Raw genomic sequence first — 57446 nt, forward strand, 5'->3', positions numbered from 1 at the left:
GACCAGGTCAAAAGCAACAGCGATCTCGGCCTGCCTCGCCGCCGCCACAGCCTTCACATCCTCCAACAGCCGAAGCTGATCAATCATCCCCGAACCACTGGCAGCAGCTGGAAGATCAGCCAATATTCGCAAGGCATCAACAACACCCAGAACCCCAGCGCCCGAGGAGCCGGAAGGAGAACGAACCCCGACGCCTGAGGGCTGCTCAGCTGGCGGCTGGGGCGGAGCGGGAAGAGATTCCGCGAGAGGCAGGGCCAGCGGCGTGGTCGGCCGAGGACCGGGGCGTTGAACGCATTTGCGAGCAGTGCCACCCCCAGTCAGGTCGCGCCCGCCGACCGGGCTGACAGCAGGCCGCGCAACGGCAACTGCCTGCCCCAGCTCCACTACCGCTCCGCCAACCGTCTCCATGACCAAAGTCTTCCAGCACCCACTGACATTCCCGCCGCCCCAAAAGCCCTATGTGGACAACCCCGGAAGCAGACTGTGCAGCCCGAAGTAGAGGCAACGCGCCGTCCAGAAGTTGCTCCAACCCAGGACAGGAACGGCTAGGTGTCCGGGGCGTCGTCGTCCTGCTGCTGTTCTTCTTCGCCCGGCCAGAGAAGCTCGGCGGCGGCTTCAACGAGGGCTTCGATGACGGCCGCCACCGCATCCAGCAAGATCGACATGCCGCCACGGTACGACGGGAAGTGGACGCTGCCAAGAGTCGGCTGGTCCAAACCTGTTTCCCTGACCCATTCGAAAGCAAAACGGCGGCGCCCAAGGAGGTGCCGCCGTCGTACGTATGAATAAAGCGAAGGTGCCTAGCCCTCCCTGATCACCGCAATACTGCCCGCCGGAACGGAACCGCCAAAGGGCTCGCCGGTCAGGAGATCGGTGCCGGTGGCCGAGACGGCCGCGGCGGAGCGGGTGTGGTTGATGGCGAACAGGAAACCCTGGCCCTCGGCCGAGCGCCGACGGACAAGCTCGACGCCGGCATCGGCGGCAGCCGCGGGGGAGACGCCCGACTCGGCGAGCAGCCGGCCCACCAGTGCATCGATGCCGTCGCGGTCCGGGAAGGTGGCCAGGTACCAGGCGGCACCGCTGTCCACAGGCCGTCGGGTCACAGCCGGGACGCCCTCCAGCGGGTACTCCGTGAAGCTCTGCACCGCGTCCGCCCCCGCGAGGTGCACGTGCTCGCTCCATATCGAGGCAACGGTGCCGTCGTCGAGCTTCAGCTGCGATCCGGCCAGGAGCGGGTGGAACTCTTCCACCCGCACGCCTAGGAGGTCCCGGAATGCGCCCGGATACCCGCCCAGCCGAATGTGGTCCTGCGGGTCCGCGATCCCGCTGAAGTAGCTGACCAGGACCGTGGCGCCGGCGGAGGCGGCCGCGGCGATGTTGGCGGCGTCGGCGTCGGACACGGCGTAGAGCGTGCAGACGAGCACCAGGTCGTAGCCCTCAAGCGGCGCCGACGGGTGGACCATGTCCACGGAGACGCCCTTTAAGAACAGCGAACGGTGGAACGCCCGCAGCAGGTCCAGGTACTTTACGTCGATGCTCGGCTTGGAATCGATCTCGCTGGCCCACCACGCCTCGTAATCGAAGACGATGGCCACCCGGGACTCCACCCGGGAACCGCGGACCGGTTCGAGCAGCTTCAGCGCCGCCCCCAGGTCCACTACCTCGCGCCATACCCGAGTGTCCCGGCCCCCGTGCGGCACCATGGCAGAGTGGAACTTTTCGGAGCCCGCGAAGCTCTGCCGCCACTGGAAGAACATCACGGCGTCTGCGCCGCGGCCCACGTGTGCCAGGGAGTTCCGGAGCATTTCGCCGGGCATCTTCGGCTGGTTGCGGGGCTGCCAGTTGACGGCCGACGTCGAATGTTCCATCAGGATCCACGGGTCACCGCCCGCAATGCCCCGGGTCAGGTCCGCGCTGAACGCGACTTCGATGTGCCGTTCGGGGTCGGCGGCCACGAGGTAGTGGTCGTTGGCGATGACGTCCAGGTCCTTGGCCCAGTCGAAGTAGTCCATGGACTTCGTGGCGCTGGAGGCCATGAGGTTGGTGGTGCAGGGAACGTCCGGGGTCACCTCGCGGAGTACGGCCACGAGTTCGCGGTAGTAATCCATCAGCGCCCAGGAATTGAAGCGCTGGAAGTCCAGTTGCTGCCCCGGGTTCAGTGTGCTGGGGGCAACCGAGGGCGGCAGGATTTCTTCGAATGAGGCGTAGTTCTGGCTCCAGAATGCGGTGCCCCAGGACGCGTTGAGCGCGCCGATGGTGCCGTAGCGCCGTTCCAGCCAGCCGCGGAAAGCGGCTGCGTCCTCTTCGCCGTAGAACTCGGAAATGTGGCAACCCAGCTCGTTGTCCACGTGCCAGAGCGCCAGCGCCGGATGGTCCTTGTACCGTTCGGCGAGGACCCGCGTGATGCCCGTGGCGTAGCGCCGGTAGGCGGCCGACGACGGCGTGTAGTGCCGCCGTGAGCCCGGTCCCAGCACGGTTCCGTCAGCCGTGACGGGCAGGATTTCCGGATGCTTGCGGACCAGCCACGCCGGGGGAGCGGCGGTTGCGGTGGCCAGGGCAACCTTGACGCCGATGCCGGACAGGTTGTCCAGCACCTCATCAAGCCAGCCGAAATCGTACTGGCCCTCAACAGGTTCAAGGAGGGCCCAGGAGAAGATGCCGACGCTGAGGAAGTTCACCCCGGCTTCCTGCATCAGCTCAAGGTCCTCCATCCGGACGCTCACAGGCCACTGCTCGGGGTTGTAGTCGCCCCCGAATCCAAGGCCTTCGACGTTGCTCCAAACACCTGCCGGACCGTTAATTTCCTGCGTTGCCATGGGACTCCTATGTCTGCCGAAGCGGTGGAAAGGGGCGGGGAAACCCGTGGATTGGAAAACGCTTGCCCAATTCCGGGAATGCGGATATTGTATCGTTTCAGAAGCCGTGTAAGCCAGCTCACTACTTACGTTGTAGATGAGATCAGGGATTGCACACATTGAGCAAGGAGGCTCCCGTGATCAACAGAAGGCATTTCCTTACAACCGTAGCCGTCGGCACCGCATCTGCCGGCGTACTGGCGGCCTGCGGAACCGGATCCAGCACCTCAGGACAGACCGGTTCGGCGGACAACCCCGTCACCATCAACTACACCTGGTGGGGCAACGACGACCGCGCCGAGCGCACCCGCAAGGCCATTGCGTTGTTTGAATCGAAGAACCCGGACATCAAGGTCAACGGCAACTTCACCGACTTTGCCGGCTACTGGCAGAAGCGTGCCACCGAAGCTGCCGGCGGCGGCCTGCCCGACGTCATGCAGTGGGACCTGTCCTACCTGCGCGACTACGGCCAGCGCAACCAGCTGCTGGACCTGGGCACGGTCAAGATCAACACCGACGCCTTCGAAAAGTCCCTGCTGCCTTCAGGCCAGATCAAGGGCAAGACCTACGGCATCCCCACCAGCACCAATGCCTTCGCCGTCTACTACGACCCCGCCAAGCTGGCCTCCCTGGGCATCGCCGAACCGGACGGCAGCTGGACCTACAAGGAATTCAACACCTTCCTCACCGAGGTGGGCAGCAAGAGCAACGGCGCCCTCTTCGGCGGCACCGACTACACGGGCGTCTGGTGGATGTTCAACGTCTGGCTGCGGCAGAACAACATCGAAGCCTTCACCTCCGAGGGCAAGCTCGGCTTCAGCAAGGACGACCTGAAGAAGTGGTGGAACCTCACCGCTGATCTGCGCGGCACCCCGGCGATCGTCTCCGAAGAGCGCGTCACCCAGCTGGCCCCGAAGTCGCCGTTCGGCTCGAATGTCACCGCAACCGAAGTCACCTGGGACAACTTCATGGCCGGCTACCTCGGCGACAGCGGCGCGAAGGAACTCAAGCTCGTGCCGGTCCCCTCCGACGACGCCGACAACCTCGGCCTGTTCCTGAAGCCGTCCATGCTGATGGTGGCCAGCGCCAAGACCAAGTTCAAGGACGCCGCAGCCCGCTTCATCGACTTCATGGTCAACGACCCCGAGGTAGGCCAGATCTTCAAGACCTCCCGTGGCGTGCCCGCATCGAAGACCCAGCGCGACGGCACCACCTTCGAAGGTACGGACAAGATCGTCGTCGACTACGAAACATCCATCTCCCAGTACCTCAAGGACGCCCCGGAGCCGCCGATCGTCGGCTTCGGCACGCTGGAGACCTCCTTCAAGCGCATCGCCTCGGACCTGAACTACGGCAAGCTGGACATCAACGGTGCCACGGACGCCTGGTTCAAGGAAGCCGAAGACCTTATCAAGCAGAACGCCTGATACAGGCTTCACAACTGACGGACTGAACTCGTGACTCAAAGCCCAACCCTGAGCAGGCGTTCGACGCAATCCGGTCCTGCCCCGCTTCGCAAGTCGAAGCGGGGCGGGGTGGATGCCCGCGCCGGCTACACTTTCCTGCTGCCCTGGCTGCTGGGATTCATCGCCCTCACCGTTGGGCCAATGATTTCCTCGCTCTACCTGTCCTTCACCAACTACAACCTGTTCGAGCCGCCCAAGTGGATCGGGCTGGACAACTACATCACGCTGTTCCAGGACGAACGGTTCCTGCAGTCCGTGGGCGTGACCGTGGGCTACGTGGTCTTCGGCACCCCGCTCAAGCTCGCCGCAGCGCTGGCGGTGGCGATGCTGCTCAACAGCAAGCGCCGCGGCCAGGGCTTCTACCGCTCCGCGTTCTACGCCCCCTCGCTGATCGGTGCCTCGGTATCGATCGCGATCGTGTGGAAGGCCATGTTCGGCGATTCGGGTCCGGTGGACCAGGGCCTGTCCTTCTTCGGGATCAACCTCGGCGGCTGGGTGGGCAACCCCACCATGACCATGCCGATGTTCATCCTGCTCACGGTGTGGCAGTTCGGCGCGCCGATGGTCATCTTCCTGGCCGGGCTCAAGCAGATCCCGAACGAACTCTACGAAGCAGCGTCCATGGACGGTGCCGGGCCGGTACGGAAGTTCTTCAACATCACCTGGCCCATGCTCTCCCCGGTGATCTTCTTCAACCTGCTGATGGAAACCATCCACGCGTTCCAGATCTTCGCGTCGGCATTCATCATCTCCAACGGTGAAGGCGGCCCTGCCGGTTCCACCCTCTTCTACACCCTCTACCTGTACCTGCGCGGCTTCAGCGATTTCCGGATGGGCTACGCCTCGGCGATGGCCTGGCTCCTGGTGATCGTGGTGGGCATCATTACCCTGATCTTCTTCAAAACGTCCAAGTCCTGGGTCCACTACAGCGGTGATTCGAAATGACAACCATGGCAACGCCCACCCAGTCCGCCCCGGAGGCCGGCACCCCGGCGTACAACCCGAAATCCGAGTCAGTCGGCGCCAAGCGGGCCAAGAGCACCGCCTTCCACATCGCCGCGCTTATCCTCACCGGCATCGTGCTGTACCCGGGCCTGTGGATGATCGCCTCGGCATTCAAGCCGAACTCCGAGATCGGCGGCGGAAACACCTCGCTGTGGTCAGAGAACTTCAGCTTCGACAACTTCGTCACGGCCCTGGACGGCATCGGCGGGGTCTCCACGATGCAGTTCTTCACCAACTCGCTGATCCTGGCCCTCGGCGCGGTGGTGGGAACCATCCTCTCCGCGTCCGTCTCGGCCTACGCCTTCGCCCGGATCAAGTTCCCCGGCCGGAGCGTGTTCTTCGGCATGATGATCGCCACCCTGTTGCTGCCCTTCCACGTGGTGATCATCCCGCAGTACATCATCTTCCAGCAGCTGGGCCTGGTGGATACCTACATTCCGCTGCTCATCGGCAAGTTCCTCGCCGCCGACGCGTTCTTCGTCTTCCTCATGGTCCAGTTCATGCGGGGCCTGCCCGCGGAACTTGACGAAGCGGCACGGATCGACGGCGCCGGGCACGTGCGGATCTTCAGCTCCATCATGCTGCCACTGATGAAGCCGGCCCTGATCTCCACCTCGATCTTCTCCTTTATCTGGAGCTGGAACGACTTCCTGGGCCCGCTGCTCTACCTCAACACCCCGGAAAAGTACCCGCTCCCGCTGGCGCTGCGGCTCTTCCAGGACCAGACCCAGTCCTCGGACTACGGCGCCATGATCGCCATGTCGGTCCTGGCCCTGCTGCCGGTGCTGATCTTCTTCCTGATCTTCCAGCGCTACATTGTTGAGGGCGTCTCCACCCAGGGCCTCAAGGGCTGACGGAAAAGGAGCACGACGGAAATGAGCATCATGGACCGCACCACACCCGCATCGAACCACCAGCCCATTCCGGTGAACCGGTTCGCCCTGTTCTCCGAAACCCTCCTGGCCGGGGTGCTGGTGCTGGTGCTGTCCCTGCCCCTGGTGACCATCCCCGCCGCCTACGCGGCGGGGATCGCCCACCTGGAACGGCACCTCGACGGCCGCGACGATTCCGTCCGCGGCCTGTGGGGGACCTTCAAAGCTGCGCTGCCCGGGAGCTGGAAACTGGGCGCGCTGACGGCAGGAGCCGCCGTCGTCATCCTCCTGAACCTGCTGCTGGCCTGGGTAGGCCAGCTGCCCGGCCGCGAAGTGGTCCTTCCTGCCACCCTGGTCCTGGCGGCCTGCGGAGCCATCCTGCTGCTGCGTACCGCCGCGGCCTGGTCCGACGCCGCCACATTGCATGCCGGGCCGAAGGACGCCTGGCACGCAGCGCTCGAAACAGGCAAAGCCATCTCCCTGAGGGACTGGTCCGGTTCGGCCCTGCTCGCTGCCGCACTGTTCGGCGCCACGGTGTTCGTTTGGATGCTCGTGGCCCTCTTCGTGGTGGTGCCGGGCACCCTGATCCTTGCCTCGGCGGCCGTCAAGATCCGCTCGGCCCGCCACACCTGATCCGCCACCGGCTCAACCGCACCTCCACACCTTCCGCCCCACAACCGAGTTGAGTCAGACGTGCCTTCCGACCGCCCGAAATCCGAGCAGTCCGTCCATCTTTCCCACGAGAGCCAACCGCGGTGGTACCAGCCGCTGACCCGGCACAATTACAGGCTCTTCCTGGGCATGCAGGTAGCGGGCAGCGTAGGTGTCTGGATGCAGCGCCTCGCCCAGGACTGGATGGTCCTGCAGCTGACCGGCAGTCCCGCGGCCGTAGGCGTCGCCGTCGCCCTTCAATTCCTCCCCATGCTGATCGTCGGGCCGCTGTCCGGGCTGGTGGTGGACCTGTTCCCCAAGCGCCGGATCATGATGGTGTGCCAGTCCGTGATCGTGGTCCTTGCCCTGGGGCTGGCCGCGTGGGTGGCCAGCGGGACCATCACCGTCTGGGCCGTGTACGCGAGCTGCGTCGCCCTGGGCATTACCTCAGCCATCGACGGGCCCGCCCGCCAGGTGTTCGTCAATGAAGTGGTGGGTGACGCCGCCCTGCGTCCAGCCATCGGCCTCAACAACGCCCTCAGCCAGCTTGGCGCCATGGCCGGGCCAGCCCTCAGCGGGGTGCTGATCGCGCAGGCCGGCCCGGCCGCGGCCTTCGCCGCGAACGCCGCCATTGGCGTGCTGGTCCTTGGCCTGATCGCAGCCATCCGAACGGCTGAGCTGTTTCCCGGTATTCCAGCTGCCCGGGGCCGCGGACAGCTGCTGGCAGGCTTCGCGTATGTGCGGGAGCGGCCCCGGCTGTTACTCCTCATCCTGCTGGCGGGCCTCCTGGGTGCCTTCGGCATGAACGGTCCGGTGGTTCTCGCGGCCTTTGCCGAGCGGGTGTGGCACAACGGAGTTGAAGGCTTCGGCCTCTTCAACACCGTAAGTGCCGTGGGCGCGCTTGCCGGTGCGCTGCTGGCGGCCAGGCTCCGGAACATGGGCCGCCGCGGGATTGTGGTTGCCGCCGGCCTGTTCGGATTGTCCCAACTGGTGGCAGCCCTTATGCCCACGCTTCCGCTGTTCATCGCCATGCTGGTGGTGGTGGGACTCATGACGCTCCTGTTCCTGACGAGCGCCGCCACGGCCGTCCAGCTCGAAGCCGGCCCTGCCATCCGCGGTCGCGTGATGGCCCTGTACTTGCCGCTGCTGCTGGGCGGACACGCCCTCGGCGGCCTGCTGGCCGGCTGGCTGACCGAACAGTTCGGTGTCCGTACCGGACTGGTGGTCACGGGCGGTTTGGGCATCCTGTCCGCAGCCGCCATTGGCTTCCTGCTGTGGCGGCACGGCAGGTCGGCGAGGGTGCGGGATGCCGGGCTGACGGAGTCCTGAGCAGTCCTTGACGCGTGTGCTGAATCACACCTACGCTGTGGGAAACCGGTTTCTATCTGGTACCAGCATCCCGACGCCAAAGGACAAACGATGATGTTTCGCGCCCGAAAGTCCCTGCTGCCCAAAGCTGCTGCGGCAGCGGCCGTCCTCGCGCTGGCGCTGACGGGCTGTGGAGGTTCGCCGCAGGCTTCGGACGGCCCGGTGACGTTGCGCTTCAGCTGGTGGGGCTCGGACACCCGGCACAAGATGACCGAGAAGCTCATCGAGGCCTTTGAAGCCGAGAACCCCAACATCAAGGTGCAGGGGGAGTACGGCGACTGGAGCGGCTACTGGGACAAGCTGGCCACCCAGGTGGCGTCCCAGGACGCCCCGGACATTATCCAGATGGACGCCGCGTACCTCGGCGAGTACGCCGGGCGCGGCGCCTTGCTGGAGCTGAAGGACGTCGACCTTTCCAAGTTCGACCAGCCGGTGGCTGATTCCGGCAAGGTGGAGGGCAAGCAGTACGCCGTCACCAGTGGCGTCAACGCCATGGTGGTGATGGCGAACCCCGCCCTGGTAGCGGCCAGCGGTGTGTCCCTTCCCGATGACAAGACCTGGACCTGGGATCAGCTGGACAGCACGGCCGCCGCCATCACCCAGGCCAGTGGCGGGAAGGTGTACGGCACCGGCCAGGTCAACTCCGACGCTGCTGCCAACCTGTGGTTCCGGCAGCACGGCAAATCACTGTTCACCAACGACGGCAAACTCGGATTCGAGGAATCGGACCTGGCCGAATGGTACGAATACCAGGCGAAGATGCGGGACTCCAAGGCTGTCCCGCCGGCATCGGTCATCACCGAGGACGCCACCGCCTCGATCGACCAGCAGGGGCTGTCCACCGGCAAGTTCGCCATGAACATGTACTGGTCCAACCAGCTGGGCGCCCTGAGCAAGGCTTCCGGGCAGGACCTGGAGATCCGCCGGCCGCCGAGCGTGGACGGCAAGGCCGCCGATGCGCAGCAGTTCTATAAGTCGTCAATGTTCTGGTCCGCCAGCTCACGGACCAAGCACCCCGCCGAGGCCCAGAAGTTCATCGACTTCGTGACCAACAACGCCAAGGCCGGCGAGATCGGGCTGGCAGACCGCGGCATCCCCGCAAACTCGGATATCCGTGCGGCAGTGGTTTCCAAGCTGACCCCCGCCGATGCCAAGACGGCGAAGTTCATCGACGAGATCTCCGGCGAACTGGGCGGCGCCGTTCCGGTTCCGCCGGCCGGAGGCAGTGCCGCGGTGGAAGCCCTGACGCGGTACTCCCTGGAAGTCCACTTCAACAGGTTGTCCCCGCAGGAAGCCGCGAAGAAGGCCCTGGAAGAAGCGAAGAGCGCCATCCTCTAACCGTCGGGGGTGAAGCTCCACGTGCCGGTGTGCACGCGGAACTCGCGCGTCGCGGCGGTGTCCGCGCCGTCGGGCACGGAACGCACGACGGCGGCATCCGGCGTCGGTCCCTTAATTCCGTAAGTGCCGGCGGGCAAACGGACAACCGCTGTGACGCCGGCGGGGACGGTGCATTCCAACTCCACCAGGCCGTCCCTGCGCCGCCAGCTGCCCTCAGCGTAGCCGTTGGCCACGGGGACACTGCCGCGAGCGTGCTCCAGCCGGCACAGCGGCGGTTCGATGAGCAGTTCCCCGCCACCGGGGGACCGGAAGCGGATGCCCAGCAGGTGCTCCAGGATTTCCTTGGCCACCGAGGCGGACCAGGCATGGGACTGGCTGTAGTCGGTGCCTGGCTCCAGGTCCCAGGCCTCCCAAGTGAAGGTGGCGCCCCGTTCCAGGAGCTGCGCCCAGCCGGGCTGGTCGCGTGAGGTCAGAAGGTCCAGGACCGCGTCTGCCATGCCCTGTGCCAGCAGCGCGCGGACCAGGCGGTGGACCGTCAGCGGTCCCTGCCGCATCCCCATGTCCGCAATCCGCCGGGCGTCGGCCTCTGCACACCCGGCGTCCGTAATGCCAAGGGACAGCGGGAACGACGCCGCGTGCTGGGAGGCGTGGGCGCTGGGGGAGCCGTCGCCGTGGAGCCCGTCCACCATCACGCCGTCCACCCGCAGCCGGTTACGGATGGCCGCCGCCAGCGTGCGGGCAGCCTCGGCGTAGCGGGTGGCGGTTTCGTGCTCGCCCGCAAAGCCGCAGAGCCGGGCGGTGGACAACAGTGCGGAGTACGCCTGGACGTTGACCGTGGTTTTCGCGGCGCACTCCATGTCGTAACCGAAGCGCCCCGGCGCCGGCCAGTCCACGATGCCGTGCAGGTACGGGCCGGAGCCGCCTCCCAGCCTGGTGACCAGTCCCGCCGTCGGGCCTTCCGCCGGAATGTACCGCAGCGCATAGTCGGCCGTATCGCACAGGTGCGGCAGCAGCTCACGGACCAGGACGAGGTCGCCGGTGCGGTGGTGGTATTCCTCGGCCCACTCGGGCAGCATCAGGGAAAAGTCCGGGATGTCCCGTTTGCCGTCACCGTTGGGGTAGACAGCGTTGTAGCGGCCCTTGTCCGCACCCCCGGTCCAGTACCTGCCCGCCGACCAGCCAAACTCCCGCAGCGCCTGCGCCGTGTAGGCGTGCTCGCCGAAAAGCGACATGGTGGCGTAGGAGATGTTCACGGCGTCCGCCAGGAACTGGCCCTTTTCCCGGGTGGGGGTGTCCACAAATTGCTCCTGCACGCCATGCAGCGCAGAGTCACGCAGGAGGCAGAACACGGCGTCCAGCATGGGGTCAGAGCTGCTGAAGCTGCCTTCGCCGGGGTGCCTGCCGTGAACCACGACGGCGCCGATCCGGGACACGTCCGCGGCGTCCACGCCGGGAAGCTCCAGGTAGCGGAAGCCAAGGTGCACGGTGGCCCAGTACTGCTGCGGCCCGGCGGCCTGCGTGTACGGGAAGGACATGTCGGTGTTCTGGGTGGGCGTCTTGCCGGTGTCCACGCGGCCGTCGTCCCGAAGCATGTAGCCGGCCCGGATCATCACCGTGCGGCCGGCAACGCCGTCGAGGAAATCCACCTCCGGGCGGCCGGGAAGCACCCGGCCGAAGTCCGCCACCAGCGTGCCGTCATCGGCCGCCAGGAACGCGCGCGGGGCAACGAATTCCTCCGCCATGGAGGTCCGGCGGGGATGCAGCCGGGGGACTTCCCGGGTGGGGTGGCTGCCGCAGCCGACGGCGGGCGGCAGGTCCTGCAGGGGCGCGGCGGCCAGTGCGGCGGCAGCCAGCCCGTCCAGGTGTTCAACGGGGTCGCCTTCGTCGTTCCGGTAGCCGGACTGGCGGTACGGGCCTTCGGCGGCGCGCCAGCCCGGACCCGAACCGAACACGTCGCGGCGGCCGTCCTCGTAGTCCACGCTGAGCCTGACCAGGAGGCCGGGAAGCCCGGCAGCGCGTCCCTGTCCCGGGCCGTACCAGTGCAGCAGGGCCGCCAGTGGAACGTCCGCACCCTCCTGCCCGTCAGCGCCGTCAGTGCTGTCCGGGCCGGACGGCTGGGATGCCAGCAGTTCGGTCACGTCCGCGGCATCGTAGTAGCCCTCACCGGGGTAGCCAAAGGAGGTGGTGGTGAGGCAGGGCGTGCCGCCGAGGGATAACTGGGCATGGTGCTGGGCGGCGGCGTAGAGCCGTGCCCGCCGGACGGTGCCGCTAAGCCGGACCGAGGTGCGGAACAGGGTCCATTCGTCCGGCTGGCGGTGCGCGGTGGTCCGGGGCCAGTGCGCCAGGGCAGCGCGTGCGTGGCCTTCGCCGGCATCGAACCGGTGGTCCAGCAGGACGGCGGGGGTGCCGGCGTCGGAGCCTGCCCCGGAAACCCGGAGCGATGCATATTCGGCCTGGCTGCGCGGACCTTGGTGGAGGGCGAGCCGGCCGGACGTCCCTGCCGGGAGGGGGTCCTCGAACGCCAGCAGTTCTTCGCCGTCGAGGGACACGCGGATGGTATGCCCATCATCGGTGACGGTGAGGTCCTGCCAGGTCCCCGGAACCAGGTCCTTGCCCGGGAGGCGTTCCTGCCGGACGGTGTGGGTACGGTCTGCGCGTGCCCTGGCCAGGACGGAGGTGTCCGGGGCCGAAGCGGCGGGAATGTCCCACTGCGGCACCTGCCGCAGCATCAGCTCGCCTGCCGTGTTGAGTTCCAGCAGCAGCCCCGTTCCCGGACCGCTGCTGCGGAGGACCATGCCCGCCCAGCCCATCACGGGCCGCACCCGCGCCTCAAGCCGGAAACTACGGACCGGAGGGCACGGCAGGGGCAGCCCGGGCGATCCCGCGACCCGGAGGGCGTTGTCCAGGACCTCCAGCGGGGCACGGCCGCCCGGGGCGCGCCGGATCCAGTCCGCCTCCCACGCGGAGTCCGAAAGCCCGATGCCGAAGGTGCGCCAGGCGGACCAGGTGCCCGGGTTGCCGGCCGCATCGCGAAGGCGCACCCGCCAGGCATAGTCCGCGTCGTCGTCGAGCACTGGCCCGCCATAGGTCCCGCGCGGCGAAGCTGAGGGAACGTCGCCGGAGCCCCACACGTGGCGGCCCTTGGCCTCCTGCACGGAGACTTCGTACGCCGTCTGGCTGGCCCGGGATGGGTCGGTGCCTTCCCTCTGGTCCAGCTGCCAGCTGAAGGTGGGCAGGCCGGACGCCGTGAGGCATTCGGCCAGGCCATCCGTCAGGAGGCCGGTGGCGAGCAGCGCCCCGGCGGCTTCCTGCGTTGCGGCTGTCGCCGGGGCTGTGCCGCCTGACGGGGCCATCAGGCGGACGGAACCGGGAAGGAGACGGGTGCGGAAGCGGCCCAGGGGAGCCCCAGCTCGCTGAACGTTGCATGCTCGCGCCCGGCGCGCTCGAGCGCCTCCTCGATGCCGGCCACCACGGCGTGGGCGGATTCGCCCTCACCCTCCCACTGCACATGGGCGGGATCGATCAGCGTGGGCAGCGGCGCGGTGCGGACTGCCTCGAGCACCAGCATGAACGCCCCGCTGTCCAGGAGGGAACTCAGCAGCGGAGTGCCCGCGTTGCGGTGTTCAAGCAGGTCCTCGGTGAGGTCATCCCGGCCGTAGGTTTGCTCGGTCTTGCCGGAGGCTGTTTCCACCACCAGCCGGTCCTCGGTGTAGTGGAACACGGCGCGTCCGGCAGAGCCGTGGAGGGTCACGTACGGTTCAACGGATTCGGTGGCGCAGATGGTCAGGGCGCAGGTGATGGGCAGTCCGGCCGCGGTGCGGATGCGGATCACGGAGGTGTCGTCCGACTCGATGTCATTGGCCCGGTACAGCTCCGTTTCCACGGACGCGACATCCGCAACGGTGCGGGCGCCGGCGATCCGCAGCGCAGTTGCCACAGCGTGCGCGAGCGGATTGGTGGCCACGCCGTCCACCACGTCAACGCCGTTGATGCTGCGCTTGCCTGCCCAGCGGGACCGCTTGTAATAGGCCCGGTCACGGACCCAACGGCCGGTGGCGGAGATGCCTTCCAGGTTTCCGATGGTGCCGGCGGCCAAGAGTTCCGCGATGGCTGTCAGCGCATGCGAGCCCAGGCTCTGGAAACCGATCTGGACGCCGTGCCCGGACTCTGCCGCCGCGTCGCACAGCCTGTTGAAGTCCGACAGCGAGGCGACGGGCGGCTTTTCCAGGTAAAGCTCGGCGTCCGTGGCCAGGGCGGCCAGAGCCAGGGGAGCGTGCGTCTGGATGGGGGTTGCCACAATGACGAGGTCCAGGTTGGCCGTTGCGGCCAGCAGGTCATCCAGCCCCGGGTACACAGCGGCCGACGCCGGCACGGCTCCGGGTGCCGGAGGCTGCGGGTCTGCGACGGCCACCAGTTCGACGGCGCCGGTTGCCTGCAGGCGCCCGAGGTTCCGGAGGTGGTGGGTGCCGAAGCCGTGCACGCCTACCAGCGCGATCCTAGCCGCCGGGCCGGAGCCCTGCGGGTTGGACCGGCCACCTGCCGGTTGGGCTGCCTCTCCGGAGGAATCATGAACAGCGGAAACGTCGGGAAGGTGGGTGACAGGGGGCATTCCCATGGTTCTCCATTCTGCCCTCGAGGGCACGCTTAAAGACGCGCCAGTGCGTTGCAGCAAGCGCTTTCCACCATTCAGTGTGCGCCATGGCAAGCGAACGAGTCCAGCTATGTAACGATTCAAAAAATGGCTTGACCAAGTACTCGGGTTGGGTCTAGATTTTCGAGAAACCGATTACCGGCGTGACGCGGACCACTTGCGCCTTCGCCTCTGCAACGATGGAGAAACGGAAGGAAGTGCCATGCTGTCCGGAACCTTTGCCGCTCGGGCCTATTCGTTCTTTGACACCCTTCTGTGGATCGCATGCCTCAACGTGCTGTGGCTGGTTTTCACCCTGCTCGGACTCGGCGTGGCCGGGGTTGGGCCCGCCACTGCTGCCGCGCAGATCCTGGTGCGCAAGCGCGCCCGGGGAGAAGCGGCGCCACTGCTGCGGGGGTTCGCCGGGGAGTATTTCCGGAACTTCGGCCGCGCCAACATCCTTGCCCTGCCGCTGCTGGCAGTTGCAGTGGCGCTGGCCATGAACTGGAACTTCTTCTCCGGCGGGCGGGACCTCTTCCCGCAGCTGATGGCGGCGGGGATCTTTGTGGCGGCCATCTTCCTGGCGGGGGCGGCGTGTTACGTGTTCCCCATGTATGCCCGCTACGAACTGCCCCTGGGGCAGTACCTGATGCTCTCGTCCCGCTTTGCCATGCGGCACCTCGCGGGGACGGTCATTCTCCTGTTTGTCTCGGCGGCAGTGGTGTACGCCAGCACCACAGTGCCCGGGTTGATTCCGTTCTTTAGCGCCGGTGCGTGGCTCTACACCACGGGCTGGCTCTGCGACCGGTTCTTCACCGCAAATGACGAGTCGGTTGCCGCCGACGGTGAACCGATCACTGCCGGCGCTGGGCCTGTGCCGGCCGCCGTCTCCACCGCTTGACCGGCTGACTACCCGCGCCTGCGCCGCGCGGCTCCCGCTTCGGTGGGGTCCGCCGGAGCGCCGGTCCGTTGACAAGCCCAGCCCCGCGGCCCGGCGCCTACCCCGTCTTGCCTGCCTGCCCAAGAAATGAAACGTATCAACCTGGTCTGAATGACCAACGAAACCCCGAAGAAGTGGAAGAGGAAAAGCCATGATCCGTAGGAAACTCACCCTGGCGGCCGCCGTCGTCACCATCTCCGCCATATCCCTCACCGCCTGCAGCGGCGGCGGCAATGAACCCGCCGCGGACCTCACCAGTGTGTCCATCATGGCCCCGTTCCTTGAAGCCCAGCCGCCCAGCGCGGACGGCGCCGTCCAGAAGAAGCTGGAAGAACTCACCGGCAAGGACATCAACATCAACTGGACGCCCAACTCCTCGTACGAGGACAAGACCAACATCACGCTGGCAGGCTCCGATATCCCGCAAATCATGGTGATCCAGGGCAAGACCCCCGGTTTCGTCAAGAACGCCGAGGCGGGTGCCTTCTGGGACCTGACGGACAAGCTCGACAAGTACCCGAACCTCAAGACCACGTTCCCCGACATCCAGGAGAACGCCAGCATCAACGGCAAGGTCTACGGCGTCTACCGCGGCCGTGCGCCCATGCGTGCTGCGGTGATGTTCCGCCAGGACTGGCTGGACAAGCTGGGACTCCAGGCGCCCAAGACCACCGAGGACCTCTACAAGGTGGCCAAGGCGTTCACCGAGCAGGACCCGGACGGCAACGGCCAGAACGATACGTGGGGCATCACCATCCCCAAGTGGGGCGCCCTGGGCACCAACAGCCCCTACGACCTGATTGAGGAATGGTACGGCGCCGGCAACCGGTGGACCGAGAAGGACGGAAAGCTGATTCCCAGCTTCGAGACCGACGAATTCCTTGAGGCAAACCGGTTCGTGAAGAAGATGGTGGACGAGAAGCTGATCAACCCGGACTTCGCCACGTTCGACGGCACCAAGTGGAACGAGCCGTTCTTCAACGGCAAGGGCGGCATCATCGTCGACGTCGATTCCCGCGTCAGCGTCCTGGTCAACCTCTTCAAGCAGGCCGATCCCAACAACTTCCAGAACAAGGTGGGCTTTGTGGGCAACCTCGAAGGCCCCGACGGCGAACTCCACGCCCACCCCACTGACGGCTACTCCGGCTTCCTGGCCGTCCCCAAGGCCAGCGTCCGCACCGAGGCCGAACTGGACAAGGTCCTCGAAGTCCTGAACACCCTGAACGGCAAGGAGGTGGCCACCCTCCTGAACAATGGCATCGAGGGCGTCAACTTCACTGTGGAGGACGGCAAGGCCGCCACCATCAAGCCCGAAACCCCGGAGGGCAAGGCCGTCAGCACGGACATCAAGAGCTACGCGCAGCTGGGCATGAACGTGGCCGGCAACAACTTCTACCCCGTCAAGCAGGCCAGTGACTACGAGCAGCAGGTCTTCGACAAGCGCACCGAAGTCATGGCCGAGGACCTCAAGAGCGCCGTCTATAACCCCGCCGCCCCGTACGTCTCCGCCACCTACGTGGCCAAGGGCGCACAGCTGGACAACATCGTGGCCGACGCCCGGATCAAGTACCTCGCCGGACAGCTCGATGAGCAGGGCCTGAAGGACGCCATCAAGCTCTGGGACACCAGCGGCGGCAACAAGGTCAAGGAAGAAATCAACAAGCTCTGGCAGGACAACAAGTAAATGGCAGCCCCCGTCGTCGAGGCTGAGGCCTCGGGGCGGGCGGCCAGCCGGCCGCCCGCCCGGGAACGGAAGAACGCCAAGTTCTCCGTCCATTTTGCGCACTACAAGTGGTTGTACCTGCTGCTGTTGCCGGGCGTGCTGTACTTCGCGATATTCCGGTACGGCCCCATGTATGGCGTCTCCATCGCCTTCAAGGACTACGTCCCGTTCCTCGGCGTCAACGGCAGCCGGTGGGTGGGGACCCAGCACTTCGAGGACTTCTTCTCCAACCCGGACTTCCCGCGCCTGCTGGGCAACACGCTGATCCTGGCGTTCCTGAACCTGGGCATCGCGTTCCCGCTGACCATTGTGCTGGCCCTGCTGCTGAACGAGGTCCGCCTCTCCATCCTCAAACGCACCGTCCAGACCCTGGTGTACATCCCGCACTTCCTGTCCTGGACCATCGTGGCATCGCTGAGCTTTTTGCTGTTCGCCCTGGACATCGGCCCGATGTTCCAGTTCCTGAACAACGTGCTGGGCACCAACATCGACTTCCTGTCCGATCCCGCCTGGTTCCGGCCGCTGATCGTGCTGCAGGAGATCTGGAAGAACACCGGCTGGGGAACCATCATTTTCCTCGCCGCCCTCGCCACCGTGGACCAGGACCAGTACGAAGCCGCGATCATCGACGGCGCCGGACGGTTCCGGCGGGTCTGGCACATCACACTTCCCGGGATCCGGTCCACCATCATCGTGATGCTGATCCTGGCGATCGGGCAGATGCTCAACACCGGCTTCGAACAGATCTACCTGATGACCAACGCCCTGAACCGGGACGTCGCGGATGTCTTTGACACCTACGTGTACTTCGTGGGCATCACCCAGGGCGCCTACTCCTACTCCACCGCGGTGGGCCTGTTCAAATCCCTGGTGGGCCTGGTGCTGATCTTCGGCACCAACTGGCTGGCCAAGCGGTTCAACCAGAGCGGACTGTTCTAATGAAGATCCATAACACCACCGGCGGCCGGGTGTTCGACGCCGCCAACTACCTCTTCCTGTCCCTGGTGGGCATCGTCACGCTGCTGCCGTTCGTGTACGTTTTCGCCGGCTCATTCGCCACCGAAGCGGAGATAACGCGGCGGGCGTTTTTCGTCTGGCCCGAGCAGTTCAGCCTGGGCTCCTACGAGTACATCTTCTCGACGCCGGCCTTCACCAGGGCGCTCATCACCACCGTCCTGGTCACCGCCGTCGGCACGGTGGTCCAGCTGGCCTTCACGGTGACCATGGCCTACCCGCTGGCCAAGAAGACCCTCCGGGGCCGCAAGCTCATCCTGTCACTGGTGGTGTTCGCCATGGTGTTCTCCGGCGGCATGATTCCCACCTTCCTCCTGGTCAAGGACCTGGGCCTGCTTAACTCCTACTGGGCCCTGATCCTGCCGGCGGCCATCAATCCGTTCAGCCTGATCATCATCAAGAACTTCTTCCAGGAACTCCCCGCCGAGCTGGAGGAGTCCGCCAAGATGGACGGCGCCACGGAGATCGGCATCCTCTGGCGGATCCTGCTGCCGCTGTCGAAGCCCGTCCTGGCCACGTTCGCCCTGTTCTACGCCGTGGGAATCTGGAACGACTTCATGTCGCCCCTGCTCTACCTCAGTGACAACTCCAAGTGGACCCTGCAGATGTACCTGCGCCAGGTCACTGCGGCCTCGGACCTGCTGGGAACCGGCAACGTGGACCCGAACTACATCCCGCCGGAACAGGGCATCAAGTTCGCCGTGATCGTGGTGGCCACCCTGCCCATCCTGATTTTCTACCCCTTCCTGCAGAAGCACTTCGCCAAGGGCATGCTCATCGGCTCCGTCAAGGGCTGACCCACCCGGTTGCCCTATCACTTTTGGTCCCTAAAACCGGGTTTTAGGGACCAAAAGTGATGGAGCAACGGAACAACTAGAGAAAGAAGACCATGAAGATCCTGCTCGCCGGTGATTCCACCGTCGCCAACTGCCCCACTCACGAGTACCCCATGAGCGGGTGGGGCGCGCGGCTGGCCCAGCACGTCTACCGGCAGGCGGCGGTCCACAACTTCGCCAAGGGCGGGGCCAGCACCGAGTCCTTCCGCGACGAAGGGCTGTGGGCGGCGCTGCTGGCAGAGGCCGGCGAGGGCGACCTGGTCCTCATCCAGTTCGGCCACAACGACCAGAAGAAGCAGCACCTCGCAGCCCGCACCGGGTACGCGGCCAACCTGCGCACCATGGTGGGGGAGGTGCATGCCCTGGGCGCGGCTCCGGTGCTGTGCACCTCCGTGGAACGGCGGCACTTCAGGGATGCGCCGTCGTCGTCCGCAGCCATGGGCGACGTGCTGGAGGAAAGCCTGGAGGACTACCCCGAGGTGGTGCGCGAACTGGGGCTGGAACTCGGCGTCCCGGTGATTGACCTCAACGCCTGGACGCGGGAGCTTTATGTCCGCCTGGGCCGCGAGGAGTCCGTGCCGCTGTTCTGCCATTTCGCGCCGGGGGAGCTGTCGTACTGGCCCGACGGGTTGGTGGACAACACGCATTTCTCCCAGGAAGGCGCCGCACTGGTTGCGGAGCAGGTGGCAGCCGGGCTTGCTGAACTGGGGATCGCCCCGGCTTTTGCGGGTACGACGGCGGGGCGCGCCTGAGTGGGCACCGCCATACGGAGCACCGGGGTGCTTTACAGCAATGCGCTGGGTGGACCTGCGGACGTCGCGGGCTGGGTGGCCGAAGGGCCGCTGAACCTTGGCAGCCACTCCGGGGCGCTGGAGCTGTCCGGGGCCCTGGACGACGCCGAATTCGGCGACCACGCGCACTGGACGTTCTGGTGCCCGGAGGAGTTTCCGGACGGGATCCGCATCAGCTGGGAGTTCCGGCCGCTCGAGGAACCGGGCCTCGCCATGCTGTTTTTCGCCGCTACCGGTCACGGCGGGCTGGACCTCTTCAGCCCGGGCCTGGCCCCGCGGACCGGGTTCTATCCGCAGTACCATTCCGGGGACATCGATGCCCTGCACGTCTCGTATTTCCGGCACAAGTACGAATCAGAACGGGCCTTCCGGACGTGCAACCTCCGCAAGAGCGCAGGGTTCGAACTGGTGGCCCAGGGTGCTGACCCGCTCCCACCCGCGGAAGACGCGGTGGATTTCTACCGCCTGGAAGTGGTGAAGGACGGCCCTCGGGTGTCCTTTGCCATCAACGGGCTGACCCTGTTCGAGTGGACAGACTCCTCGGGCAAGGTCCTCGGCGGCGGCCGCATCGGGTTCCGGCAGATGGCCCCGCTGCGGGCCTCCTACCGGAACCTGGTGGTGGAGAGGCTGCGCTGAGGCGTCCTACACCTTGCCGGTGCTCTGCCGGACCACGAGTTCCGGAGTGAACACCACCGCGCGGTGCGTGGCGTTCTGCGACTCCACTTCCCCGGTGAGGAGCTCGATGGCGGTGCGGCCCAGCGCCTCGGTGGGCTGCCGGATGGAGGACAGCGGAACCACCGCCGAGACCGCAAAGTCGATGTCGTCGTAGCCGATCAGCGCTACGTCCTCCGGGATGCGGAAGGTATGGGTCATGGTGAGGGACTGCATGACGCCGAGGGCCAGGAGGTCGTTGGCGCAGAAGATGCCGTCCGGCAGTTCCTCCCTGCCGCGTTCCACCAGCATGTTGCCTACGCTGCGGCCCGCCAGGACGGTCATGCCCTCCGAGGCCAGCACCTCCAGCGTGGCGTCCGGCTCTTCCTTGATTGCGCGCTGCGCTCCCTGCAGGCGGTCCGATACCTGCCGGATGGAGGTGGGGCCGCCAACGAACGCGAGCCGGCGGCGGCCGGTCTCCAGCAGGTGCCGCGCGGCGAGGTACCCGCCGGCATCGTCATCAACGGAAACAGAACTGAACCGGGACTCGTCCGCGAGACGGTCCACCAGGACCGTGGGCACGCCGCGCTCGCGGAGGAGGTCCAGCCGCTCGGTGACGTCGCCAACGGGGGAAATCAGGAGGCCCTGGACCCGCTGCTCCTGGAAAAGATCGATGTAGTTGGCCTCGCGGCCGGCGTCGTGCCCGCTGTCGCCCAGCAGCACCGCGCTGCCGTGGACGCTGGCGGCATCCTCAGCCGCCCGGACCACCGACGTGAAGAACGGGTTTCCCACGTCAAGGACAATCAGCCCCACCGTGCGGCTGTGGCCGGCGCGGAGCTGGCGGGCCGCGTCGTTGCGGACAAACCCCAGTTCGTCGATGGCCTTCAGGACGCGTTCCTTGGTGCGCTGGGACACCCTGTCCGGGTAATTCAGCACGTTGGAGACGGTGCCCACGGCAACGCTGGCGTGGTTGGCGACGTCCTTGATACTGGCGGTGCGGTTCATGATTCTCCGAGCTACTGGTCCGGATGCCCTGACTTCCGCGGACCAATTGCTGGGGCCCGGCGGAAATGCTTGACACCTACTCAGGTTCAAGAGTACTTTGAATCGTACCAATGAAACGATTCAAATATCCGCGAGTTCAGGAGAGTTCCAGATGAGGGTGTGCTTCCGGTCCTCGATCCAGCCGGCGCTGATCGACGAGTACAAGCGGCGCCACGCCGCGGTATGGCCGGAGATGCTTCTGGCCCTGAAAGAAGCGGGCTGGAACAACTACTCCCTGTTCCTGGCGGACGACGGCCTCCTGGTGGGTTACGTCGAATGCGACGACTTCGACGCCGTCCGTGCCCGTATGGCCCTGACCGACGTCAATGCGCGCTGGCAGGCCGAAATGGCGACGCTCTTTGAAAACACCGGCCAGGCGCCCGACGAGGGGTTCCAGGTCCTGGAAGAGGTCTTCAACCTCGATGGCCAGCTGGCGGCCGCAGGTGCCGTACAGCAGAACCAGGCTCAATAGCCGCATCACCACCCAGCTCCTGCAGCGGGGCAGTACCCAACAGACCACAGCACAAGACACCGGAAAGAACCATCATGAATGACGTAGCAAAGGCGCTGGGCAGGCTCGGAGAGCTTGCCATCGAGGTCCCTTCGTGGGCCTATGGAAATTCAGGCACGCGGTTCAAGGTGTTCGGCACGCCCGGCACGCCCCGCACGGTCCAGGAAAAACTGGCCGACGCTGCCAAAGTCCATGAACTCACCGGCCTCGCGCCCACCGTGGCCCTGCACATCCCGTGGGACAAAGTGGATGACTACTCCGCCCTGAAGGACTACGCCGCCGGCCTGGGCGTGGGCCTGGGCACCATCAACTCCAACACCTTCCAGGATGACGAGTACAAATTCGGCTCCCTGACGTCCTCCAACGAGGCCGTCCGCCGCCGTGCCATCGCGCACCACCTGGACTGCATCGACATCATGCACGCCACGGGCTCCCGCGACCTGAAAATCTGGCTGGCGGACGGCACCAACTACCCGGGCCAGGATGACCTCCGCGGCCGCCAGGACCGCCTGGCCGAATCCCTGCAGGAAATCTACGCCGCCCTGGGCGACGAACAGCGACTGGTCCTGGAGTACAAGTTCTTCGAGCCGGCCTTCTACCACACCGATGTTCCGGACTGGGGCACGTCCTACGCCCAGACCCTGGCGCTGGGCGAGAAGGCGTTCGTCTGCCTGGACACCGGCCACCACGCCCCGGGCACCAACATCGAGTTCATCGTGATGCAGCTGCTGCGCCTGGGCAAGCTGGGCTCCTTCGACTTCAACTCGCGCTTCTACGCCGACGACGACCTCATTGTGGGTGCCGCCGATCCGTTCCAGCTCTTCCGCATCATGCACGAGGTGATCCGCGGCGGCGGGTTCGGCAAGGAATCCGGTGTGGCCCTCATGCTGGACCAGTGCCACAACCTGGAAGAGAAGATCCCGGGCCAGATCCGGTCCGTCCTGAACGTCCAGGAAATGACCGCCCGCGCCCTGCTGGTGGACACCGCGGCCCTCAATGAGGCCCAGCGCGCCGGGGACATCCTGGCCGCCAACGGCATCTTCAACGACGCCTTCTACACGGACGTCCGCCCCGCCCTGGCTGAGTGGCGTGAATCCCGCGGCTTGCCGGCCGACCCGATCGCTGCCTACAAGGCCAGTGGCTACCAGAAACAGATCAACGAGGACCGCGCAGGCGGCCAGCAAGCCGGATGGGGCGCATAACTCTCATGACCACCAATAAGACTGTTGAAGACCTGATTACCCGTTCCAACCGCCTGGGCGCGGACAAGCGGAACACCAACTACGCCGGCGGCAACACCTCCGCCAAGGGCACCGAGAAGGACCCCGTTACCGGTGAGGACGTCGAGCTCCTGTGGGTGAAGGGTTCCGGCGGGGACCTGGGCACGCTCAAGGAGCAGAACCTTGCGGTGCTGCGCCTGGACCGGCTGAACGCGCTCAAGAACGTCTACCCGGGCGTGGAGCGCGAAGACGAAATGGTGGCCGCCTTCGATTACTGCCTGCACGGCAAAGGCGGCGCAGCACCGTCGATCGACACCGCCATGCACGGGCTGGTGGACGCCGCGCACGTGGACCACCTGCACCCGGACTCGGGCATCGCGATCGCGACGGCGGTGGACGGCGAGGCGCTGACCACCAAGATTTTCGGTGACAAAGTGGTCTGGGTTCCCTGGCGCCGCCCCGGATTCCAGCTGGGCCTGGACATCGCCGCGATCAAGGACGCCAACCCGCAGGCCATCGGCACCATCCTCGGCGGGCACGGCATCACCGCCTGGGGCGCCACCAGCGAAGAAGCCGAACAGAACTCGCTGTGGATCATCGACCAGGCCGAGCAGTACATCGCCGAGAACGGCACGGCGGAACCCTTCGGCGCCAAGCTCCCCGGCTACGCAGCCCTGCCCGAGGCTGAGCGCCGTGCCAAGGCCGCCGCCCTGGCACCGGTGATCCGCGGCCTGGCCTCCACGGACAAACCTCAGCTGGGGCACTTCAGCGATGACGCCGTCGTCCTGGACTTCCTTGAAGCCGCCGAACACCCGCGCCTGGGTGCGCTGGGCACCTCCTGCCCGGACCACTTCCTGCGCACCAAGGTCAAGCCGCTGATCCTGGACCTGCCTGCCGACGCCTCCATCGAGGACTCGATCGCACGGCTGCACGAACTGCACGCCGACTACCGCGAGGACTACCAGGCCTACTACGACCGCCACGCGGACGAAAACAGCCCGGCCTTGCGCGGCGCGGACCCGGCCATCGTGCTGGTCCCCGGCGTGGGCATGTTCTCCTTCGGGGCGAACAAGCAGACCGCCCGGGTGGCCGGCGAGTTCTACATCAACGCCATCAACGTGATGCGCGGCGCCGAAGCGATCTCCACGTACGCCCCCATCGAGGAATCCGAGAAGTTCCGGATCGAATACTGGGCCCTGGAAGAAGCCAAGCTGGCCCGGATGCCCAAGCCCAAGTCGCATGCCACCCGCATCGCCCTGGTCACCGGTGCTGCGTCCGGCATCGGCAAGGCCATCGCCACCCGCCTCGCCGCGGAAGGCGCCTGCGTGGTCATCGCTGACCTGAACCTGGAGAACGCGCAGAAGGTCGCCGAGGAACTCGGCGGGCCGGACGTCGCCGTCGGCGTCCAGGCGGACGTCACCGACGAAGCGCAGGTTTCCGCGGCGATCGACGCCGCTGTCCTGGCGTTCGGCGGCGTGGACCTGGTGGTCAACAACGCCGGCCTGTCCATCTCCAAGCCGCTGCTGGAAACCACCGAAAAGGACTGGGACCTGCAGCACAACGTCATGGCCAAGGGCTCGTTCCTGGTGGCCAAGGCCGCCGCGAAGGTGATGATTGCCCAGGGCCTGGGCGGGGACATCATCTACATCTCCTCCAAGAATTCCGTGTTCGCCGGCCCCAACAACATCGCCTACTCCGCCACCAAGGCAGACCAGGCCCACCAGGTCCGTCTCCTCGCCGCGGAACTGGGCGAGCACGGTATCCGCGTCAACGGCATCAACCCCGACGGCGTGGTCCGCGGCTCCGGCATCTTCGCCGGCGGCTGGGGCGCCAAGCGCGCAGCGGTCTACGGAGTGGACGAGGAAAAGCTGGGCGAGTACTACGCCCAGCGGACCCTGCTCAAGCGCGAAGTCCTGCCCGAGCACGTGGCCAACGCCGCCGCTGTCCTCACCAGCAACGAACTGTCCCACACCACCGGCCTGCACATCCCCGTGGACGCCGGAGTGGCCGCAGCCTTCCTCCGGTGAGCACGTTGTTACGCGATATCGACGGCGCGGACACTGCCGCTGGCGTGTTCGCCGGCAGTGTCTTCGCCGCTGTCGATATTGGCGCCTCCTCCGGCCGCGTCATGCTCGGCCGTGTATCACCGGAGTCCGGGGTGTCCCTGGAGACCGTCCACCGCTTCCCCAACGGCGTAGTGGAGATCGACGGCGGCCTCCGCTGGAACTTCGATGCCCTCTTCGCGGAGGTGCTTGCGGGCCTCCGCACCGCCGCGACGGTGGCCGCCGGGCAGGGGGAGCGGATCGCCAGCATCGGCATCGACACCTGGGCCGTGGACTACGGCCTGGTGGACGCCGCCGGCAACCTCGCGGCCCAGCCGTTCAGCTACCGCGATGACCGCAGCCGGGCCGCCGTGGAGCCCGTCCACCAAAAACTGGACCCTGAGCGGCTCTACGCCACCACCGGGCTGCAGTTCCTGCAGTTCAACACCATCTACCAGCTGGCCACTGAACCGGACCTGGACGGCCTGCAGGCCCTGCTGATTCCGGACCTCATCGCGTTCATGCTCACGGGCGCCCGCCGGACCGAGGCCACCAACGCCTCCACCACCGGCCTGTTCGACGCCGTGGCGGGGGAGTGGGCCACTGAGTTCCTGGCGGCGCTGGGACTGCGGAAGGACCTTTTCCCGCCGCTGATCCAGCCCGGCGAGGCGTTCGGCACCCTCCTCCCGGCGATTGCCGAAGAGGTGGGCCTGCCCTCCAGCACCACCGTGGTGGCCGTGGGCTCGCACGACACCGCATCCGCCGTCGCGGCCGTCCCGGCTGATACGCATGGCGATGGCGGGGACTTCGCCTACGTCTCCTCCGGCACCTGGTCCCTGGTAGGACTGGAGCTGCTGCACCCGGTCCTCACCGAAGCCAGCCGGGAGGCGAACTTCACCAACGAGCGCGGCGTGGACGGCACCATCCGCTACCTGCGCAACATCGGTGGGCTTTGGCTGCTCAGCGAATGCCAGCGCACCTGGGCATCGGAAGGGTTCCAGCCGGACCTGACGGCGCTGCTGGCCGCAGCCGCCGCACTGCCCGCCGGCGGACCGCAGATTAACGCGGATGATCCGTCCTTCATCGCCCCGGACAACATGCCCGAACGCATCCGTGCGGCAGTCCGGCGCACCGGCAAAGTACTGCCTAACGATCCCGCCGCCATCACCCGCTGCATCATGGACAGCCTTGCTGCCGGGTACGCCCGGACGCTGGCCGACGCCGAACGCCTGGCGGACCGCCCGGTGGGCGTGGTGCACGTGGTGGGCGGCGGCTCGCAGAACGCCCTCCTCTGCCAGCTCACCGCCGATGCAACGCGACGCCCGGTGATCGCCGGTCCTGTCGAAGCGACGGCGTTGGGCAACATCCTGGTCCAAGCCCGGGCCGCCGGTGCCGTGGCTGGCCGCTTGCCCGAGCTTCGCCGGATCATCGCGGCGGGGACCAGCCTTATGCGCTACGAACCCGCCGGCCTTCCCGTTACCGCCTCGCAGAATTGAACCCATGAAAATCGCACTATTCGCCACCTGCATCGTGGACGGCATGTATCCGCGTGCCGCCCAGGCCACGGTGGCGGTCCTGGAACGGCTGGGCCACGAGGTGGTCTTCCCCAAGGGGCAGGCCTGCTGCGGGCAGATGCACGTCAACAGCGGTTACTTCAAGGAAGCCGTGCCTGTGGTGGCCAACCATGTGCGGGCCTTCGAATCGGAGGATTACGACGTCGCGGTGGCGCCGTCCGGTTCCTGTGTGGCGTCGGTCAAGCACCAGCACCCCATGGTGGCCCGCCGCGCAGGGGATGCCGGGCTCGAAGAGCGGGCAACCGCCGTCGGGAAGAAGACCTACGAACTGTCAGAACTGCTGGTGGACGTCCTGGGCGTCACCAACCCGGCAGAACAGCTGGGCTCCTACTTCCCGCACACGGTGACGTACCACCCCTCCTGCCACGGCATGCGCCTGCTCAAGCTCGGCGACCGGCAGGCCGGCCTGCTCCGCGGCGTGAAGGGCCTGGAGCTGCTGGACCTGCCCGAGGCGGACCAGTGCTGCGGTTTCGGCGGCACCTTCTCCGTGAAGAACGCCTATGTCTCTTCCGCGATGCTGGCGGACAAGGCGGCGAACATCCGCAGCACCGGGGCTTCCGTGTGCGCCGGCGGGGACTATTCCTGCCTGATGCACATCGGGGGCGGCCTCTCCCGGCAGGGCTCAGGCGTGGCCACGCTGCACCTCGCTGAGATCCTCGCCAGCACCGAAGCCGCGCCCGTCGCCGTTCCAGGGCCGGCCGGACAACCCGTGAAAGTGGTGGTCAAATAATGTCCCGCACCGCACTTGGAATGCCCGGCCTGCGGCCCGGATCGGGGAACCTCTTCGCCGAAGAGAAGTTCCCCTCGGCGGCCCGCCGCGAACTGGGCAACGCCCAGCTCCGCCGGAACCTGAAGCACGCCACCTCCACCATCCGCACCAAGCGCCTCAACGTCACGGGGGAACTGCCGGACTGGGAGGAACTGCGCGAGGCCGGCAGCGCCCTGAAGACCTCCGTCATGGCCCGGCTCCCCGAGCTCCTTGAAGCCTTCGAAGCCAATGTCACCGCCCGGGGCGGCACGGTGCACTGGGCCCGCGACGCCGATGAAGCCAATCGCATCATCCACGGGCTCGTGAAAGCCGAGGGTGTGGACGAGGTGGTCAAGGTCAAGTCGATGGCCACCCAGGAAATCGGCATGAATGAATACCTGGAAGAGCACGGCATCGCCGCCTACGAGACGGACCTTGCCGAGCTCATCGTCCAGCTGGACCACGACAAGCCCAGCCACATCCTGGTTCCCGCGATCCACAAGAACCGCACCGAGGTCCGGGACATCTTCCTGAAGGAAATGCCCGGCGTCGACCCCGGCCTCACGGACGAACCGCGCCGCCTGGCCATGGCCGCCCGCGCCCACCTGCGCGCCAAGTTCCTCACCGCCAAGGTGGCGATCTCCGGGGCGAACTTCGGCATCGCAGACTCCGGCGCCCTCAGTGTGGTGGAGTCCGAGGGCAACGGCCGCATGTGCCTGACCCTGCCCGGAACCCTCATCACGGTCATGGGCATCGAGAAGCTGCTGCCCTCGTTCTCCGACCTTGAGGTGTTCCTGCAGCTGTTGCCGCGCTCCTCCACGGGCGAGCGGATGAACCCCTACACCTCGCTCTGGACGGGCGTCACGGAGGGTGACGGTCCGCAGAAGTTCCACGTGATCCTGCTGGACAACGGGCGCACCAACGCCCTGGCCGACGAGATGGGCCGCTCCGCCCTGCACTGCATCCGCTGCAGCGCCTGCATCAACGTCTGTCCCGTCTACGAACGCGCCGGCGGCCACGCCTATGGCTCCACGTACCCCGGCCCGATCGGTGCCATCCTCTCGCCGCTGATGACCGGCGTCGAAGCCGAGGAGAACGGTTCGCTGCCGTACGCGTCCTCGTTGTGCGGCGCCTGCTACGACGCCTGCCCGGTGAAGATCAACATCCCGGACATCCTGGTCCACCTCCGCGGCAAGGACGTGGACGCCCACCGCGGCGGCCTCCCGTCCCAGCTGGACGTCGGGCTCAAGGCGGCCTCCTGGGCGCTGTCCGACGGACGCCGCCTGGGCGCGGTGGAAAAGCTCCTGCCCCTGGGCCGTGCCGCCGCCGGCAAGGACAAGAAGATCAAAAAGCTGCCCGGAATCGCCGCCGGCTGGACCCAAAGCCGCGACATCCCCGCGCCGCCGTCCCAGTCGTTCCGCGACTGGTGGGCCAAGGAGCACAAGGAATCATGAGCACCCGCGAACACATCCTCGCCGCCGTCCGCACCGCGCTCAAGGACGCCCCCGCCGTCCCGGACATTCCACGGGCCTACCGCCAGGAAGGGGACCTGAATGCGCAGGAACGCACCGACGTGCTGGTGGACCGGCTGGAGGACTACAAAGCCGGCGCGACGGTGGTGGATGAGGCGGAGGTTCCGGCCACCATCAAGGGCCTCCTCGCCGGTGCGGGCTCCTACGTCATACCCGCCGGGCTGGATCCGGCCTGGCTCGCGTGGGAAACGGAACCTTCGCGGGTGACGTACGACGGCGGCCGCCACGGCGCGCGGTCCGTCACCGAACTCGACGCAACAGACGCCGTCGTGACCTCCAGCGCGGTGACCGTCGCCGAATCCGGCACCATCATCCTGGACGGCAGCCCCGACCAGGGCCGCCGGGCCATCTCACTGATTCCGGACCACCACATCTGCGTGGTGCGCAGCCGCGACATCACCCAGATCCTCCCCGAAGCCCTCCGCCGCCTGGACGGGACCCGCCCGCTCACCATGATCAGTGGTCCCAGCGCCACCTCGGACATCGAACTGGAACGCGTCGAAGGGGTCCACGGGCCACGCCGGCTGGATGTCATCATCATCAGGCAGTCCGGGAACCTTCCCGCGTCATAGGATCAAGCCATGCCCCTCTTTGACCTTCCCCTGGCCCAGCTCCGCGGCTATGTCTCCGACGTGACACCGCCCAACGACCTTGCGGCGTTTTGGGACACGACCATCGAAGAGGCGCGGGCCTTTCCACTTGAGGCCACCTTCGAACCCGTCGAGAACTACCTCACCCTCATCGACACGTTCGACGCCACGTTTGCCGGGTACGGCGGGGCGCCCATCAAAGGCTGGCTGCACCTTCCGGCCAACCGCGAACCGGGCGCGCGCCTGCCCGTTGTGGTGCAATACGTCGGCTACTCCGGCGGCCGCGGCCTGGTCAACCAGGACACCCGCTGGGCCCAGGCGGGCTACGCGCACTTCATCATGGACACCCGGGGGCAGGGTTACGGCGGCCTCATCGGCGATACGCCGGACCCGCACCCCTCCGCAGGGGACATAGCCCACGCGGGCCTCATGACCCGGGGTGCCGGAAGCAAGGAGGACTACTACTACCGGCGCGTCTACGTGGACGCCTTTCGGGCCGTGGAAGCCGCCCAGTCCCATCCCGCCGTCGATCCCCAACGCGTGGTGCTGGCCGGCGTCAGCCAGGGCGGCGGCATCGTGGTGGCCACCGCGGGCCTTGCGGCCGGAAGGCTCGACGGCGTCATCGCCGCGCTGCCCGACGTCCCCTTCCTGCAGGACTTCCCGCGCGCCATCGACATCGCACCCCGCGGCCCCTACCCGGAAATCGCCCAGTTCCTTGGCCGCCACCGCGACCGCTACGACTCCATCCTCGAAGTCCTGCGGTATTTCGACGGCGTCAACCTGGCCCGCTGGGCAACCGTGCCGGCGCTCTACTCGGTGGCGCAAATGGATGACGTCTGCCCGCCGTCCACGGTCTTCGCCAGCTTCAACGCCTACGGTGCGGGGGACGCCGGTTCTTCCGGATCCGGCGCGGCCAAGGAGATCGAGGTCTACCGGTTCAACAACCACGAGGGCGGCCAGGAACACCAGTGGATCAGGCAACTGCTGTTCCTCCGCAAGATCCTGGGGTAACCCACCCCAAACCCAACTAGGTAGCAGCAGATGTCGTTTTGGAGCCTCAAAACGACATCTACTGCTACTTAGTTGGGTTCGATTTGGCGGTTCGGCCGGCGTGAGCCTATGGTCTTCCCATGACTAACCGTTGGTATGCGTATTTTTCGTTGGCTCTGGAGGGGCCCGCGTCTAACTGACACGCATCCAACTTTCCTTCAGAGCCAACAGGGCAGAGATCATTCTCTGCCCTTCGCCGTTTCTCCGGCGGGTTCTGAAATCCGGGCCCGCTTCCCATCTGGAACAGGACCCGAACATGAGCACCGCAACAGCCGCAGCAGCACAATCCACCTCGAACCTGCGCGTCAGCGAATTCACCCCGCTGCCCACCCCTTCCGAACTGATCGCGGACCTGCCCCTCGACGCACAGGCAGCTGCCGTCGTCGAACGCGGCCGTGATGAAGTCCGCGCCATTATGGACGGCGTGGACGACCGCCTGCTGGTGATCGTGGGCCCGTGCTCCATCCACGATCCCAAGGCCGGGCTGGAATACGCCCGCCGGCTGGTCAGCCAGGCTGAGAAGCACAAGGAAGACCTGCTGATCGTCATGCGGACCTACTTCGAGAAGCCGCGCACCACTGTGGGCTGGAAGGGCCTGATCAACGATCCGCGGCTGGACGGCAGCCACGACATGGTCACCGGGCTCCGCACCGCACGGCACTTCCTCCAGCAAGTCACCGCACTGGGCCTTCCCACGGCCACCGAGTTCCTGGAGCCGATCAGCCCGCAGTACATGGCCGACCTCATCTCCTGGGGCGCCATCGGGGCCCGCACCACGGAGAGCCAGATCCACCGGCAGCTGGCGTCCGGCCTGTCCATGCCCATCGGCTTCAAGAACGGGACCGACGGCGGCCTGCAGGTTGCCATCGACGCCTGCGGTGCCGCTGCGGCCGCCCAGGCGTTCCTGGGGATCGACGGCGACGGCCGGGCCGCGCTGGTGGCCACCGCCGGCAACCCGGACACGCACGTCATCCTCCGCGGCGGACGCAAGGGACCCAACTACTCTGCCGCCGACGTCGAAAGCGCCTCCGCAACCTTGGCCGGCAAGGGGCTGAACCCGCGCCTCATCGTGGACGCCAGCCACGCCAACAGCGGCAAGAGCCACCACCGCCAGGCGGAAGTGGCACTGGAAATCGGTGCGCAGCTCGAAGACGACGGGCCCGCCGCACAGGCGATTGCAGGGGTGATGCTCGAAAGTTTCCTGGTGGGAGGCGCCCAGAACCTGGATGTCGCGGAGCATGCGGCTGGCCGGGATGAACTGGTCTACGGGCAGAGTGTCACGGATGCGTGCATGGAGTGGGACGTCTCGGCGTCGGTGCTGGAGCAGCTGGCTGCCTCAGCCCGGAAGCGCCGCGGCTGACGGAGGCCAGTGGGGAGGGTGGGGCGCCGGACAAATAGGGGGACCCTACTACTTTCACTTCTGCCACAGGAACATCTAGAGTATCTGGATAGGTGGTTGGTGGATGGCTCAGCATCGGAACACCGCATTTGGTACGAACCTGGGGTCCATTGTGTCCATCCGTCAGCAAAGGAAAATAGGGAAATGTCCGCAGAACAGAACTTCTCGAACGCGAAGTTCCTGACCGTGGCAGAAGTTGCCGAGGTCATGCGCGTCTCCAAAATGACCGTCTACCGCCTGGTCCATTCCGGTGAAATGCCGGCAGTCCGCTTTGGCCGCTCCTACCGCGTGCCCGAGACTGCGGTGGACCAGTACCTCAGGGGAGCCGTAGTGGACGGGCACGCAGGCACCGCCTGAGCCAGTCCCGCCGCAAATCCGGCAACTGTGCCGGGCGGACGCGGTGCCGGTTAGAAGCCGCCTCCCGGAAGCGGTACCCTGTTAAGGAACGTTTTACGTCATTGTAAGAATCTGTCAGTTGTTCTGTTCGTAGCTTTGTCCGCGGACCTTTTCCATCAGACAGGTACTGCATCTAGTTTGTAAGGAACTTTCGTGGGTTCAGTTATCAAGAAGCGTCGCAAGCGTATGGCCAAGAAGAAGCACCGCAAGCTGCTTCGCAAGACCCGTCACCAGCGCCGCAATAAGAAGTAGAGATACTTCGAACAGCGTGGAAATGCCCGCCGCCTCTTTGAGGCTGCGGGCATTTCTGTTCTTGCGGGGACTTTGCCGGACCTCACGCCCGCGGGCCGCGGATCCTTGCGAAGCCCTTCCACAGGCCGTAGACGGCGCCGCCCATGGTTGCAGCCTTGAGGCCGAACGTTGCAGCCCGCCGGCCGGCACGGAAGTCGTACACCGGCCAGTTGTTGTCGCGCGCGTGGCGGCGCAGCTTGGCGTCCGGGTTGATGGCCACCGGATGGCCCACCAGGGACAGTAACGGGATGTCGTTGAAGGAGTCGCTGTAGGCCCAGCAGCGCTTGAGGTCCAGGTCCTCCTGGTCCGCGATGCCCTGCACCGCCACCGCTTTGGCAGAGCCGTGCAGGATGTCTCCCACCAGCCTGCCGGTGTACATCCCGTCCGAGACCTCTCCCACTGTTCCCAGTGCGCCGGTCAGGCCCAGCCGGGTGGAGATGACCGTGGCAACTTCAATGGGGGTAGCGGTGACCAGCCAGACGCGGCGGCCCACCCTGAGGTGCTGTTCGGCCAGTGCCTTGGCCCCGGGCCAGATCCGGGAGGCGATCATCTCGTCGTAGACCTCTTCGCCCAGCGCCTTGATATCGTCCACGGCGATGCCTGCAGCGAGGGTGAGCGCGGAATCACGGACAGCGTGGACGTCGTCGATATTCTCGCCCCGGGCCACGAACTTGAACTGCTTCCAGGCAAAACCGGCCGCCTCGGCCAGCGTGAATGCCCCGCGCTGGTGCATCTTCCGGGCAACGTGGAACAGGCTGGCCCCGCGCATGAGGGTGTTGTCCACATCGAAAAACGCTGCCTCGCCCGGCTGCGGCGCAGCTATCGGCCGGGTCACAACGGCGACGTATTTCTCCTCGGGCATGGACTTGAGTCTAGTCAATCCACCGGGCGGCCGCGGCCAGCATGCCGGGCGTGGTGTGGGCGTGCTGCAACGGCGCTACCGTTAAAGCATGCCCACACCCCATGTTGTCCTGGTCACCAAAGCGAACTGCCACCTGTGCGAGGACGCGCGCGACGCCGTCGGCAGGGTCACTGCCGCACTGGGCCTTACGTGGAGCGAAGAGTTGGTGGACAACCAGCCGGAACTGCGCGAACGCTATGCGGAGGAAATCCCCGTGGTCCTGGTGGACGGTGTGCAGCGCGACTTCTGGAAGATCGACGAAACCCGGCTGGAACGCGTCCTGCAGCGGGCCATGGCGCAGTAGGGAATGCGGCCCGACGTGAAGGTACGTGCTTTGTTGGCACCGGCGATGGGGCTCTAGAGTGGAGGCACAACGCGATGCAAGGGAGGGGCTGGTGACTTCGCTGGACTCAACTCCCCAGGCCGTCCCGGACCTGCCGGACGCCACGGGTACGCCAGCCAAGCAGATTCCGCCCGCAGCGGTGGCACGGCTGACGATCTACCTCCGCGCCCTCAACACCCTGCTGGCCGACGGCATCGAGCGGGTGTCCTCCGAATCACTGGCCGAAGCCTCCGGAGTGAGCTCCTCCACCCTCCGCAAGGACCTCTCCCACGTCGGGTCCTACGGCACCCGCGGAGTGGGCTACGAAGTCCAGTACCTGAGCCGCCATATCGCTGCCGCACTGGGCCTGACGCACGACTGGAAGGTGGCCATTGTGGGCGCCGGCAACCTGGGCAAGGCCCTGGCCCGGTATGGCGGGTTTGAGTCCCGCGGATTCGACGTGGTGGCCATCTTCGATGCCGACCAGATGGTGGTGGGAAACGAAGTTGGCTGGCTGCGGGTCAGCGATGTCGCGGACCTGGAAGCGGTGCTGCACCGGACCGGCGCGAACATGGTGGTGCTGGCGCTGCCGGCAGCCGTAGCCCAGGGTGTCTGCGACCGGGTGGTGGCGGCGGGCGTGCGGAGCGTGCTGAGCTTCGCCCCCGTGATGCTGCAGGTCCCCGAAGGCGTTAACCTGCGCAAGGTGGACATGGCTACCGAACTGCAGATCCTTGCCTACCACGCACAACGGGCGCAGGCCCCGGAGCAGACTGCCTAGGACGCTGGAAACGACAAAGCGGCCCGGGATGCCTGTGCATCCCGGGCCGCTTTTTCCGCAGGAGCTGGTTTACCGGCCGTAAGGGCTGCCGAAACCGCCGCCGTAAGGGTTGGCGAAGGGCTGCTGCTTCCGGAAATACGGTGCCGAGGCCGGCAGGTACAGCAGCACGATGGCCGCGATGCCCAGAACGGTGCCGAGCGTACCGAGGGTGGGGATGCCGAACAGCCCGAAGACCGACAGGCCCGCGAAGACCGTTCCCAGGATGCGTGCCCAGTTCTTGCCCTTGCGGACGAAGAAGGCCACCAGGAAGTACAGGCCGGCGCCCAGGATGGCGAACACCACAAGGGTTCCGCCGATGAATCCCTGGACGTCGTCGTACGTCACGCCGGTGGCGCCGCTCGACTCCATCTGGTCTTCGAACGTCTGGCGGAATACGGGGTCGTTCAGCTGGCCGAGGCCCGTGAGCATGGAGATCACGAAGATGGCTGCCGCCGCGAGCAGCAGCCAGAAGGAAATGTTGACCAGTTGGGGAACGCCGTTGCTGCCGGCCGCCTGGGGCTGCTCGGACGGGTAGGGGGACTGGCCATACGGCTGCTGGCCGAACTGCTGCCCGCCCGGGGGGTTCTGCCCGAACTGCTGTCCATAGCCCTGGCCGTACTGCTGGCCCTGCTGGGGTGCGTTCTGCCCGTACTGCGGGCCGGCCGGCGGCTGCGAGCCGTACTGCTGGCCCTGCTGCGGTGCGTTCTGGCCGTACTGGGGTGCGTTCTGCCCATACTGCGGCTGGTCCTGGCCCTGCTGCGGCGCGTTTTGACCGTACTGGGGTGCGTTCTGCCCGTACTGCGGGGCGTTTTCGCCAAAGCGCGGCGGCTGGTTGCCGGCATCGCCGTTGGTGTTCGGGCTGCCGGTGTTTGAACTGCCGGAGTGGGGATCGTTGGATCCTGGCGGCGGGACAGGGGGAGTGCTCATGAGCGGTCCTTTTTCATGTCGGGTTACAGGTGGGTTGCCGAGGATCGGTCCAGTGCCCCTACCCCCAGCATGACTTAAGACCACCGTACCCCCGGCCGCCGCCCTTGGGGATCATTCGGAAGAGGTATTCCGGCGCGGACTTCCGCGGAACCAGGCCTGCGCCTTCGGCAACCACATCAGGACGGTTGCAGCCAGCGCCACCACGAACGCCACCCAGTTCCCGGCCTGGCCGGTACCGGCGGAGCTGTTCACCACGGCGAGGCCAAAGGTGATTGCCGCCAGCACTGTGAGGGCCACCCGTGCCCAGGACCGCCCTGCCTTCATCTTGAGCGCAAAGACCATCTGGGCTGCCCCCACCGCAGCGGCCAGCAGCATCAGCACCACTACGCCCACGGCGGCCGCCGGTGCGGCGGCGAACAGGACCAGCGAAGCCAGCATGCCCAGCAGGCCTCCCAGCAGGGACAGGACACCGCCAACAAACCAGATCCAGAAGGCGACCTTCAGTTCAAGGGGCAGTCCGGCGAGGGAAAACATCGCGGCAGCCCCGCTGCGGGGAGCGCTGGGGGAGTTGCTCATGGCGTTCACTGTAGCGCCGTCGTCGTGCCTGGCCGGACCTTCGCATCCCGCGCCGCATGGCCTGGGCCGGCCGCCGGGTGAGGGACGCTGCTTAAACCGGAAACCCCGGCCCGCCCTGGGGGCGGTGCCGGGGTTTCGCCCGAGGGGTTCGCAGCTTAGGCTGCGGGGGCGATGAAGGCCAGTTCCAGGTTGATGGCAACCTTGTCGCTGACCAGCACGCCGCCGGTCTCAAGGACGGCGTTCCAGGTCAGGCCGAAGTCCTTGCGGCTGATGGTGGTCTCTGCCGAGACGCCGGCACGGGTGTTGCCGAAGGGGTCAACGGCCACGCCGTTGAATTCGGTTTCAAGGGTCACCGGGCGGGTAACGCCCTTGATGGTGAGGTCGCCGGTCAGTTCGTAGCTGTTGCCTTTGGCCACCAGGCCGTTGGAGACGAAGGACATTTCCGGGAACTTCTCCACGTCGAAGAAGTCCTCGCCCTTGACGTGGCCGTCGCGGTTGGCGTCGCCGGAGTCGAAGCTGGCGGTGTTGATGGTGGCGGCGATCTTGGACTGGGCTACGTCCTCGGCGAGCTCGAGCGTGGCGGTGGCGTCGGTGAACTGCCCGCGCACCTTGCTGATGCCGGCGTGCCGGACGGTGAAGCCGATTTCGCTGTGGGAGTTGTCCAGGGTCCAGGTGCCGGTGGTGACGTCTGCGGGAAGTGCCATGATGTTGCTCCTTGTGTCTGCGTGCCTGCGGGATTCTGCTGTTGAAGCTTCATAGGTTGAAGTCTCAACTAACTTGCTGCATCCAGTATAAACATGCATTTGCATCTTTTGTTCCCACCTTCGGAACATTTCTTCAAAAACTTCAGTTCTACTCCTTGTAGAAGATTTCGGATCGCAGGCCATCTTTGAGAAACTGGTAAACATGCCCCAAGCCACTGTCCATCTGCTCCGCCACGGCGAGGTCCATAATCCCGACGGCGTTCTCTATGGACGGCTGCCCGAATTCCACCTCTCCGAACTGGGCCGGGAGATGGCCCGCATGCTTGCCGGGCACTTCCGGGAACAGGTGGAATCCGGTGCCAGGATCACCTATCTTGCCGCCTCTCCGCTGGACCGGGCCCAGGAAACGGCGGCCCCAACGGCAGAAGCGTTGGGCCTGCAGATCCACACCGACGCACGCATCATCGAAGCCGAAAACTACTTCGAGGGCATGAAGGTCACCAAGGCCGAACTCCGCCGGCCGAAGCACTGGCCGCGGCTGGTCAACCCGCTGCGGCCGTCTTGGGGGGAGCCGTATAAGCAGCAGGCTTCCCGCGTCATGGCGGCGGTCCAGGAAGCGCGCCTGCGCGCCATCGATTTCGCCGGCGAGGACTACGGTGCCAACGGCCCCGAAGCAATCATGGTCAGCCACCAGCTCCCCATCTGGGCCACCCGCCTCAGCGCGGAGGGCAAGCCACTCTGGCATGACCCGCGGAAACGCGAATGCACCCTCACCTCCATCACGTCCCTGGTGTTTGACGACGACGGCAGCCTCCTGCGCGTCCAGTACAGCGAACCGGCGGCGTCCCTTCTTCCCGGTGCCGCCAGCACCCCTGGAGCCTAAGCAGTGACCCACAACAACCTGACCTCGCGCCGCAGCGTGCTGGCTGCCGGCGGCCTCGCCCTTACGGCGCTCACCATGGGACTTTCGGGCTGTGCCCAGGAAGACGCCCTGGCGAAGCAGGCGAGGGCCGGCGACAACAAGAACTACGTGGCCGGCGACGGCTCCGTCACCGAGTTCGCCGCCGCTGACCGCAAGGACGCCATCCAAGTCAAGGGAACCCTCTTCAACGGCACCGCCGTGACCCCGGCAGACTTCCAGGGCAAGGTGACCATCCTGAACTTCTGGTTCGCCGCGTGCGCCCCGTGCCGGGTGGAAGCCCCCATCCTCGAGGAGCTCCACCAGGAGTTCAAGGACCAGGGCGTGCAGTTCTTCGGCGTCAACCTCCGCGACGAGAAGGCAACCGCGGAAGCGTTCGACAAGACGTTCAACCTCACCTATCCCAGTTTCGACGATAAGGACGGCGGCGTCCTGCTGTCCGTTTCCGGGCTGGTTCCCCCCGGCGCTGTCCCCACCACCCTGGTCCTGGACAAGCAGGGCCGCGTGGCTTCCCGCGTGCTGGGCGAAATCCAGAAGGGCACCCTGAAAGCCCTGATCACTGCCGCCGTGGCAGAGTAGCGGCGGCGCGGTCCCGTGAACAGCCCCTTCGCCGAAACCATCCTGAACGGATCGATCCTGCTCGCCATCCCCGTGGCGCTGCTGGCCGGCCTGGTCTCCTTCCTCTCGCCCTGCGTACTTCCCCTGGTCCCGGGTTACCTGGGCTACGTCACAGGGCTCAGCGGCGTGGACCTGCAAAAGCAGCGGCGGGGCCGGATGTTTGCGGGCATCGGCCTGTTCGTGCTGGGTTTCTCCGTGATTTTCGTCCTGCTGGGCGGGGCCTTCGGGCAGTTGGGCACCCTGATCACCGGCACCCAGAACGCCTGGATCACCCAGCTGCTCGGCGTGCTGGTCATCATCATGGGTGTGGTCTTCATGGGCGGCCTGGGCTGGCTGCAGCGGGACGCCAAGATCCACGCCAAACCGCCCGCCGGGCTGTGGGGTGCGCCGCTGCTGGGCCTGACTTTCGGCCTGGGCTGGGCCCCGTGCATCGGACCCACCTACTCCGCTGTCCAGCTGCTCAGCCTTTCCGGCGGCTCGTCGGCAGCCAAGGGCGCCTTCCTGGCGTTCGTCTATAGCCTTGGCCTGGGCATCCCGTTCCTGCTGATCGCGCTCGCCGTGCGCCGCGGCATGGGTGTCATGGCATTTTTCCGCAAGCACCGGCTCGCCATCCAGCGGACCGGCGGCGGCATCCTGGTGGTGCTGGGTGTGCTGATGGCCACCGGCGTCTGGGGGACCTGGGTGACCGAGCTGCAGTACTGGTTCCAAACCGACGTGAAGTTGCCGATCTGATGAGCGAGCGTGTGAACGTAAAGAAGAAGTCCCCCGCCCCGGACGCGGACAAGGTGTCAGCGGCAAAGGCCAGCGCCGCGCTGCCTGCCTTGGGCGCGAAGGAAATGCTGCGGTTCGCCTGGACCCAGCTGACCAGCATGCGCACCGCGCTGTTCCTGCTGCTGCTCCTGGCCGTGGCCGCGGTTCCGGGATCGCTGTTTCCGCAGCGTCCGGCCAACCCCTCCGTTGTCACGCAGTACATCAAGGACCACCCGGACTACGGCAAGCTGCTGGACAGCCTGCAGCTGTACGACGTCTATTCCTCGGTGTGGTTCTCCGCCATCTACCTGCTGCTCTTCATCTCCCTGATCGGCTGCGTGGTGCCGCGTGCCATCGCCCACTACAAGGCGATGCGCTCCCAGCCGCCGCGGACGCCCAAGCGGCTCTCCCGCCTCCCCGAGTACGGCACGCTGGTCATTCCGGCCGACGCCGGGATCCCGGCGTCGGACGCCATCCACGGCGCCGCGGGCCTGCTAAAGAAACGCGGCTACCGCGTTGAGGTGAGGGACGCCGACGGCGAGCGTCCGTCTTTGGGCGCAGAACGCGGGCTCTCCAAGGAAGTGGGAAACCTTGTCTTCCACACCTCGCTGATCGGCGTGCTGGTGTCCGTGGCCATCGGCGGCCTGTTCGGTTACAGCGGTCAGCGGATCCTGGTGGAAGGCGACACCTTCGTGAACACTTTGGTGGGCTATGACCAGTTCACGCCGGGCACGAACTTCCAGTCCAGCCAACTGCAGCCCTACTCGGTGCAGCTGGACAAATTCGACATCACCTTTGACCGCGAATCCCAGGGCAAGTTCGGCCAGCCCATCGACTTCTCCGCCGCCGTGACCACGAAGGAAAACCCGGACGCGCCCGCAAAGAAGGAGACACTGAAGGTCAACGACCCCATCACCCTGGGCGGCACCAGCATCTACCTCACCGGCAACGGCTACGCCCCCGTGGTGACCATCCGCGACGGCGCCGGCAACGTGGCCATGCAGGGGCCGGTGGTGGCCAAGCTGCAGGGCGACAACTACTACTCCTCGGTGGTCATCAAGGTTCCCGACGCCAAGCCGGACCAGCTCGGATTCCAGGGGTTCTTCCTGCCGACGGCCTTCGTCACCGAACAAGGTGTGTCCTTCAGCGGCGACCCCGACCTGTTCAACCCGCAGCTGTCCCTGAACTCCTACTACGGCGACCTCGGGCTGGACAGCGGCTCGCCGCAGAACGTCTTCGAGATAGACGTCAAGGACCTCACCCCGCTGAACGCCCGAAACCTGGACGCCGGCGGCATCACCCTGTCCCCGGGTACCTCCTACACGCTGCCGGACGGCAAGGGCTCCATCAGCTTCGACGGCGTCAAGCGCTACGTTGGCGTGGACATCCACCACAACCCCGGCCAGCTGTACGCCCTGATCTTCGCGCTCCTTGCTGTGGCCGGGTTGATCCTGTCCCTCTACGTCAACCGCCGCCGCGCCTGGGTACGCACCGGCACGCACGACGACGGCCGGACCATGGTGGAATATGGCCTCCTGGCCCGCGGCGAGGACCACCGCCTGGCCGGCGAGGCTGCCGCGATCCGCACCCTGCTGGTCCGGGAATGGGGCCTCACGGCCGATCCGGAGCAGGATGGCCACCGGCAGGAAGATTCCCCGCAGTCCCAGCAAACTCCCAGCAGCCTCGGCGATAATGGCGCAGGCACCCCCACCCCAGCAAGCCCCGCAGGGCCCGAAAAGGACCAGTAATGCCGTTTGGAATCAACGAAACCATGGGCCAGTACAGCGAGCTCTTCATGCTGCTGGCGGCGGGCACGTACACCGTAGCCTTCATCGCTTTCGCCTGGGACCTGGCCAAGAGCAGCCGGGCCCTCCAGGCCATCGACCTCAAGGCCGCGCAGGCCGTTGAACCGGCCAAGGTTCCCGCCGCAGTCGGTGCGGGCAACCGTGCCGAGTCCAGCGTCGGCGGGCCGGCCGGCCGGGCCGAGCGTCCGTCGTCGTCCGCGGCATCAGGAACCCCGGCGGGCGGCGGCATCGTCACCGCAGGCGCCGACATGAAGTACTCCGCCGCACGGCGCGCCCCCGCCCGCGTTGCGGTGGCCCTCACGGTCCTGGGCGCCCTGATCCACGCCGCCGGTGTGGTCACCCGGGCACTTGGCGCCGGGCGCGTGCCGTGGGGCAACATGTACGAATTCCTCACCACCGGCGCCTTTGTGGCTATTGCCGTCTTCCTGCTGGTGCTGATCCGCCGCGACCTCCGCTTCCTGGGCACCTTCGTGGTGGGCCTGGCCATCATCATGCTGGTGGCCGCTTCCGTGGCGTACTGGACCCCGGTGGGTCACCTGGTTCCCGCCCTGCAGAGCTACTGGCTGATCATCCACGTCTCCATCGCCGTGCTGTCCTCGGCGCTGTTCACCCTGACCTTCGCCATGTCCGCGCTCCAGCTGGTCCAGTCGCACCGGCAAAAGACCGTCGCCGCCGGCGGCGAGGACAAGCTTGGCTTCATGCGCCTGGTCCCCTCGGCCCTGAGCCTTGAGAACCTCTCCTACCGGATCAACGCCATCGCCTTCATCGGCTGGACCTTCACGCTCATGTTCGGAGCCATCTGGGCTGAGAAGGCGTGGGGCCGGTTCTGGGGCTGGGACACCAAGGAAGTCTGGACCTTCGTCATTTGGGTGGTGTACGCCGGCTACCTGCACGCCCGGGCCACAAGGGGCTGGACCGGAACCCGGGCGGCCTGGCTGTCGATCGTGGGCTACCTGTGCGTGGTCTTCAACTTCACCATCGTGAACCAGTTCTTCAACGGCCTGCATTCCTACTCGGGACTCTGACTCCCTGGGCGCCCGGCCGGGCTTTCACGCTCCTGAACAGGGCTGATATCCACGCCATGGCGAAATAGACCGGGGCATCCCCGGTAAATAACCATTCGATGTAGCAACAGGGCTGTTCCGGGTCCTGTTGGTGATGCTACTTTGGTGACGTTCGCCTGTGATGAAGCTTGCTGGCGAAACACCAGTTGTCCGAGGTAGCAATGACCTACGTTCTCGCCGTAGACGTCGGGACCAGTTTCACCGCAGCCGCGGTTGTCCGTTTCCACCAAGGAGTTCCACCCGTTCCGGAGTGCCTGCCGCTGGGCCTCCGGGGCACTGCGGTGCCCTCCGTGGTCTACTACCCCGAGCAGGGCCCCATCCTCGTGGGGGAGGCCGCGGAACGCCGCGGGCTCGCATCCCCGGAACGGGTTGTGCGGGAGTTCAAGCGCCGGATCGGCGATGCCGTGCCGATTGCCCTGGGCACCCTGTCCGTCCGCCCCGAGGAGGTTTTCGCGTCCGTTGCCCGCTGGGTGGCTGACCGGGCGGCCGAACGCGAGGGGGCAGCGCCGTCGGAGATCATCCTGACCCATCCGGCAGCGTGGGGGAGCCACCGCACCTCCGCGGTCCGGGAAGCGCTTTCGGCCAAGGGCCTGCGCAACGTGACGCTCCTGACCGAACCGGAAGCCGCCGCGCTGCACTACGCGTCGCAGGTGCGGGTTGAGGAAGGCAGCACCATCGCCGTCTACGACCTTGGTGGCGGCACGTTCGATACCGCCGTGCTGACGAAAGCGGGCGATGACCGGTTTGAAGCAGTGGGCCGCCCGGAGGGCATTGACGACCTCGGCGGTGCGGACTTCGACGCCGCCGTTTTCCGCTACGTCGCCGAACACACCGGCGGAGCCCTGACGGACCTGGACCCCGCGGACCCGGATGTAATGGCCGCGCTCTCCAGGCTGCGGCGTGAATGCGTGGAGGCCAAGGAAGCACTGTCATCGGACAGCGAAGCCACCATCCCGGTGCTGCTGCCTGGCTACCAGCAACAGGTGCGCCTGGTCCGGTCCGAGTTCGAAGCCCTGATCGAGGAACCTGTCCGGGAAACAGTGGACGCGCTGGAGGAGTCGCTCGCACAACTCAAGCTGGCCCCGGCGGACCTGACCGCCGTCCTGCTGATCGGAGGGTCATCACGGATTCCCCTGGTGGCGGAGCTGATCTCGGAGCAGCTTGACCGTCCCATCGCCGTCGACGCCGACCCCAAATCATCCATCTGCCTGGGTGCGGCGGTATCCGCTGTGCTCACGCGTGCGGCCGCCGAGCGTGCCGCAGCTCCTGCTGCCGAAGCCCCGCAGCTGCCGGTACCGGCGTCCGCGGAAGAGCCGCTCCACGCCGGTGGACACGTTCCCGCACGGCTTGCCAGCTGGTCCCGGAAGGGTACGACGGCGGCGGGCGCCTTCGCAGCGCTGGGGCACGGCCCGGGCCACAGCCACGGCGGGGCGCACGCGCCGAAGCCGACGGTGCGGCTCACGGCCATCGCAGCGGCGGCGGCCCTCTTCACCGTGCTGACGGCCACCGCTGCCCAGAGCCCGGGCGGGCTCAGCGACCTGACCTCGGTGTTCGTTCCCCAGGCCGGCGCCGATAGCGGGCCGCCCGCCCCCGCGGGCGGCACCGGATCGGTCACCGGCGGCGGGGCCGCGGCTGCTGGAGCTGCCGGTGACGCCCAGCCGCTGGCAGGCATCGACGCCGGCGTACAGAAAAAGAAGTCCGACGCCGGTCCCGGCCTGAACGTCGAGGCATCGCCAACCAGCAAACCATCCGCAACGGCCACCAAGGCTCCGGACGGCTCGCCTGCTCCGGCAGCGGGCGGACCAGGTTCAGCTCCGGCTGCGGGAACAGGCACGGCACCGGGGACCAACGGAGGAGGCACCGGCACTGGAACCGGCGTTCCTGCCGTGACGCCCACGACGGGAGCCGGGACAGCGGATCCGGCCCCTACTACCCCGGCACCTGTCCCCACCGATCCCGCCACCGCGGTACCCGACCCGACCACCACCCCGCCTGCACCGGATCCGACCACGAATCCGCCAGCCCCGGATCCGACCACAAATCCCCCGGTTCCAGACCCGACGACAAACCCGCCGGTGCCCGAAACACCGGCACCCAGCAGCGCTCCGGTGCCGGACCCCACCCCGGCTCCGGACCCCGCACCAGTCCCCGACCCTGTTCCGGACCCTTCGCCAACTCCGGCGGCCGGCTCCGACACGCCCACCACGGAACCGGCGGCCTAGGGTGGCCAGCTTCCAGCCGCGGCCCCAGGATGCGGCAGACTCCCTGGACTCCCGGCTCAACCACTCAGGAATGAACCACAGCGAACCCCCGCCCCACGCTGCGGAGGCCATGGCCCTGCAGCTCAAAGGCGAGAATGCCGCTGTCCGGGAACTGCTCCTTGCCTTGTCAGTAGGCTTCGTCCTGCCCGGGCCGCTGCCCGCAGACCTGGAGCGCAGGATCGACGCAGGCGAGGTGGAAAACCTTGATGTGCTCATTGGCCAGGCGGAGCAGGCAGGACTGCTGACGGATGGAACAGTCGTGGGACCCGCCCGCATTGCGTTACTGACGGCAGCGCCCACGTCCAAGGTCCACGCACTTCAGCGTGAGCTGGTCACCCTCTACGCCGCGGACGGCCAACCGATGGGCGACTTCGCCCGGGATCTTGCCCGCGGTGGGCTGGCGGACCAGCGCGTGGCCGCCGAACTTGAACATACCGCGGACAAGTCCCTCGAGCACGATCCGGCCCTGGCGTGCAGCCTCTACGAGGAAGCCCTGCTGGCCGGCGCGGACGAAACCAGCACCGCGGCGCGCCGTGCCCAGGCGGCTGCCGCCAACGGAGACCTGGACTCAGCCACACGGATCATCGACACCCTCCTGGTGAGCGTCGATCCACCGGACGTCCGCCGCGGGGTGGACGTGGCCGCAGCAGTCTGGGCGCACAGGGGAATGCTGGCGCGCAGTGCCGACGCCTACAGCTGGCTGGGTGCTTCCAGGCTGGGGTCCTCGGCGCCGCTCGCCGCGGTCGCGATGGTGGGTTGCGGCAACCGTGCCGGTGCGGATGCGCTGTTCCGCGCCGACGCTCCGCCGGAATCGCCCACGCTGCTGGCGGCCGCGCTGGCGGGAACGGGTAAGGGGATCCTGGAATCCCTTGCCGAGGATCCGCAGCAGGCCCTTCCCGTCCTGATCCACGCCTCAGACATGCTGAACGCGGCCGGCTCTGCACTGCCGCTCCCGGACACTCCTGCCGCGCTCGCGGCACTCCTTGCGCTCCACAGCGGTGAACCCTACCTGGCAGAGACAGTGTGCCGGGCAGCCGCCGCTGCGGGCCAGGGCGGTAACGCGGCAAAGCCAAGGCTTTTCCTGCTCCAGGCGTGGTCCGCCATGCAGCAGGACAAACTCGAGGATGCGCGGCTCTCCATCAATGAAGCGTCCAAGGCCAACCATTGGCCACTCGTTCCGCGGGACGAGTTCCTGCGGGCCGCACTGGAAGTGGGACTGGCCCGGCGCAACGGCGAAATTGCCGAGCTGGTGCTGGCCTGGGAACGTGCCCGTGAGGCCATGCTGCATATCTCGGTTGACCTCTACAGCCTGCTGCCGTGGGGTGAACTGGTGATTACCGCTGCCCGGCTCCGGGAGACGAGGCGGATTGCCCACTACTTGGACGAGGCAAACCAGTTACTCGAACGGCTGGGAAGCCCGCCGCTGTGGTCCGTGCCGTTCCACTGGGCCGCAGTGCAGGCTGCCCTCCTCAGCGAAAACCCCGCCGCACTGGCGCCGCATGCCACGGCCCTGGCCCGGGCTGCCAAGAACAGTCACCTTGCCGCTGTGCTGGCGGGCGCCGGCAAGGCCTGGGTTTCCGTCCTTGCCGGGGCATTCCAGCCCGCGGATGTGGAAGCGGCGGCGCGGGGACTGGGCCGGATGGGCATGCCTTGGGAGGGTGCCCGGCTCGCCGGACACGCGGCCGCGCGTGCTGGGGAACGCAAGGACATGGTGCGCCTTTTGTCCTGTGCCAGGGACCTCCACCCACAGGGAAATGCATCCGGCAACGGGAGCTCCGGGCTGGGGGAACCACGGGCAGCGGCCACGGCGGAGACCGGCAATGGCATGCACCCCGACGGCTCGGGCCTCAGTGAAAGGGAAAAGGAGGTGGCACGGCTGGTCCTCGAGGGCAAGACCTACCGCGAGATCGGCGAGGCCATCTACATTTCCCCGCGCACGGCCGAACACCACATTGCCCGGATGCGGCGCCGGCTGGGGGCGGAGAACCGGTCCGACCTTCTGGCCCGGTTGCGCCTCGCCCTGGCGGCCGAAAATCCCCCGCAGGAGTAAACCCCTAATGCCCCTAACAGACGGCGGCGCTGTTCCCCGGCGGGGCACGGGCCGGTAGGGGGAACCGGCCCGATGCCCGGACCGCTACGGGGCCCGTACGTTGGTTTCAACCCGGCAACGATGCCCGGTGATCCGCAATACAGAGAAGATTGAGGACCACGAAATGACACTCGCAAATGATCTCGTCCAGTTCCTGATGAGCCTCTTCGGCGACCGCCAGGCGGCCCAGGACTTCCTGGATGATCCGGAGCGCGTCCTGGAAGACCACGGCCTGGGCGGCGTGTGCTCCGCCGACGTGGATGCCGCAATGCCCGTAGTGCTGGACTACGCCCCCATCACGGTCAACGCTTCCCGCTTCGACCGCGAGTACAGCACCGGCGGCAACAGCGCCGACACCGGCCACAACGGTGGGGGTGGCGGCGCAGTGACCCCGCCTCCGGCCGGCGGCGGTAACGGCGGACACCACGACCACGACCACGACCATGGGCACGCAATCCAGCAGCTGCACCACATCGTGAACAACTACTCCTACACCTCCACGGTGGATGACCGGGACAACATTGTTGACCAGTCCGTGAACCAGAACATCTGGGCCGACGGCGACGTCAAGCAGTGGTTCGACAACGATTCCGTGATTGCCTCCGGCGACCGCTCCATCGCTGCCGGTGACGACGCCGACGTCGATGACTCCAACAACATCGAAGACTCGTACAACGACAACTCGGACAACTCCACGGATAACTCCACCGACAACTCCATTCGTGCCGGCGGCGACATCAACATCGGCAACGAAGAGACGGACATCGACGACTCCTTCAACACCGACGTGGACCTCGACGTGGACGATTCGTTCAACGACAACTCGGACAACTCCGACAATTCGGACAACTCCACCAACGGTTCGTACAACGACAACTCGGACAACTCCGACAATTCGGACAACTCCGACAACTCCGTCAACACCGACATCGACCTCGACCTGGACAACGTGGGAAACACCACCACCACGGACAATTCGGACAACTCCATCAACACGGACGTGGACATCGAGGACTCCTTCCAGGACAACTCCGACAACTCCACCAACACGGATATCGACGTCGACCTGGACAACGTCGCCAACGCCACGGACAACTCCGACAACTCGACCAGCACCACCGACAACTCGGACAACTCCATCAACACCGACGTCGAAATCGAGGATTCCTTCCAGGACAACTCGGTGGAGGTTGAGGATTCCTTCCAGGACAACTCGCTGCAGGTGGAGGACTCCTTCCAGGACAACTCCGAGATCAACACCGACATCGAGGTAGAGGACAACACCGTAATCCTCTAGTCCCGGTCCGGGCAGAAGCCCGGCAGGAGGGGAAACCCTCCTGCCGGGCTATCCCCGGCTTAGCCCGCCTTCCAACCCGGAGCCTGACGCAAAGGACACACTGTGGCAGAAGCAGGACTGGCAAAACCAACACCGATGACAGCGGGACAGCTGATCAAGCTGGTGGAGCACGGCCTCCAGTTGGCCCAGACGGCAGACCGCGCCGACCTCCGCAAGCGCCTGGAGCAGGCTGCGGGACGGCTGCGGGACCCCAGTGTCCGCGTCATCGTGGTGGGGGAGTTCAAACAGGGAAAGAGCAAGCTGATTAACGCCCTGGTGAACGCGCCGGTCTGCCCGGTGGACGACGACATTGCCACCTCTGTGCCCACGGTGGTCCGGCACGGCGAACCGGCCTCGGCAGCCATCCTTGTTCCGAAGGCAGATTCGGACGGCGGCGAGGAGGGGAGTGTCGAACGCCAGCCGATCCCCATTGAGGACATCGCCGCATACGTTTCCGAGCAGGGCAATCCCGGCAACAGCAAGAAACTGGTGGCAGCCGAGGTGTACCTGCCGCGGAAGATCCTGACCGGGGGCCTGACGGTCATCGATTCTCCGGGTGTAGGCGGCATGGGCTCCTCCCACACGCTCACCACCCTCACGGCCCTCCCAACGGCCGACGCCATGCTGCTGGTCTCCGACGCCTCCCAGGAATACACCGAACCCGAACTGCGCTTCCTCCGCCAGGCCATGAGGATCACCCCCAGCGTTGTGGGTGTCCTGTCCAAGACGGACCTCTACCCGGACTGGCGGCGCGTGGCGGACATGGACCGGTCCCGCCTGGATGCCGTTGCGCCGGATATCCCGCTTTTCCCGGTGTCCTCGGACTTGCGGCTTGAGGCCAGCCGGCTGCAGGACGCCGAGCTGAACGGCGAGTCCGGATTCCCGGCACTGGTGCGGCACCTGCGCAACGAAATCGTGGGCAAATCGGAACGGCTGCAGCGCCGGCACGTCAGCCAGGACCTGCTCTCGGTCACCGAGAACCTGCGGCTGTCCCTGCAGTCCGAGCTTGATGCCCTCGAGAATCCCGCCGGCACCCCCCGGATGATCGCGGGCCTGGAACTGGCCAAGACTGAAGCCGACGATCTTCGGAAGCGTTCGGCCCGCTGGCAGATCACGCTCAGCGACGGCATCAGCGACCTCATCGCAGACATGGAGTACGACCTCCGCGACAGGCTCCGCCGGATCCAGAGGGAAGCGGAGGCCGCCATTGACCAGGGCGATCCCGGGCCCACGTGGAACGAATTTTCCAAGTGGCTGGAGGAATGTTCTGCCGCAGCCATCTCGGACACCTTCGTGTGGACCAGCGAGCGGGCACACTGGCTGGCCTCCCAGGTGGCTGAGCACTTTGCCGCGGACGAGGTGAGGATCCCGGCCCTGAGGGTTGCGGACACCGGCGACGCCCTGGACCCCGTGGAGGAGATGCCGGACCTCGATCCGGGCCGCATCAACCCCATGCAGAAAGTCCTGATCGGCATGCGCGGCTCCTACGGCGGTGTACTGATGTTTGGCCTGCTGACCGGGATCTTCGGCATGGCGCTGATCAACCCATTGTCAGTGGGTGCCGGCCTGCTGCTGGGACGGAAAGCCTACCGGGAGGACCGGGAAGCCAGGCTCAAGCGGCGGCAGGGGGAGGCCAAGGCCCTGGTCCGGCGCCAGATTGACGACGTGACATTCCAGGTGGGCAAGCAGCTCAAGGACCGCCTGCGGCTTGTACAGCGGTCCATCCGGGACCACTTCACCGAAATCGCGGAGGAGCACCACCGGTCGCTGTCCGATTCCGTGTCTGTGGCCCAGAAAGCAGCCACCACGTTCACCCTGCAAAAAGACGTGCGCATCAGGGAGATCAAGGCCGAACTCAAGAAGGTGGACGCCCTGCACGCGGCAGCGGCGGCGGTGGCGGCTGAAGTGGCCGCTTCCCGGCCCCTGGCGCCGGCGGCGGCCGGATGACCGCGGATACCGTTGCCGGTGCCGCGGGCCTGGTCCGGGACGCCCTGGAGGTCTACGCCGACGACCCTGCTGCAGTGGACCTGCTGCAGGGGTACGGGCAGCGGCTGGCAGAGCCCCTCCGCGTTGCCATTGCCGGCATGGTCAAGGCTGGCAAGTCAACGCTGCTGAACGCCATCATCGGCGAGGAAATCGCGCCCACGGACACCGGCGAGTGCACCCGCATCGTCACGTGGTACCGGTACGGCCGGACACCGAGGATCATGCTGCATCCGCGGGAGGGCGAGCCGCGGCCGCTGCCGCTCAAACGGGTGGACGGGCGGCTGGTTTTCGTCCTGGGTGACGTCCGTGCCGAGGACGCCGAGCGGCTGGACGTCGAGTGGCCCTCGCCCACGCTGCGGACCATGACGCTGATCGATACTCCCGGCATCGCGTCGCTCTCCGAAGATGTGTCCGCCCTCGCCACCGGGTTCCTGACTCCGGCGGACGCACCATCGCAGGCTGACGCGATCGTATATTTGATGCGGCATATGCACGCCTCGGACCTGCGTTTCCTGGAATCGTTCAAGGACACCGCATCGGGCAGGTCCGGCACTGTCAACGCGCTGGCTGTGTTGTCCCGGGCCGATGAGGTGGGCGCCGGCCGCATCGACTCGCTGCTCTCCGCCGGCGACATCGCCGAACGGTACCGGCGGGACCACAACCTTCGGAAGCTCGCACTGGGCGTGGTGCCGGTGGCTGGCCTGCTCGCCCAGACCGCCCGAAGCCTCCGGCAACAGGACTTCGCCTCGCTTCAGCTGCTGGCGGGGCTGGACCGCGCGGTGCGCGAAAAGATGATGCTCTCTGCGGACCGGTTCCTCCGCGGCTCCGAACCCGAACGGCTGACCCCGGAGGCCCGGGCCTCGCTGCTTGGCAGGTTTGGACTGTTCGGCATCCGGCTGGCCGTGGTCCTTATCCGCAACGGCTTCAACGAACCCACGCCCCTGGCCCACGAACTTGCCCGGCGCAGCGGCCTGGATCCGTTGATGGAACTGTTGGAACGGCAGTTCCAGGCCCGGTCGGGGGCCCTCAAGGCGCGTACGGCGCTGGTGGGGGTCGAGGCGCTTCTGCGGTCCAGCCCGCGCGACGGGACGGAGGACTTGGCCGGCTCCCTCGAACGGCTGCAGGCCAATGCCCATGAATTCCGCGAACTGCGGTTGTTGGCCACGCTGCGCACCACCGGTGTGCCCCTGAAACCCGATCTCGCCGCCGATGCTGAACGCCTCGTCGGCGGCTTGGGGGCAGCCGCCCACGTGAGGCTGGGCCTGGAGGCGGCCGCCACGCCGGACGAGCTTTCCGACGAGGCCCGGCGGTGCCTGCTGCGGTGGCGGGCACTTGCCGAGAATCCGCTCATGGAACGCTCGGCCATCGACGCCTGCCGTGTGGTGATCCGCAGTTGCGAGGGCGTACTGGCGGAATCGTCCGCGCTTCAGCGGCAGCGCACCGCTTAACTGCGGACTGTACGGCGGCTCTTAATCCAGGCGTTGGAGGCCGGGAAGAACAGCAGGACCAGTCCCACCAGTGCCAGGAGCAGTTGGGCGCCCCAGAGCAGCATGACGTAGTTGGCACTGTCGCCTTCCGGCGTCAGGAATGCCGTGGCGAGCAGTGTTACCACGGCATGCGCCGCCAGCAGCGGGACCAGCGCCCAGCGTGCCCAGCCATGCCGCGCCATGGCTGCGCCGAGGAGAGCCGCCTCAAGGAGGATCACCAGCAAAAGTGCCCCCACGCTGCCCCAGAACACGATTCCGCTGGCAGTGCTGACGGCCTCCGCATCCCCGCCGGGGGCCATTCCGTCCACCACCGAGCGGAGCCGCTCAAGATGCCCGTCGCGGCTGAGGAATGACCCCAACAGGACGGTCAGGCCCGCTACGAAACTCAGGAGCCACAGCGCCCGGGCAAGCCGCACGGTACCGGGGACGGGAGGGACGACGGAGATGGGCGCCGGGGCCGCGTAGGACAGGCCTGGCCGGGGCGGCGGGGAAGGCTGGGCGTCTGACCCTGATGGCGGGGCTGTTCCGGTGGGCGTAGTGCGCAGCCGTTCTTCTCCGTCAGGGTCGTAAGCCATGGGCCCTACTTCAGTCCGTCGGTGTCGTGGTCGTTTTCGTGCTTGCCCTTATTACCGTCGGCGTCCTTGGCCTTGGCCTCAAGATCGTCTTTGAGCTTCTTCAGCCGCGCGGCTTCTGCCTCGTTGCGGCGGCGGACCTCGAGATTGCGGAGGAACTCCGGATCATCGTCCGGGGCGGTGGGGTGGCGGTAACTCTGCTGCTGCGGCGCGGCGGAACGGGGGCGGCCAATGAGGAGCCAAAGAATCGCGCCCAGCACCGGCAGGATGATCATGACCACGATCCAGGCGGGTTTGGAAATTCCGCGGGTGAGCCGGCCATCGGTGCGGATCACGTCCACGAGGCCATACACAAAGATGACGAGGACTGCCACGGCCAAAGCCACACGGAGAAGCATGCCACTAAGTCTATCGTCAGCAGGCGCAGGGGGTGGCGGGCGGGAGACGGCTAAACTTGAATGTGGCCTTTTTGAAATATTCCCTGATCCGCCTGGCGCTCTTCGTGCCGTTGTTCGTCATTTTTATGCTCCTGCAGCTGGGCGCGCTGATGTCGGTGATCTTCGCCGGAGTGATCGCGTTCGCCGTGAGCTACCTGTTTTTCCAGAAGCAGCGGGACGCCGCAACGGCAAACCTGCACCACCGTTTCTCCGGCAAGGCCAAGCCGCTGCGCTCCGCGGGCGAGGTCCAGGATGCAAATGCCGAGGACGCCCTGCTGGACGCCAACCCGGACGTCGCCATCAACAATGACGCCAGGAACCCCAAGCCCCGCAACTGACGCGGCCGGCCGCGGGCGGTAACCAGCTGCCGGCCGGCCCCGGCTCAGAAGCCGTGGCTGAGCACCAGTCCCAGTGAGAACAGGACGCTGTAGCCAAGGTTGATCAACCCGGTCTGCTTGAGCACGGGGATCAGGCTCTTGCGCTTGCGGCCGTTGATCATCAGCCAGGCCGGCATGAGGCAGGCCGGGATCAACAGCAGGACAATGAGCATCCATGGCCGTCCGGGAGCCAGGATGACCACCAGCAGGATGGCGACGGCCAGCATCAGCACGTAGCTTTCGCGGGCGTGCTTGTCTCCCAGCCGCACGGCGAGGGTCTTCTTGCCCGCCTGCATGTCCGTGGGGATGTCGCGGACGTTGTTGGCCATGAGCAGGGCGGTGGCAATCAGTCCGGTACCGATGGCGCCGATGACGGCTGGCAGGCTGACCTGTCCGGCCTGGGTGTAGGTGGTTCCCAAGGTGGCCACCAGGCCGAAGAACACGAACACGAAAACGTCGCCCAGGCCCATGTAGCCGTAGGGGTTCTTGCCGCCGGTGTAGCCCCAGGCAGCCATGACACATCCCAGGCCCACCAGGATCAGCCACCAGCTCTGCGTGATGACCACCAGCGCCAGCCCGAACACCATCGCCGCACCAAAGGTGCCGAACGCGGCATATTTGACGTGCTCCGGTTTGGCGGCTCCGGAACCCACCAGGCGCAGCGGACCCACGCGGTCGTCGTCCGTTCCGCGGATACCGTCCGAATAGTCGTTGGCGAAGTTCACGCCCACCTGGAGCAAGAGGGCCACCAGCGCAGCCAGGATGGCATTAAGCAGAAGGAATGAATCCATCGCATAGGCTGCGGCGGAGCCGATGAGCACAGGCGCGATAGCGGCGGGAAGCGTCCTCAGGCGTGCGCCTTGGATCCATTGGGCGGCTGTTGCCACGGTCAGTACCTCATGTTGTTTCGTGTAAGCGGCAGGGTGCCAGTCAGGGCTGCGCCGCAGTAGTGCAGGTCCACTCTACTTTCCCTGGTGCAGGGAGCTGAGTTCGGCGGTCATGGCCAGCCGGTCCGGTTTCCCGTTTGGAAGCATCTTCAGGGCGGGCGCGGTCAGGACAGTTTTTGGCGCAGCAAAGCCCAGTTCCCGGTGCCAGGATTTCCGGAGGCTGTCGACGTCGACGGCAGGTCCTGCCGTAGGGTCGCCTGTGGCGCCTTCCGCGGCGAGCGCCACGTAGGCGGCCACCGCCTGGCCCCACTCCTCGGAAGGAACGCCAGCCACGAAAGCCGCCGCGACGCCGTCGGACTTTTCCAGCTTTTCCTGGACGTCCGCGGCGGAAACCTTCATGCCTCCGGTGATGATCATGTCGTCTGCGCGCCCCAGTACGGTGAGGCGGCCGTCGTCGTCGATCTTGCCGATGTCGCTGGTGCGGTACCAGCGAACGCCGTCCTCTTCGAAGAAAGTGCCTGTTTCCTCGTCCGGGGCCTCGATGTAGCCGGCCGCAATGGTGTCGCCGCCCAGGTGGATTCGGCCATCAGCGGCCACGCGGACCGAGACGCCTTCCAGCGGGTAGCCGTTATAGACGCAGCCGCCGGAGGTTTCCGCCGAACCGTACGTGGTGACCACCCGGACCCCGGCCTCACGAGCAGCGTCGAGCAGCGCGGGCGGGGTGGGGGCGCCGCCCAGGAGGATGGCGTTGAAGCGGCGGAGCACGGCGAGCGTATCCGGGGAAGGATCGTCCAGGAGCCGTTGCAGCTGGGTGGGGACCAGGGATGTGTAGCGGATCTTGTCCGTGAGTTCCAGGGCGGCGGCGGTGAAGGCTTCGGGCGTGAAACCGCCGGACATGTCCATCACCCAGGGACGGGTCCCGGCGAACAGTGAGCGCACCAGGACCTGGATGCCGGCGACGTACTGAACGGGGAGGGCCAGGAGCCACTGGCCTTCGCCCTTGAGCGCCAGCGCCGTGGCCATCGAAGAGGCCGCCAGGGACTCCACCGTCAGGACAGTGGCCTTGGGCGCACCGGTGGAACCGGAGGTGCGGACTACCGCCACTGCGTCATCGCAGCCCGGGGTTTCAATGTGCCCCACCACGAGGGCGCCGTCGGCACCGATGGAAAGTTCGACGGCGGGACCCTCACCGTGGAGCGCGGCGGCCAGGGCCTTGAGCACGGGCTCGATGTTGAGGTGGCTGGTGTTGGGGGAGGTGCTGTTCATGTACCGCTCCTGCCTTAGAAGTAGTGCGGGAAGCTGGACCAGTCGGGGTCCCGTTTTTGCAGGAAGGCTTCCTTGCCCTCCACCGCCTCGTCCGTCATGTAGGCCAGCCGGGTGGCTTCGCCGGCGAAGACCTGCTGGCCAGCGAGGCCGTCATCAGCCAGGTTGAACGCGAATTTGAGCATCCGGATGGCCTGCGGCGACTGCCGCGCGATGTCCGCGGCGTACTCCAGGGCCACTTCCTCAAGGCGTTCGTGGTCCACGGCTTCGTTGACTGCCCCCATCCGGACCATGTCCTCCGCGGAATATTCGCGGGCGAGGAAGAAGATCTCCCGGGCGGCTTTCTGCCCGATTTGCCGGGCCAGCAGGGCCGACCCGTAGCCGGCGTCGAAGCTGCCCACCGTGGCGTCGGTCTGCTTGAACTTGCCGTGCTGCCGGGACGCGATGGTCAGGTCTGCCACCACGTGCAGGGAGTGCCCGCCGCCGGCCGCCCAGCCGTTGACGACGGCGATCACTACCTTGGGCATGGTGCGCATCAGCCGCTGGACTTCCAGGATGTGGAGCCGGCCGGCACGCGCGGGGTCGATGGTCTCCTGCGTCTCGCCGTCGGCATACCTATAGCCGTCCCTGCCGCGAATCCGCTGGTCCCCGCCGGAACAGAACGAGTGGCCGCCGTCCTTGGGGGAGGGGCCGTTGCCGGTAAGCAGCACGGTGGCCACATCCGGGGTCATCCGGGCATGGTCCAGTGAACGGTAGAGCTCGTCCACGGTGCCGGGGCGGAAGGCGTTGCGGACCTCGGGCCGGTTGAAGGCAATCCGGACGGTGGGCAGGTCACGCACCCAGCCGCCGTCGGCGTCCCGCTCCACCTGGCGGTGGTAGGTCATGTCCTGGAAGTCCTCGAAACCGGCTACCACCCGCCAGTGGGTGGGATCGAAGACATCGGACACCGGGGCGGGAATTTGGTTGCTCACCGTCCAAGTCTAGTAATCGTGCTTAGCTGATGCAGAACTCGTTCCCCTCGGGGTCCGCCATGGTGTGCCAGGAATGCGGTCCCTGGCGCGCCGTCCACAGGAACGTGGCGCCGCGGGCTTCCAGCTCGCTCCGGACGTCGTCCTTGTCCCGTCCGGCGAGGTTGACGTCCCAGTGCACACGGTTCTTGGCCACTTTCTCCTCTTCGCCGGTCTGGAACAGGAGGCGGCGGCTGGGCGCCTTGGATTCGATTTCTTCAGGCGGGCGGATGGCGGCCCCGTCCTTCCACACCAGGTTCCCGCGGTGGGTGGTGGTCTGGTCTTCGGTGGCGAAGCCCTGCTCGATCATGGAGCGGATGAACCCGGCATCCTGCGGCTCCACCGACCATTCGAGGGTTTCCGCCCACCAGTCGGCAAGCTGGTGAGGCCGGCGGCAGTCGATGACAATCTGGATATTCAGTCCCATCCCACCACGGTAAAGGCGCGCGCGTCCGAGCGGTAGGGGGCTGCATTTCCGCGGCGGAGACGCATCTACAACGCTGAAAAGTGCTCTTGACAATATGTCATGACATACGTCACAGTTGGGTCCGGAAAGGCTTTTCCTTGCCGGCAATGCTGCCGGAGTGGGCTTAGCTTTCACCATCGGCAAAGGCCTTGCTGCAAGGCCAGGAGCACTGAGAGACAGGACAGACCATTGTCAGAGAAGACAAGAATCTCAAGCATCACCCGGCGCCAGTTCGGCCTTACCGCATTCGGACTTTCGGCCCTTGCTGCCGGCCTGACTGCCTGCGGCGGCGGTGGCGGCTCCTCGGACTCCGGGTCCAAGACGCTCCAGCTGGTCCTCTCCGGTGACACCAACCAGGGCGGCGCTTTTGCGGCGGCGGCCAAGAAGTACAAGGAAGCCACGGGTATCACCATCGAGGTGGTGGACGTGCCCACGGCGGACATCACCACCAAGCTCAAGAACGCGGCCACCGCCAACGACCTGCCGGCACTGGCGCGCGTTACCGGCCTCGACCCGCTGTGGGCCAACCAGCTCCAGGACCTCTCGGATATCGCCAAGTCCCACAGCATCGATGAAAAGTACCTGCAGGAATCCCCGGACGGCATCATCCCCGCCATCCCCTCGGACCTCACTGCCGTGGGCCTGTTCGTCAACAAGAGCCTGTTCGATAAGGCCGGCGTCAAGTACCCCACCGCCATCGAGGGCACCTGGACCTGGGATGAGTTCATTGCCGCCGTTGGCGAGGTCCGGGAAAAGGCCGGCGCCAAATACGGCTTTGTCATGGACCGCTCCGGGCACCGCCTCCGCGCCATGATGTACGAGTTCGGCAGCACCGCCTTTGCCAAGGAAAACGGCAAGTACGCCGGCGACAGCAAGGCCGTGGAAACCCTGGAATACTTCCAGAAGATCAACGACGACAAGACCATGCCCAAGTCCGTCTGGCTCAGCGGCGAGGACGGCAACGCCATGTTCAAGAGCGGCCAGGTGGCCGCGTACTATTCCGGCAGCTGGCAGGTGGCCGATTTCAACAAGAACATCAAGGACTTCGAGTGGCTCTCGGTGCCGCTGCCCAAGAAGGAAGTCAACGCCACCAACCTCGGCGGCGGCTTCATGGTGGCGTTCAAGGACACCGGCGCGGACGAGGAAGCCAAGAAGTTCATCGACTGGTTCTACGAGGACGCCAACTACACCGAGTTCGCACAGCTGGGCGGCTACCTGCCTGCCAAGGACCTCAAGGTGGAGTACCAGTTCCAGCAGCCGTCCTTTGAGCTGTACCAGAAGCAGATCGCGGAGAACGATGCCAAGGGAGACAACGCCATCAAGCGCGTGGTGGCCGAG

Annotated in this window: 52 protein-coding genes (1 of these 52 running past the window's edge); 38 read left to right on the forward strand and 14 right to left on the reverse strand. The window is 66.4% G+C overall.

From position 1 onward, the window contains the following. Positions 1-198: hypothetical protein (locus tag UC32_RS20865; protein ID WP_235423539.1), on the forward strand; the 198-nt coding region annotated here is incomplete at its 5' end. Between the two features lie 602 nt (positions 199-800). Here UC32_RS20865 and UC32_RS00005 read toward each other — a convergent pair. Continuing rightward, on the reverse strand, positions 801-2816 hold the full coding sequence (locus tag UC32_RS00005) for a beta-galactosidase (RefSeq protein WP_045729270.1): 2016 nt from the start codon (positions 2814-2816) through the stop codon (positions 801-803). A 176-nt stretch (positions 2817-2992) separates the two neighbouring features. On the opposite strand from UC32_RS00005, the gene UC32_RS00010 reads away from it, so the two are divergent. From UC32_RS00010 to UC32_RS00035, 6 genes are all read left to right on the forward strand, one after another. Beyond that, a complete protein-coding gene (locus UC32_RS00010; RefSeq protein ID WP_045729271.1) occupies positions 2993-4282 on the forward strand; it encodes an ABC transporter substrate-binding protein in 1290 nt (429 codons plus the stop codon). A gap of 30 nt (positions 4283-4312) precedes the next feature. Beyond that, positions 4313-5266 carry a carbohydrate ABC transporter permease gene (locus tag UC32_RS00015; RefSeq protein WP_045729272.1) on the forward strand — a complete coding sequence of 318 codons (954 nt, stop codon included), beginning with the start codon at positions 4313-4315 and terminating at the stop codon, positions 5264-5266. Next, on the forward strand, positions 5263-6180 hold the full coding sequence (locus UC32_RS00020) for a carbohydrate ABC transporter permease (protein WP_045729273.1): 918 nt from the start codon (positions 5263-5265) through the stop codon (positions 6178-6180). The genes UC32_RS00015 and UC32_RS00020 overlap by 4 nt, the downstream gene beginning before the upstream one ends. A 21-nt stretch (positions 6181-6201) precedes the next feature. Further along, positions 6202-6831 (forward strand): hypothetical protein, encoded by a 630-nt coding sequence (locus UC32_RS00025; RefSeq protein WP_045729274.1) that lies wholly within the window; start codon positions 6202-6204, stop codon positions 6829-6831. A 60-nt stretch (positions 6832-6891) separates the two neighbouring features. Beyond that, positions 6892-8178 carry an MFS transporter gene (locus tag UC32_RS00030; RefSeq protein ID WP_045729275.1) on the forward strand — a complete coding sequence of 429 codons (1287 nt, stop codon included), beginning with the start codon at positions 6892-6894 and terminating at the stop codon, positions 8176-8178. Between the two features lie 90 nt (positions 8179-8268). Next, entirely contained in the window at positions 8269-9555 is a 1287-nt protein-coding gene (locus UC32_RS00035; protein WP_052690477.1) for an ABC transporter substrate-binding protein, read from the forward strand. Here UC32_RS00035 and UC32_RS00040 read toward each other — a convergent pair. Further along, on the reverse strand, positions 9552-12908 hold the full coding sequence (locus UC32_RS00040) for a family 78 glycoside hydrolase catalytic domain (protein WP_045729277.1): 3357 nt from the start codon (positions 12906-12908) through the stop codon (positions 9552-9554). The genes UC32_RS00035 and UC32_RS00040 overlap by 4 nt on opposite strands. Beyond that, complete coding sequence (locus tag UC32_RS21090; protein WP_045729278.1) at positions 12908-14170, reverse strand: Gfo/Idh/MocA family protein; 1263 nt, start codon at positions 14168-14170, stop codon at positions 12908-12910. Before UC32_RS21090 ends, UC32_RS00040 begins: the two co-directional genes overlap by 1 nt. Positions 14171-14408: 238 nt before the next feature. Between UC32_RS21090 and UC32_RS00050 the strand changes: the two genes are divergently transcribed. The 6 genes from UC32_RS00050 (at position 14409) to UC32_RS00075 (ending at position 20125) form a co-directional block, all read left to right on the forward strand. Beyond that, positions 14409-15086, forward strand: a complete 678-nt coding sequence (locus tag UC32_RS00050; protein ID WP_045729279.1) for a YesL family protein — start codon at positions 14409-14411, stop codon at positions 15084-15086. A 190-nt stretch (positions 15087-15276) separates the two neighbouring features. Next, a complete protein-coding gene (locus tag UC32_RS00055) occupies positions 15277-16809 on the forward strand; it encodes an extracellular solute-binding protein (RefSeq protein ID WP_045729280.1) in 1533 nt (510 codons plus the stop codon). Beyond that, the gene (locus UC32_RS00060; RefSeq protein ID WP_045729281.1) at positions 16810-17787 is read left to right on the forward strand and encodes an ABC transporter permease; all 978 of its coding nucleotides are present in this window, start codon (positions 16810-16812) and stop codon (positions 17785-17787) included. Next, positions 17787-18659: a carbohydrate ABC transporter permease gene (locus UC32_RS00065; protein ID WP_045729282.1), complete on the forward strand. Its 873-nt coding sequence runs from the start codon at positions 17787-17789 to the stop codon at positions 18657-18659. The genes UC32_RS00060 and UC32_RS00065 overlap by 1 nt, the downstream gene beginning before the upstream one ends. Positions 18660-18751: 92 nt before the next feature. Continuing rightward, positions 18752-19450 carry a rhamnogalacturonan acetylesterase gene (locus UC32_RS00070; RefSeq protein WP_045729283.1) on the forward strand — a complete coding sequence of 233 codons (699 nt, stop codon included), beginning with the start codon at positions 18752-18754 and terminating at the stop codon, positions 19448-19450. A gap of 27 nt (positions 19451-19477) precedes the next feature. Continuing rightward, positions 19478-20125, forward strand: coding sequence for a DUF1961 family protein (locus UC32_RS00075; RefSeq protein ID WP_235423540.1), 648 nt, complete (start codon positions 19478-19480; stop codon positions 20123-20125). A 6-nt stretch (positions 20126-20131) separates the two neighbouring features. Here UC32_RS00075 and UC32_RS00080 read toward each other — a convergent pair whose 3' ends face one another. Next, entirely contained in the window at positions 20132-21145 is a 1014-nt protein-coding gene (locus tag UC32_RS00080; protein WP_045729285.1) for a LacI family DNA-binding transcriptional regulator, read from the reverse strand. A gap of 151 nt (positions 21146-21296) precedes the next feature. Here UC32_RS00080 and UC32_RS00085 point away from each other — a divergent pair, with 151 nt between their 5' ends. From UC32_RS00085 to UC32_RS20135, 11 genes are all read left to right on the forward strand, one after another. After that, complete coding sequence (locus tag UC32_RS00085; RefSeq protein WP_045729286.1) at positions 21297-21656, forward strand: L-rhamnose mutarotase; 360 nt, start codon at positions 21297-21299, stop codon at positions 21654-21656. A 74-nt stretch (positions 21657-21730) separates the two neighbouring features. Beyond that, entirely contained in the window at positions 21731-22897 is a 1167-nt protein-coding gene (gene rhaI, locus UC32_RS00090; protein WP_045729287.1) for an L-rhamnose isomerase, read from the forward strand. 5 nt (positions 22898-22902) lie between these two features. Then, positions 22903-24942 carry a bifunctional rhamnulose-1-phosphate aldolase/short-chain dehydrogenase gene (locus tag UC32_RS00095; protein ID WP_045729288.1) on the forward strand — a complete coding sequence of 680 codons (2040 nt, stop codon included), beginning with the start codon at positions 22903-22905 and terminating at the stop codon, positions 24940-24942. Then, positions 24939-26453, forward strand: coding sequence for a rhamnulokinase (locus UC32_RS00100; RefSeq protein WP_045729289.1), 1515 nt, complete (start codon positions 24939-24941; stop codon positions 26451-26453). The genes UC32_RS00095 and UC32_RS00100 overlap by 4 nt, the downstream gene beginning before the upstream one ends. Positions 26454-26457: 4 nt before the next feature. Continuing rightward, positions 26458-27261 (forward strand): (Fe-S)-binding protein, encoded by an 804-nt coding sequence (locus UC32_RS00105; RefSeq protein WP_045729290.1) that lies wholly within the window; start codon positions 26458-26460, stop codon positions 27259-27261. Further along, positions 27261-28733, forward strand: a complete 1473-nt coding sequence (locus UC32_RS00110; RefSeq protein ID WP_045729291.1) for a LutB/LldF family L-lactate oxidation iron-sulfur protein — start codon at positions 27261-27263, stop codon at positions 28731-28733. The genes UC32_RS00105 and UC32_RS00110 overlap by 1 nt, the downstream gene beginning before the upstream one ends. Beyond that, the gene (locus UC32_RS00115) at positions 28730-29383 is read left to right on the forward strand and encodes a LutC/YkgG family protein (protein WP_082071829.1); all 654 of its coding nucleotides are present in this window, start codon (positions 28730-28732) and stop codon (positions 29381-29383) included. Before UC32_RS00110 ends, UC32_RS00115 begins: the two co-directional genes overlap by 4 nt. 9 nt (positions 29384-29392) lie before the next feature. After that, positions 29393-30412 carry an acetylxylan esterase gene (locus UC32_RS00120; RefSeq protein WP_045729292.1) on the forward strand — a complete coding sequence of 340 codons (1020 nt, stop codon included), beginning with the start codon at positions 29393-29395 and terminating at the stop codon, positions 30410-30412. A gap of 295 nt (positions 30413-30707) precedes the next feature. Next, positions 30708-31811, forward strand: coding sequence for a 3-deoxy-7-phosphoheptulonate synthase (locus tag UC32_RS00125; RefSeq protein WP_045729293.1), 1104 nt, complete (start codon positions 30708-30710; stop codon positions 31809-31811). 183 nt (positions 31812-31994) lie between these two features. Further along, the gene (locus UC32_RS00130; protein ID WP_045729294.1) at positions 31995-32207 is read left to right on the forward strand and encodes a helix-turn-helix domain-containing protein; all 213 of its coding nucleotides are present in this window, start codon (positions 31995-31997) and stop codon (positions 32205-32207) included. 192 nt (positions 32208-32399) lie between these two features. Next, positions 32400-32498, forward strand: a complete 99-nt coding sequence (locus UC32_RS20135; RefSeq protein ID WP_003792170.1) for a 30S ribosomal protein bS22 — start codon at positions 32400-32402, stop codon at positions 32496-32498. A gap of 82 nt (positions 32499-32580) precedes the next feature. Here the strand turns inward: UC32_RS20135 and UC32_RS00135 are convergent, their stop codons facing one another. Then, complete coding sequence (locus tag UC32_RS00135) at positions 32581-33399, reverse strand: HAD family hydrolase (protein ID WP_045729295.1); 819 nt, start codon at positions 33397-33399, stop codon at positions 32581-32583. Positions 33400-33487: 88 nt separating this feature from the next. Here UC32_RS00135 and UC32_RS00140 point away from each other — a divergent pair, with 88 nt between their 5' ends. Further along, complete coding sequence (locus UC32_RS00140; protein ID WP_045729296.1) at positions 33488-33742, forward strand: glutaredoxin family protein; 255 nt, start codon at positions 33488-33490, stop codon at positions 33740-33742. Between the two features lie 91 nt (positions 33743-33833). After that, complete coding sequence (locus UC32_RS00145; RefSeq protein WP_045729297.1) at positions 33834-34538, forward strand: redox-sensing transcriptional repressor Rex; 705 nt, start codon at positions 33834-33836, stop codon at positions 34536-34538. Between the two features lie 69 nt (positions 34539-34607). Here UC32_RS00145 and UC32_RS00150 read toward each other — a convergent pair whose 3' ends face one another. The 3 genes from UC32_RS00150 to UC32_RS00160 all read right to left on the reverse strand — a co-directional run bounded on the left by UC32_RS00150 (position 34608) and on the right by UC32_RS00160 (position 36784). Beyond that, entirely contained in the window at positions 34608-35504 is an 897-nt protein-coding gene (locus UC32_RS00150) for a heme-copper oxidase family protein (protein ID WP_045729298.1), read from the reverse strand. 111 nt (positions 35505-35615) lie between these two features. Beyond that, the gene (locus tag UC32_RS00155; RefSeq protein ID WP_045729801.1) at positions 35616-36080 is read right to left on the reverse strand and encodes a hypothetical protein; all 465 of its coding nucleotides are present in this window, start codon (positions 36078-36080) and stop codon (positions 35616-35618) included. Positions 36081-36235: 155 nt separating this feature from the next. Further along, positions 36236-36784, reverse strand: a complete 549-nt coding sequence (locus tag UC32_RS00160) for a YceI family protein (protein WP_015938250.1) — start codon at positions 36782-36784, stop codon at positions 36236-36238. Between the two features lie 202 nt (positions 36785-36986). Between UC32_RS00160 and UC32_RS00165 the strand changes: the two genes are divergently transcribed. From UC32_RS00165 to UC32_RS00210, 10 genes are all read left to right on the forward strand, one after another. Next, positions 36987-37667, forward strand: a complete 681-nt coding sequence (locus UC32_RS00165; RefSeq protein WP_045729299.1) for a histidine phosphatase family protein — start codon at positions 36987-36989, stop codon at positions 37665-37667. Positions 37668-37703: 36 nt separating this feature from the next. Then, positions 37704-38282 (forward strand): TlpA family protein disulfide reductase, encoded by a 579-nt coding sequence (locus UC32_RS00170; protein ID WP_045729802.1) that lies wholly within the window; start codon positions 37704-37706, stop codon positions 38280-38282. A gap of 15 nt (positions 38283-38297) precedes the next feature. After that, positions 38298-39053: a cytochrome c biogenesis CcdA family protein gene (locus UC32_RS00175; protein WP_045729300.1), complete on the forward strand. Its 756-nt coding sequence runs from the start codon at positions 38298-38300 to the stop codon at positions 39051-39053. After that, positions 39053-40819: a cytochrome c biogenesis protein ResB gene (gene resB / locus UC32_RS00180; protein WP_045729301.1), complete on the forward strand. Its 1767-nt coding sequence runs from the start codon at positions 39053-39055 to the stop codon at positions 40817-40819. Before UC32_RS00175 ends, resB begins: the two co-directional genes overlap by 1 nt. Continuing rightward, entirely contained in the window at positions 40819-41901 is a 1083-nt protein-coding gene (gene ccsB, locus UC32_RS00185) for a c-type cytochrome biogenesis protein CcsB (RefSeq protein WP_045729302.1), read from the forward strand. The genes resB and ccsB overlap by 1 nt, the downstream gene beginning before the upstream one ends. A 200-nt stretch (positions 41902-42101) precedes the next feature. Further along, positions 42102-44162, forward strand: coding sequence for an Hsp70 family protein (locus UC32_RS00190; RefSeq protein WP_045729303.1), 2061 nt, complete (start codon positions 42102-42104; stop codon positions 44160-44162). A 70-nt stretch (positions 44163-44232) separates the two neighbouring features. Then, positions 44233-46251 (forward strand): LuxR C-terminal-related transcriptional regulator, encoded by a 2019-nt coding sequence (locus UC32_RS00195; protein WP_045729803.1) that lies wholly within the window; start codon positions 44233-44235, stop codon positions 46249-46251. A gap of 163 nt (positions 46252-46414) precedes the next feature. Further along, positions 46415-47587, forward strand: coding sequence for an IniB N-terminal domain-containing protein (locus UC32_RS00200; protein WP_045729804.1), 1173 nt, complete (start codon positions 46415-46417; stop codon positions 47585-47587). Between the two features lie 135 nt (positions 47588-47722). Then, positions 47723-49573 carry a dynamin family protein gene (locus UC32_RS00205; RefSeq protein ID WP_045729304.1) on the forward strand — a complete coding sequence of 617 codons (1851 nt, stop codon included), beginning with the start codon at positions 47723-47725 and terminating at the stop codon, positions 49571-49573. After that, entirely contained in the window at positions 49570-51060 is a 1491-nt protein-coding gene (locus UC32_RS00210; protein ID WP_045729305.1) for a dynamin family protein, read from the forward strand. The genes UC32_RS00205 and UC32_RS00210 overlap by 4 nt, the downstream gene beginning before the upstream one ends. On the opposite strand, the gene UC32_RS00215 is transcribed toward UC32_RS00210, so the two are convergent. Then, positions 51057-51674: a hypothetical protein gene (locus UC32_RS00215; RefSeq protein WP_045729306.1), complete on the reverse strand. Its 618-nt coding sequence runs from the start codon at positions 51672-51674 to the stop codon at positions 51057-51059. The genes UC32_RS00210 and UC32_RS00215 overlap by 4 nt on opposite strands. Positions 51675-51679: 5 nt before the next feature. Next, positions 51680-52069, reverse strand: coding sequence for a PLD nuclease N-terminal domain-containing protein (locus UC32_RS00220; RefSeq protein WP_045729307.1), 390 nt, complete (start codon positions 52067-52069; stop codon positions 51680-51682). A 62-nt stretch (positions 52070-52131) separates the two neighbouring features. Between UC32_RS00220 and UC32_RS00225 the strand changes: the two genes are divergently transcribed. Continuing rightward, the gene (locus tag UC32_RS00225) at positions 52132-52446 is read left to right on the forward strand and encodes a DUF4229 domain-containing protein (protein WP_045729805.1); all 315 of its coding nucleotides are present in this window, start codon (positions 52132-52134) and stop codon (positions 52444-52446) included. A gap of 44 nt (positions 52447-52490) precedes the next feature. Here UC32_RS00225 and UC32_RS00230 read toward each other — a convergent pair whose 3' ends face one another. From UC32_RS00230 to UC32_RS00245, 4 genes are all read right to left on the reverse strand, one after another. Continuing rightward, positions 52491-53372 carry a 1,4-dihydroxy-2-naphthoate polyprenyltransferase gene (locus UC32_RS00230; RefSeq protein ID WP_045729308.1) on the reverse strand — a complete coding sequence of 294 codons (882 nt, stop codon included), beginning with the start codon at positions 53370-53372 and terminating at the stop codon, positions 52491-52493. Positions 53373-53447: 75 nt separating this feature from the next. Then, the gene (locus UC32_RS00235; RefSeq protein WP_045729309.1) at positions 53448-54638 is read right to left on the reverse strand and encodes an AMP-binding protein; all 1191 of its coding nucleotides are present in this window, start codon (positions 54636-54638) and stop codon (positions 53448-53450) included. A gap of 14 nt (positions 54639-54652) precedes the next feature. Further along, complete coding sequence (locus UC32_RS00240; RefSeq protein ID WP_045729310.1) at positions 54653-55606, reverse strand: 1,4-dihydroxy-2-naphthoyl-CoA synthase; 954 nt, start codon at positions 55604-55606, stop codon at positions 54653-54655. 22 nt (positions 55607-55628) lie between these two features. Then, the gene (locus UC32_RS00245) at positions 55629-56069 is read right to left on the reverse strand and encodes a VOC family protein (RefSeq protein WP_045729311.1); all 441 of its coding nucleotides are present in this window, start codon (positions 56067-56069) and stop codon (positions 55629-55631) included. 228 nt (positions 56070-56297) lie between these two features. On the opposite strand from UC32_RS00245, the gene UC32_RS00250 reads away from it, so the two are divergent. Continuing rightward, positions 56298-57446, forward strand: the 5' portion of a protein-coding gene (locus UC32_RS00250) for an extracellular solute-binding protein (protein ID WP_052690479.1). It continues 123 nt past the right edge of the window; 1149 of the gene's 1272 nt are visible here — the first part of the coding sequence; the start codon lies at positions 56298-56300; its stop codon lies beyond the right edge, outside the window.

It is taken from the genome of Pseudarthrobacter chlorophenolicus (assembly GCF_000962805.1).
Taxonomy (GTDB): Bacteria; Actinomycetota; Actinomycetes; order Actinomycetales; family Micrococcaceae; genus Arthrobacter; species Arthrobacter chlorophenolicus_A.

What these genes read in the sequence shown, in the direction of transcription:
- UC32_RS00005 (WP_045729270.1), bottom strand. Translation starts at nt 2,816, where the DNA reads ATGGCAACGCAGGAAATTAACGGTCCGGCAGGTGTTTGGAGCAACGTC.
- UC32_RS00020 (WP_045729273.1), top strand. Translation starts at nt 5,263, where the DNA reads ATGACAACCATGGCAACGCCCACCCAGTCCGCCCCGGAGGCCGGCACC.
- UC32_RS00025 (WP_045729274.1), top strand. Translation starts at nt 6,202, where the DNA reads ATGAGCATCATGGACCGCACCACACCCGCATCGAACCACCAGCCCATT.
- UC32_RS00035 (WP_052690477.1), top strand. Translation starts at nt 8,269, where the DNA reads ATGATGTTTCGCGCCCGAAAGTCCCTGCTGCCCAAAGCTGCTGCGGCA.
- UC32_RS00040 (WP_045729277.1), bottom strand. Translation starts at nt 12,908, where the DNA reads ATGGCCCCGTCAGGCGGCACAGCCCCGGCGACAGCCGCAACGCAGGAA.
- UC32_RS21090 (WP_045729278.1), bottom strand. Translation starts at nt 14,170, where the DNA reads ATGGGAATGCCCCCTGTCACCCACCTTCCCGACGTTTCCGCTGTTCAT.
- UC32_RS00050 (WP_045729279.1), top strand. Translation starts at nt 14,409, where the DNA reads ATGCTGTCCGGAACCTTTGCCGCTCGGGCCTATTCGTTCTTTGACACC.
- UC32_RS00055 (WP_045729280.1), top strand. Translation starts at nt 15,277, where the DNA reads ATGATCCGTAGGAAACTCACCCTGGCGGCCGCCGTCGTCACCATCTCC.
- UC32_RS00060 (WP_045729281.1), top strand. Translation starts at nt 16,810, where the DNA reads ATGGCAGCCCCCGTCGTCGAGGCTGAGGCCTCGGGGCGGGCGGCCAGC.
- UC32_RS00065 (WP_045729282.1), top strand. Translation starts at nt 17,787, where the DNA reads ATGAAGATCCATAACACCACCGGCGGCCGGGTGTTCGACGCCGCCAAC.
- UC32_RS00070 (WP_045729283.1), top strand. Translation starts at nt 18,752, where the DNA reads ATGAAGATCCTGCTCGCCGGTGATTCCACCGTCGCCAACTGCCCCACT.
- UC32_RS00080 (WP_045729285.1), bottom strand. Translation starts at nt 21,145, where the DNA reads ATGAACCGCACCGCCAGTATCAAGGACGTCGCCAACCACGCCAGCGTT.
- UC32_RS00085 (WP_045729286.1), top strand. Translation starts at nt 21,297, where the DNA reads ATGAGGGTGTGCTTCCGGTCCTCGATCCAGCCGGCGCTGATCGACGAG.
- rhaI (WP_045729287.1), top strand. Translation starts at nt 21,731, where the DNA reads ATGAATGACGTAGCAAAGGCGCTGGGCAGGCTCGGAGAGCTTGCCATC.
- UC32_RS00095 (WP_045729288.1), top strand. Translation starts at nt 22,903, where the DNA reads ATGACCACCAATAAGACTGTTGAAGACCTGATTACCCGTTCCAACCGC.
- UC32_RS00105 (WP_045729290.1), top strand. Translation starts at nt 26,458, where the DNA reads ATGAAAATCGCACTATTCGCCACCTGCATCGTGGACGGCATGTATCCG.
- UC32_RS00110 (WP_045729291.1), top strand. Translation starts at nt 27,261, where the DNA reads ATGTCCCGCACCGCACTTGGAATGCCCGGCCTGCGGCCCGGATCGGGG.
- UC32_RS00115 (WP_082071829.1), top strand. Translation starts at nt 28,730, where the DNA reads ATGAGCACCCGCGAACACATCCTCGCCGCCGTCCGCACCGCGCTCAAG.
- UC32_RS00120 (WP_045729292.1), top strand. Translation starts at nt 29,393, where the DNA reads ATGCCCCTCTTTGACCTTCCCCTGGCCCAGCTCCGCGGCTATGTCTCC.
- UC32_RS00125 (WP_045729293.1), top strand. Translation starts at nt 30,708, where the DNA reads ATGAGCACCGCAACAGCCGCAGCAGCACAATCCACCTCGAACCTGCGC.
- UC32_RS00130 (WP_045729294.1), top strand. Translation starts at nt 31,995, where the DNA reads ATGTCCGCAGAACAGAACTTCTCGAACGCGAAGTTCCTGACCGTGGCA.
- UC32_RS00135 (WP_045729295.1), bottom strand. Translation starts at nt 33,399, where the DNA reads ATGCCCGAGGAGAAATACGTCGCCGTTGTGACCCGGCCGATAGCTGCG.
- UC32_RS00140 (WP_045729296.1), top strand. Translation starts at nt 33,488, where the DNA reads ATGCCCACACCCCATGTTGTCCTGGTCACCAAAGCGAACTGCCACCTG.
- UC32_RS00150 (WP_045729298.1), bottom strand. Translation starts at nt 35,504, where the DNA reads ATGAGCACTCCCCCTGTCCCGCCGCCAGGATCCAACGATCCCCACTCC.
- UC32_RS00155 (WP_045729801.1), bottom strand. Translation starts at nt 36,080, where the DNA reads ATGAGCAACTCCCCCAGCGCTCCCCGCAGCGGGGCTGCCGCGATGTTT.
- UC32_RS00160 (WP_015938250.1), bottom strand. Translation starts at nt 36,784, where the DNA reads ATGGCACTTCCCGCAGACGTCACCACCGGCACCTGGACCCTGGACAAC.
- UC32_RS00165 (WP_045729299.1), top strand. Translation starts at nt 36,987, where the DNA reads ATGCCCCAAGCCACTGTCCATCTGCTCCGCCACGGCGAGGTCCATAAT.
- resB (WP_045729301.1), top strand. Translation starts at nt 39,053, where the DNA reads ATGAGCGAGCGTGTGAACGTAAAGAAGAAGTCCCCCGCCCCGGACGCG.
- ccsB (WP_045729302.1), top strand. Translation starts at nt 40,819, where the DNA reads ATGCCGTTTGGAATCAACGAAACCATGGGCCAGTACAGCGAGCTCTTC.
- UC32_RS00190 (WP_045729303.1), top strand. Translation starts at nt 42,102, where the DNA reads ATGACCTACGTTCTCGCCGTAGACGTCGGGACCAGTTTCACCGCAGCC.
- UC32_RS00195 (WP_045729803.1), top strand. Translation starts at nt 44,233, where the DNA reads ATGAACCACAGCGAACCCCCGCCCCACGCTGCGGAGGCCATGGCCCTG.
- UC32_RS00200 (WP_045729804.1), top strand. Translation starts at nt 46,415, where the DNA reads ATGACACTCGCAAATGATCTCGTCCAGTTCCTGATGAGCCTCTTCGGC.
- UC32_RS00205 (WP_045729304.1), top strand. Translation starts at nt 47,723, where the DNA reads ATGACAGCGGGACAGCTGATCAAGCTGGTGGAGCACGGCCTCCAGTTG.
- UC32_RS00210 (WP_045729305.1), top strand. Translation starts at nt 49,570, where the DNA reads ATGACCGCGGATACCGTTGCCGGTGCCGCGGGCCTGGTCCGGGACGCC.
- UC32_RS00215 (WP_045729306.1), bottom strand. Translation starts at nt 51,674, where the DNA reads ATGGCTTACGACCCTGACGGAGAAGAACGGCTGCGCACTACGCCCACC.
- UC32_RS00220 (WP_045729307.1), bottom strand. Translation starts at nt 52,069, where the DNA reads ATGCTTCTCCGTGTGGCTTTGGCCGTGGCAGTCCTCGTCATCTTTGTG.
- UC32_RS00235 (WP_045729309.1), bottom strand. Translation starts at nt 54,638, where the DNA reads ATGAACAGCACCTCCCCCAACACCAGCCACCTCAACATCGAGCCCGTG.
- UC32_RS00245 (WP_045729311.1), bottom strand. Translation starts at nt 56,069, where the DNA reads ATGGGACTGAATATCCAGATTGTCATCGACTGCCGCCGGCCTCACCAG.